At 62.8% G+C, this 57671-nt stretch carries 48 protein-coding genes and 2 riboswitches (1 of these 50 only partly in view); of the genes, 32 read left to right on the top strand and 16 right to left on the bottom strand.

Features of this window, described 5'->3' with window-relative positions; genetic code table 11:
- Positions 1-353: 353 nt before the first annotated feature.
- Positions 354-2309, bottom strand: a complete 1956-nt coding sequence (locus Q7F16_RS21580; RefSeq protein ID WP_409556799.1) for a DNA topoisomerase III — start codon at positions 2307-2309, stop codon at positions 354-356.
- 243 nt (positions 2310-2552) lie between these two features.
- Between Q7F16_RS21580 and Q7F16_RS21575 the strand changes: the two genes are divergently transcribed.
- The 4 genes from Q7F16_RS21575 to Q7F16_RS21560 all read left to right on the top strand — a co-directional run bounded on the left by Q7F16_RS21575 (position 2553) and on the right by Q7F16_RS21560 (position 7115).
- The gene (locus Q7F16_RS21575) at positions 2553-2960 is read left to right on the top strand and encodes a response regulator (RefSeq protein ID WP_003200142.1); all 408 of its coding nucleotides are present in this window, start codon (positions 2553-2555) and stop codon (positions 2958-2960) included.
- Positions 2961-3062: 102 nt separating this feature from the next.
- Positions 3063-3584, top strand: a complete 522-nt coding sequence (locus Q7F16_RS21570) for a sigma-70 family RNA polymerase sigma factor (protein WP_003200143.1) — start codon at positions 3063-3065, stop codon at positions 3582-3584.
- Positions 3581-4540, top strand: coding sequence for a FecR domain-containing protein (locus Q7F16_RS21565; RefSeq protein WP_046062076.1), 960 nt, complete (start codon positions 3581-3583; stop codon positions 4538-4540). Before Q7F16_RS21570 ends, Q7F16_RS21565 begins: the two co-directional genes overlap by 4 nt.
- Before the next feature lie 97 nt (positions 4541-4637).
- Positions 4638-7115: a TonB-dependent siderophore receptor gene (locus tag Q7F16_RS21560; RefSeq protein ID WP_409556800.1), complete on the top strand. Its 2478-nt coding sequence runs from the start codon at positions 4638-4640 to the stop codon at positions 7113-7115.
- A 42-nt stretch (positions 7116-7157) separates the two neighbouring features.
- Here the strand turns inward: Q7F16_RS21560 and Q7F16_RS21555 are convergent, their stop codons facing one another.
- Both Q7F16_RS21555 and Q7F16_RS21550 read right to left on the bottom strand, forming a co-directional pair.
- Positions 7158-8780 carry an MFS transporter gene (locus Q7F16_RS21555; protein WP_014338653.1) on the bottom strand — a complete coding sequence of 541 codons (1623 nt, stop codon included), beginning with the start codon at positions 8778-8780 and terminating at the stop codon, positions 7158-7160.
- 206 nt (positions 8781-8986) lie between these two features.
- Complete coding sequence (locus tag Q7F16_RS21550) at positions 8987-10630, bottom strand: GMC family oxidoreductase (protein WP_409556801.1); 1644 nt, start codon at positions 10628-10630, stop codon at positions 8987-8989.
- A 130-nt stretch (positions 10631-10760) separates the two neighbouring features.
- On the opposite strand from Q7F16_RS21550, the gene Q7F16_RS21545 reads away from it, so the two are divergent.
- The 3 genes from Q7F16_RS21545 to Q7F16_RS21535 all read left to right on the top strand — a co-directional run bounded on the left by Q7F16_RS21545 (position 10761) and on the right by Q7F16_RS21535 (position 13729).
- Positions 10761-11645, top strand: a complete 885-nt coding sequence (locus Q7F16_RS21545; RefSeq protein ID WP_014338655.1) for a LysR family transcriptional regulator — start codon at positions 10761-10763, stop codon at positions 11643-11645.
- A 298-nt stretch (positions 11646-11943) separates the two neighbouring features.
- Complete coding sequence (locus Q7F16_RS21540; protein ID WP_046062073.1) at positions 11944-12315, top strand: c-type cytochrome; 372 nt, start codon at positions 11944-11946, stop codon at positions 12313-12315.
- 115 nt (positions 12316-12430) lie between these two features.
- Positions 12431-13729 carry a D-arabinono-1,4-lactone oxidase gene (locus Q7F16_RS21535; RefSeq protein ID WP_161798343.1) on the top strand — a complete coding sequence of 433 codons (1299 nt, stop codon included), beginning with the start codon at positions 12431-12433 and terminating at the stop codon, positions 13727-13729.
- Positions 13730-13812: 83 nt separating this feature from the next.
- Here the strand turns inward: Q7F16_RS21535 and Q7F16_RS21530 are convergent, their stop codons facing one another.
- Positions 13813-14757: a SphA family protein gene (locus Q7F16_RS21530; RefSeq protein ID WP_409556802.1), complete on the bottom strand. Its 945-nt coding sequence runs from the start codon at positions 14755-14757 to the stop codon at positions 13813-13815.
- 206 nt (positions 14758-14963) lie between these two features.
- Here Q7F16_RS21530 and Q7F16_RS21525 point away from each other — a divergent pair, with 206 nt between their 5' ends.
- From Q7F16_RS21525 to Q7F16_RS21495, 7 genes are all read left to right on the top strand, one after another.
- Complete coding sequence (locus Q7F16_RS21525; protein ID WP_409556803.1) at positions 14964-16007, top strand: AraC family transcriptional regulator; 1044 nt, start codon at positions 14964-14966, stop codon at positions 16005-16007.
- 282 nt (positions 16008-16289) lie between these two features.
- Positions 16290-16907, top strand: a complete 618-nt coding sequence (gene lexA, locus Q7F16_RS21520; protein WP_014338660.1) for a transcriptional repressor LexA — start codon at positions 16290-16292, stop codon at positions 16905-16907.
- Positions 16907-17539 carry a translesion DNA synthesis-associated protein ImuA gene (gene imuA / locus Q7F16_RS21515; protein WP_046062069.1) on the top strand — a complete coding sequence of 211 codons (633 nt, stop codon included), beginning with the start codon at positions 16907-16909 and terminating at the stop codon, positions 17537-17539. The genes lexA and imuA overlap by 1 nt, the downstream gene beginning before the upstream one ends.
- Positions 17540-17546: 7 nt before the next feature.
- Positions 17547-18968, top strand: coding sequence for a Y-family DNA polymerase (locus tag Q7F16_RS21510; RefSeq protein WP_409556804.1), 1422 nt, complete (start codon positions 17547-17549; stop codon positions 18966-18968).
- Positions 18944-22042 carry an error-prone DNA polymerase gene (locus Q7F16_RS21505; RefSeq protein WP_409556805.1) on the top strand — a complete coding sequence of 1033 codons (3099 nt, stop codon included), beginning with the start codon at positions 18944-18946 and terminating at the stop codon, positions 22040-22042. The genes Q7F16_RS21510 and Q7F16_RS21505 overlap by 25 nt, the downstream gene beginning before the upstream one ends.
- A gap of 117 nt (positions 22043-22159) precedes the next feature.
- Entirely contained in the window at positions 22160-24271 is a 2112-nt protein-coding gene (locus Q7F16_RS21500; protein ID WP_409556806.1) for an ATP-binding protein, read from the top strand.
- An 81-nt stretch (positions 24272-24352) separates the two neighbouring features.
- Positions 24353-24565 carry a hypothetical protein gene (locus Q7F16_RS21495; RefSeq protein ID WP_409556807.1) on the top strand — a complete coding sequence of 71 codons (213 nt, stop codon included), beginning with the start codon at positions 24353-24355 and terminating at the stop codon, positions 24563-24565.
- Between the two features lie 192 nt (positions 24566-24757).
- Here Q7F16_RS21495 and Q7F16_RS21490 read toward each other — a convergent pair whose 3' ends face one another.
- Positions 24758-25279 carry a DUF4142 domain-containing protein gene (locus Q7F16_RS21490; RefSeq protein ID WP_018604791.1) on the bottom strand — a complete coding sequence of 174 codons (522 nt, stop codon included), beginning with the start codon at positions 25277-25279 and terminating at the stop codon, positions 24758-24760.
- A 217-nt stretch (positions 25280-25496) separates the two neighbouring features.
- Here Q7F16_RS21490 and Q7F16_RS21485 point away from each other — a divergent pair, with 217 nt between their 5' ends.
- A complete protein-coding gene (locus Q7F16_RS21485; RefSeq protein ID WP_003200175.1) occupies positions 25497-25733 on the top strand; it encodes a YdcH family protein in 237 nt (78 codons plus the stop codon).
- 73 nt (positions 25734-25806) lie between these two features.
- Here Q7F16_RS21485 and Q7F16_RS21480 read toward each other — a convergent pair whose 3' ends face one another.
- From Q7F16_RS21480 to Q7F16_RS21470, 3 genes are all read right to left on the bottom strand, one after another.
- Positions 25807-26670 (bottom strand): LysR family transcriptional regulator, encoded by an 864-nt coding sequence (locus Q7F16_RS21480; RefSeq protein ID WP_003200177.1) that lies wholly within the window; start codon positions 26668-26670, stop codon positions 25807-25809.
- 206 nt (positions 26671-26876) lie between these two features.
- Positions 26877-27191, bottom strand: coding sequence for an SCP2 sterol-binding domain-containing protein (locus Q7F16_RS21475; protein ID WP_046062064.1), 315 nt, complete (start codon positions 27189-27191; stop codon positions 26877-26879).
- A gap of 51 nt (positions 27192-27242) precedes the next feature.
- Positions 27243-27953 carry a histidine phosphatase family protein gene (locus Q7F16_RS21470; protein WP_409556808.1) on the bottom strand — a complete coding sequence of 237 codons (711 nt, stop codon included), beginning with the start codon at positions 27951-27953 and terminating at the stop codon, positions 27243-27245.
- A gap of 226 nt (positions 27954-28179) precedes the next feature.
- Here Q7F16_RS21470 and sohB point away from each other — a divergent pair, with 226 nt between their 5' ends.
- Positions 28180-29211, top strand: a complete 1032-nt coding sequence (gene sohB / locus Q7F16_RS21465; protein ID WP_046062062.1) for a protease SohB — start codon at positions 28180-28182, stop codon at positions 29209-29211.
- Between the two features lie 254 nt (positions 29212-29465).
- On the opposite strand, the gene Q7F16_RS21460 is transcribed toward sohB, so the two are convergent.
- Positions 29466-29960, bottom strand: coding sequence for a DUF934 domain-containing protein (locus Q7F16_RS21460; RefSeq protein ID WP_014338669.1), 495 nt, complete (start codon positions 29958-29960; stop codon positions 29466-29468).
- On the bottom strand, positions 29944-31602 hold the full coding sequence (locus Q7F16_RS21455) for a nitrite/sulfite reductase (RefSeq protein ID WP_014338670.1): 1659 nt from the start codon (positions 31600-31602) through the stop codon (positions 29944-29946). The genes Q7F16_RS21460 and Q7F16_RS21455 overlap by 17 nt, the downstream gene beginning before the upstream one ends.
- A 503-nt stretch (positions 31603-32105) precedes the next feature.
- On the opposite strand from Q7F16_RS21455, the gene Q7F16_RS21450 reads away from it, so the two are divergent.
- Entirely contained in the window at positions 32106-33248 is a 1143-nt protein-coding gene (locus tag Q7F16_RS21450) for an ABC transporter substrate-binding protein (protein WP_409556809.1), read from the top strand.
- Positions 33249-33333: 85 nt separating this feature from the next.
- On the opposite strand, the gene Q7F16_RS21445 is transcribed toward Q7F16_RS21450, so the two are convergent.
- Entirely contained in the window at positions 33334-33552 is a 219-nt protein-coding gene (locus Q7F16_RS21445; RefSeq protein ID WP_079302480.1) for a DUF2970 domain-containing protein, read from the bottom strand.
- Between the two features lie 54 nt (positions 33553-33606).
- Positions 33607-37317 carry a methionine synthase gene (metH, locus tag Q7F16_RS21440; RefSeq protein WP_409556810.1) on the bottom strand — a complete coding sequence of 1237 codons (3711 nt, stop codon included), beginning with the start codon at positions 37315-37317 and terminating at the stop codon, positions 33607-33609.
- Positions 37318-37473: 156 nt separating this feature from the next.
- Between metH and Q7F16_RS21435 the strand changes: the two genes are divergently transcribed.
- Positions 37474-39765 carry a fatty acid cis/trans isomerase gene (locus tag Q7F16_RS21435; protein ID WP_409556811.1) on the top strand — a complete coding sequence of 764 codons (2292 nt, stop codon included), beginning with the start codon at positions 37474-37476 and terminating at the stop codon, positions 39763-39765.
- A gap of 115 nt (positions 39766-39880) precedes the next feature.
- Entirely contained in the window at positions 39881-40465 is a 585-nt protein-coding gene (gene nfuA, locus Q7F16_RS21430) for a Fe-S biogenesis protein NfuA (protein ID WP_003225494.1), read from the top strand.
- 229 nt (positions 40466-40694) lie between these two features.
- Here the strand turns inward: nfuA and cobM are convergent, their stop codons facing one another.
- From cobM to Q7F16_RS21410, 4 genes are all read right to left on the bottom strand, one after another.
- On the bottom strand, positions 40695-41501 hold the full coding sequence (gene cobM / locus Q7F16_RS21425; protein WP_046062057.1) for a precorrin-4 C(11)-methyltransferase: 807 nt from the start codon (positions 41499-41501) through the stop codon (positions 40695-40697).
- 77 nt (positions 41502-41578) lie between these two features.
- On the bottom strand, positions 41579-41983 hold the full coding sequence (locus Q7F16_RS21420) for a cobalamin biosynthesis protein (protein ID WP_046062056.1): 405 nt from the start codon (positions 41981-41983) through the stop codon (positions 41579-41581).
- Entirely contained in the window at positions 41980-42675 is a 696-nt protein-coding gene (locus Q7F16_RS21415) for a CbtA family protein (RefSeq protein WP_046062055.1), read from the bottom strand. Before Q7F16_RS21415 ends, Q7F16_RS21420 begins: the two co-directional genes overlap by 4 nt.
- Positions 42676-42686: 11 nt before the next feature.
- Positions 42687-42875 (bottom strand): CbtB domain-containing protein, encoded by a 189-nt coding sequence (locus tag Q7F16_RS21410; RefSeq protein WP_014338677.1) that lies wholly within the window; start codon positions 42873-42875, stop codon positions 42687-42689.
- Between the two features lie 100 nt (positions 42876-42975).
- Positions 42976-43213, bottom strand: a riboswitch (cobalamin riboswitch).
- Positions 43214-43413: 200 nt separating this feature from the next.
- A riboswitch (cobalamin riboswitch) is annotated at positions 43414-43628 on the top strand.
- Positions 43629-43726: 98 nt separating this feature from the next.
- Between Q7F16_RS21410 and cobW the strand changes: the two genes are divergently transcribed.
- From cobW to Q7F16_RS21345, 13 genes are all read left to right on the top strand, one after another.
- Positions 43727-44791, top strand: a complete 1065-nt coding sequence (gene cobW, locus Q7F16_RS21405; RefSeq protein WP_003200209.1) for a cobalamin biosynthesis protein CobW — start codon at positions 43727-43729, stop codon at positions 44789-44791.
- A 3-nt stretch (positions 44792-44794) separates the two neighbouring features.
- Entirely contained in the window at positions 44795-48568 is a 3774-nt protein-coding gene (gene cobN / locus Q7F16_RS21400) for a cobaltochelatase subunit CobN (protein WP_409556812.1), read from the top strand.
- Between the two features lie 170 nt (positions 48569-48738).
- Positions 48739-49737, top strand: a complete 999-nt coding sequence (locus tag Q7F16_RS21395; protein ID WP_409556847.1) for an ATP-binding protein — start codon at positions 48739-48741, stop codon at positions 49735-49737.
- 101 nt (positions 49738-49838) lie between these two features.
- On the top strand, positions 49839-50396 hold the full coding sequence (locus Q7F16_RS21390) for a vWA domain-containing protein (protein WP_046062051.1): 558 nt from the start codon (positions 49839-49841) through the stop codon (positions 50394-50396).
- Between the two features lie 200 nt (positions 50397-50596).
- Complete coding sequence (locus Q7F16_RS21385) at positions 50597-52243, top strand: phospholipase D-like domain-containing protein (RefSeq protein ID WP_046062050.1); 1647 nt, start codon at positions 50597-50599, stop codon at positions 52241-52243.
- A 56-nt stretch (positions 52244-52299) separates the two neighbouring features.
- Positions 52300-52641 (top strand): hypothetical protein, encoded by a 342-nt coding sequence (locus Q7F16_RS21380; protein WP_046062049.1) that lies wholly within the window; start codon positions 52300-52302, stop codon positions 52639-52641.
- Positions 52642-53041: 400 nt separating this feature from the next.
- A complete protein-coding gene (locus Q7F16_RS21375) occupies positions 53042-53890 on the top strand; it encodes a transporter substrate-binding domain-containing protein (protein ID WP_003200222.1) in 849 nt (282 codons plus the stop codon).
- 54 nt (positions 53891-53944) lie between these two features.
- Complete coding sequence (locus tag Q7F16_RS21370) at positions 53945-54607, top strand: amino acid ABC transporter permease (protein ID WP_018608019.1); 663 nt, start codon at positions 53945-53947, stop codon at positions 54605-54607.
- A 9-nt stretch (positions 54608-54616) separates the two neighbouring features.
- The gene (locus Q7F16_RS21365) at positions 54617-55279 is read left to right on the top strand and encodes an amino acid ABC transporter permease (protein ID WP_046062046.1); all 663 of its coding nucleotides are present in this window, start codon (positions 54617-54619) and stop codon (positions 55277-55279) included.
- Positions 55276-56082 (top strand): amino acid ABC transporter ATP-binding protein, encoded by an 807-nt coding sequence (locus Q7F16_RS21360; RefSeq protein ID WP_409556813.1) that lies wholly within the window; start codon positions 55276-55278, stop codon positions 56080-56082. The genes Q7F16_RS21365 and Q7F16_RS21360 overlap by 4 nt, the downstream gene beginning before the upstream one ends.
- Before the next feature lie 39 nt (positions 56083-56121).
- Positions 56122-56511 (top strand): RidA family protein, encoded by a 390-nt coding sequence (locus Q7F16_RS21355; RefSeq protein ID WP_024616640.1) that lies wholly within the window; start codon positions 56122-56124, stop codon positions 56509-56511.
- Between the two features lie 165 nt (positions 56512-56676).
- On the top strand, positions 56677-57441 hold the full coding sequence (locus Q7F16_RS21350) for an IclR family transcriptional regulator (protein ID WP_014338688.1): 765 nt from the start codon (positions 56677-56679) through the stop codon (positions 57439-57441).
- 40 nt (positions 57442-57481) lie between these two features.
- Positions 57482-57671 carry the 5' end (the start) of an amino acid deaminase gene (locus Q7F16_RS21345; RefSeq protein WP_409556814.1) on the top strand. It continues 1028 nt past the right edge of the window, so 190 of the gene's 1218 nt are visible here — the first part of the coding sequence; it begins with the start codon at positions 57482-57484; the stop codon falls past the right edge of the window.

The following is a 57671-nucleotide window of genomic DNA, read 5'->3' as shown; positions in this document are numbered from 1 at the left end:
CGGTCAGGCCAGGTCAGCACCTTCAATCTGCCTTGTGGGCAGTCCCTTATCCAAAAAACAGCTCGGCGGTCAGACGAGCTTGCTCAAACAGTTGCCTGTACTCCCGATCGGGGAGACGTCTGCATCATGCAAGGGCAAATCGGAGGCGTCAACGGTTTTGTAGTGATTATTTTTGGTCACTACATATTGTCGGACAAAATGGTTTGGGTATGAGGATTTCCAGCCGGACCCCATTCAATGTGGGAGCGAGCTTGCTCGCGATGGCGGCGTATCAGCCAACATTTTTTTAGCTGAACCACCGCCATCGCGAGCAAGCTCGCTCCCACAGGGGCTTTATGGTGGGCCTGATTTGCTCAGGTCGCCTTGGCCTTGCTCGGCTTGCTCGGCTTGCGCGGTGCGCCGCCGGTCTTGCGCTTGGTCGGCTTGCGTTTGTTTTTCCACGGCGTTGCGCCGCGCCCGGCGGGGCTGGCCGGGCCGCTGATGGTCAGGCTCATGCCCTGGCAGCGGGCGACATGCTTGCTCATCCAGGCGGCTTGCCGGGTCACGAATTCCTCCAGGCTCATTTCGCCGCTTTGCACCATGTCCAACGCTTGCTCCCAGATGGCCGTGGTGCCCGGGTCGGCGATGGCCCGGGGCACGGCGTCGATCAGGCTGAAGGCCGCCGGGGTGGCGGACAGGGCCTTGCCGTTTTTCACCAGGTAACCGCGGTCGAGCAGCCCCTGGATAATCGAGGCCCGGGTCGCTTCGGTGCCAATGCCGGTGGTGTCCTTGAGCTTTTGCTTGAGCAGCGGGTCTTCCACCAGCTTGGCGACGTTCTTCATCGCCTTGATCAGGTCGCCTTCGGTGAACGGCTTGGGCGGTTGGGTCCACAGGTCCTTGGGTTTCACCTCGTCCACGGCGCAATCGCGACCTTCGCTCAGTGCCGGCAGCGTCTGCGGTGTCGGTGCTTCACGGCCCCTGGCCGGTGCCAGCGCTTCGGGCAGGGCCCGTTTCCAGCCAGGTTCGACGATCTGCTTGCCCACGGCACGCAGCGCCTGGCCGGCACAGTCGAAGTCGGCCTGGGTCCGGTCGTATTCGTGGTTGGGCAGGAACTGCGCCAGGTAGCGCGCACGAATCAGCGTATAGACCGCGCGCTGCTTGCCAGCGAGTTTGTCGAGGTTCCTGGCGGCGGCGGTGGGAATGATGCCGTGGTGAGCGCTGACCTTGGCGTCGTTCCAGGCCCGGGACTTGCGCTGCGGTTGCAGGTACTCGCGCAGCGGTGCAAGGCTTGGGTCGGCCTGGGCGAGGGCGGCCAGGATGGCCGGTGCTTCGCTGTGCTGGCTCAAGGGCAGGAAGCCGCAATCGCTGCGAGGGTAGGTGATGAGCTTGTAGGTCTCGTAGAGCGACTGGGCAATGTCCAGGGTTTCCTGGGCGCCGAGGCCGAGTTTCTTCGAGCAGACTTCCTGCAGCGTGCCCAGGTCGAAGGGCAATGGTGCCGCTTCGCGCAGACGTTCGGTACGTACCTTCAGTGTCCGGGCGGTGGTGGCGTTGGCCATGGCTTGGGCGGCGTCCCGGGCCAGGGCCTGGTTCAGGCAGCGTTCCTGGTCGTCGCAGGCGTCCGGATCAGCGCGCCACTGGGCGGTGAACGCCGTGCCTTCGTGGCTGAGCTGCACGTCGATGGCCCAGTAGGCGACCGGCACGAAGTCGGCGATGCTGCGGTCGCGGTCCACCACCAGGCGCAGCGTCGGCGTCTGCACGCGGCCCACCGGCAACACGCCCTGGTAGCCGGACTGGCGCCCCAGCAAGGTGAACAGGCGACTCATGTTCATGCCGATCAGCCAGTCGGCCCGGGAACGGCCCAGCGCCGAGTGGTACAGGTTGAAGGTTTCGGCCCCCGGCTTGAGGGCGGCCAGGGCCTTGCGGATCGAGGCTTCGTCCAGGGCCGAGAGCCATAGCCGCCGGATCGGCCCGCGATAACGGCAATGTTCCACCAGTTCCCGGGCGATCATTTCGCCTTCGCGGTCGGCGTCGGTGGCGATCACCAATTCCTTCGCTTCCCCCAGCAGGCGCTTGACCGCCTTGTACTGGCTGGCGGTTTTCGGCTTGACGGTCATTTTCCATTGGGCCGGCACGATGGGCAGGTCGGCCAAGACCCAGCGCTTGTAGCGCGCGTCGTAGGCGTCGGGTGGGGCGGTTTCCAGCAGGTGGCCGATGCACCAGGTGACCGTGATGCCAGGGCCCAGCCAGCAACCGTCGCCACGGCGCGTGGCACCGAGCACGGCGGCGATGTCCTTGGCCTGGGACGGTTTTTCACACAGGTACAGCTGCATAGCGCCCTTTTCCTGAGCAGGTTTCATGGGGTTGTAGCATGGTCATGGATGCGCGCCAGGGCAAGTTTTATCTGTATGGATATACAGATAAAAAGCGTTGCGCTGCATTGCCAGGGCGGCTCTGGCATGACATTCGGCGGCCTGTTGGCACACAGAATGAATTTCTCGCAGGGGGATTGCTCATAACTTCAAGGCGGTTGTTGCCGCAAAGAAGGTTTTATGAGGTCAAGGAGAGTCACTTTCATGAATTCGATGCCAAATGGCAACGGCCAGGCGACTACACGTTTGATTCTCGTTGTGGAAGATGATCCGACCATCCTGGAATTCCTCTGTGAAATACTCGAGGAAGAAGGGTTCGTCGTGGAGCCTCGGGAAAGCGCCGACGCGGCGTTGACGTTCCTCGAAGAGAGCGCCCATTACGTCGACCTGTTGCTCACCGATATCACCATGCCCGGCAAGATCGATGGCGCGGACCTGGCCAATCTCACGGGAGACCGCTGGCCGCAGATACCGCTGCTGATCATGTCCGGCTTCGAGACGCCGGAAAGCGCTGGAATCAAGCACCACGCTTCGTTCATCGCCAAGCCCTGGGCACTGGGACAGATGCTGGACCTGGTGGAAAGCACGGTGAAAAGTCACTCCATGAACTGAGCCATTCCAGCGAGTGGGGGTGGCCGGACACGTTTGGGTTGCAAGCGGCGATAGGCTCCATGACAATGCGAGTCATTATCAGTCGCGAATTATTCCATTGCCATGTCCGCCAACGATCTGTCCCTACGCAGTGCTGTCGACGTTCTGTACAGTGATCATCACGGTTGGCTCCAGGGCTGGCTGCGCAAGCGTTTGGGCAACACCTTCGATGCCGCGGACCTTGCCCAGGATACGTTTGTGCGGGTCATCAAGGCGCGCACTGCGCTGGATATCCGTGAGCCACGACCGTACCTGTCGATGATCGCCAAAGGACTGTTGATCGATCTGTTTCGCCGTCGCTCGCTGGAGCAATCCTACCTCGAAGTATTGGCGGCCATGCCGCAAGAGCAGCACCCCTCGCTGGAAGAACAGGCGATCATGCTCCAGGCCCTGATGGAGATCGACCGCTTGCTCCTGGGGCTGGGACCGCGGGTCAGGCAGGCGTTCATCCTGTCGCAGTTCGATGGCCTGACGTACCCACAAATTGCCGAACGCCTGGGGGTCAGCGTACGCACGGTCAACAATCACATGGCCAAGGCCATGGAGCATTGCTGCCTGATGCAGATTCAACTGCAGCTTTCATGAACCTGCCTCCTGAAGAGTTGAACGCCATTCGCGTGGCGGCGCAGTGGTACGCCCGGCTGCATTCCGGCATCAGCACCGACGCGGACCGGGCCGACTGGCGCGCCTGGCTGGCTGCCGATCCGTTGCACAGCCAGGCCTGGCAACGCATGGCGGCAGTGGCCGAGCAGATGGCAAGCGTCCCCGGCGCCCTGGCCGCACCGACCTTGAGCGACACCCACCGTCGATCCCGCCGCCAGGTGTTGCGCAGCGCCTTGCTGCTGACGTCCGCTGGCGGCCTGGGCTGGTTGGGCTGGCGCAGCGAGGCAAGCCAGAACCTGTTTTGCGATTACCGCACCGCCGTGGGCGAGCGTCGCGAATTCCAACTGGCTGATGGCAGCACGGTCCTGCTCAACACCGATACCTCGGTGAATGTTCGTTTCGATGGACAGCAGCGGCTTCTGGAGCTGTTGCGGGGTGAGGTGCTCGTGACGACGGCGGTCGATCCCTTGCGGCGTCCGTTCAAAGTGGTGACGGGGCCGGTCGAGGTGCTTGCGCTGGGCACGCGGTTTATCGTCCGTGGTCAGGCGCGAGGCGGCGAAGTGGCGGTGCTGGAGAAAGCGGTCGAGGTGAGCCTGCTGGCGACTGGAGCAAGAATGCGGGTCGAAGCCGGCCAGCGCCTGGGTTTCAATGAGCGGTCGCTGGGCACATTACGTGGCAACGATGTGTCGGTCGGTGCCTGGCAGAAGGGAAGCATTATCGCGATTGACCGTCCCCTGGCGGCGCTGCTGGATGAACTGTCGCGCTACCGCCCCGGTGTGCTGCGTTGGGACCCGGCGATTGGCGATTTGAAGGTTTCTGGTGTGTTCCCCGTCGATAACACCGATCTCGCCCTGGCCGCGCTGGAAAGTGGCTTCTTGTTGCGAGTGACCCGCTACAGCCGATTCTGGGTCCAGGTCGCGGGTGGCGACCGGCGGTGACGCTGTGTAATAAAAAAATCCGGTCCTGCACTTTTCATCCTCATCGTTCGGCTCTTCCTCAGTGAGTTTTTATCGACCGTTTTGGGGGAGGGGAAATATGCCTTGGGTAAGCGCGCCAGGCCGTCTGGTGTTTGCAGTGAAAATTGGCTTGCTGGCGGTTACCACCGTCGGCGCCACGGCCGTGAATGCCAACCCGGTTCCAGGCGCCTCCGCGCAGCAGCGCTCGGTGCAGGCCTACGATATCGGCGCCGGCAGCCTGGTAGATGTGCTGACCCGTTTCTCCAGCGCCGCCGGTGTCGCCCTTTCGTTTGATGCCCGGCAACTTGAGGATTTGCAATCGCCCGGCCTGAGAGGTTCTTTCGGCGTGGGTGACGGCTTCGCTCGCATTCTTGGCGGGAGCGGACTGCAAGCTGAGCCCCAGGCCAACGGCACGTACGTGCTGCGCCGGCTGCCCGCCAACGGTTCGGTCATGGAGCTGGGAGCCACCAGCATCGAGGCTCAGATGCTCGGGGCGACCACCGAGAACAGTGGCTCCTACACGACGGGCGCGGTGACCATCGGCAAGGGCGAGCATTCCCTGCGCGAAACGCCGCAGTCGGTGACGGTGATCACCCGCAAGATGCTCGATGACCAGAACCTCAACACCATCGATCAAGTGATGGAGAAGACCCCCGGCATTACCGTCTACGACTCGACCATGGGCGGCAAGTATTTCTATTCCCGTGGGTTCCGGATGTCCGGTCAGTATCAATACGACGGCGTTCCACTGGACATGGGCAACAGCTATGTCCAGGCCGACAGTTTCAGCAGCGACATGGCCTATTACGACCGTGTCGAAGTCCTGCGCGGCGCCGCCGGGATGATGAAGGGCGCGGGCGGTACTTCTGGTGGCGTCAACTTTGTCCGCAAACGTGGCCAGGCCACGGCCCAGACCGAACTCAGCCTCTCGGGCGGCACCTGGGACAACTACCGTGGGCAGGTCGATACCGGTGGCCCGCTGAATGATTCCGGCACTGTGCGGGGCAGGGCGGTGATCGCCGAGCAGAGCCGGCATTTTTTCTACGACGATGCCCGGCGCAAGGACCAGATTTATTACGGTGCCCTGGATTTCGATCTGTCGCCCGACACGACGCTCGGCGTGGGCGTTGCCTATGAAGACGTCGATGCAAGCCCTTGCTGGGGCGGGCTTCCTCGCTACCGGGACGGCAGCGATCTGAAACTCAGCCGTTCCACTTGCCTGGATCCGTCGTGGAATACCTGGCGCAGCCAGCGCACCACGGTGTTCAGCGATCTCAAGCATCAGCTCAATGACGACTGGGCGGTGAAGGTCGCCGGTGTCTATACGAAAAACACCCAGGACATCAAATACGCCTTTGCATCGGGTTCGGTGACGCCTGGCACCTCGACCACCAACCTGCTGGGCAGCATGTACGACTACGACCAGGTCGATTACGGCCTCGACGCCTACCTGGACGGCAAGTTCGACGCCCTGGGGCAGCAACATGAATTGATCGTTGGTTTCAACGCCAGTCGTTCGGACAAGGACGACTTTTTCTCGGTCGCCTTCTTGCCGCAGAAGCAGAACGTATTCGATCCGGATCGACATATTCCCGAACCGGACGACAGTTACTTCATCGAAAACTCGACGCGCGGTGGCCCGGTCAAGACCGTTACCCAGCAGCAAGGCATGTATTCGACCCTGCGCCTGAAACTGGCGGATCCATTGACCTTTGTCGTCGGCAGTCGGGTGAGCTGGTACCGCTCCAAGACCGACTCGGTGTTCCTCACGGGTGGTTCGGAGCATGCCAAGAGCACGGAGACCGGCCAGGTCACGCCGTTTGCCGCCGTGCTGCTGGATCTCAATGAGCACCTGACGGCTTATGCCAGTTATTCGGATATCTTCACGCCCCAGGGCAACTATCGCTCCGAAAGCGGCTCGGCGCTCAAGCCCCTGGTGGGCGAGAGTTATGAGCTGGGGATCAAGGGGGAATGGTTCGAGGGCCGCCTGAACAGCGCCTTCAATCTGTTCCGCACGGTGCAGAAAGACCAGGCTCAGACTGACTACTTCTCCAGTTGTGCATCCTCGGACGGTTTTTGCTATGAGAACGCCGGCAAGGTTCGCGCCCAGGGCTTCGAAGCCGAGATCAGCGGTGAAGTCATCGAGCGCCTGCAACTGCTTGCCGGCTACACCTACACCCAGACCAAGACCCTCGACGACATAGACACGAGCCTCAACGGCGGTTCGTTCAACAGCTACGTGCCGCGCCATGTGCTGCGCCTGTGGGGTGATTATGCCCTCGGTGGGGCGTTGGAACGGTTCAGTGTCGGCGCCGGGGTCAATGCCCAAAGCGACAACTTCCGCGTATCGCCGGCGACGGGCGAGAAGATCACTCAGGCCGGTTATGCCGTGTGGAATGGCCGCGTCGGCTACCGCATCGATGACACCTGGTCGGTGGCCCTCAATGGCAACAACCTGTTCGACAAGCGCTACTACACCACCATCGGTACCGAGAGTTTCGGTAACTATTACGGTGAGCCGCGCAACTTCACCATGACCATGAAGGCACGCTTCTGAGCCGCTGGCGAGGGCGCCATTGCCCTCGCCACGGTTTCGTCCTCAGTTTTTATCCAGGTCCACGTTCCGGGTTTCCCGCAGGCAGATCATGCCCACCACCAGGCTCACCCCGGTGATCACCACCGGGTACCACAGCCCATAGAAAATATCCCCGGTGTAGACCACCAGGGCGAACGACACGGTGGGCAGGAAGCCGCCGAACCAACCGTTGCCGATGTGATAGGGCAGGGACATGGAGGTGTAGCGAATGCGGGTTGGGAACAGTTCGACCATCAACGCCGCCAGCGGTCCGTAGCACATCGCCGAGATGATGATCAGCGCCACGATCAAGGCCACGATCATCGGCCGGTTGATCTGCTGGGCGTCGGCCTGTTGCGGGTAGCCCGCCAGGGTCACCGCACCGCGCAGGGCCGCTTCGTCGTAACCTTCGAGTGTCACGTCACCGACGCTGACCTGTACGGAACTGCCTGCCGGGGCCGCAACGCTGCTGTAGGGCAGGCCTTGCTTGACCAGGAAGGTCTTGACCTTGTCGCAAGGGCTGTCGAAACGCGCCTTGCCCACCGGGTCGAACTGGAAGGTGCAGGTGGCCGGATCGGCGATCACGGTGATCGGTGCCTGGCGGCTCGCCTGGTCGATGGCCGGGTTGGCGTAATGGGCCAGGGTCTTGAAGATCGGGAAGTACAGCGCGGTGGCCAGCAGCAGGCCGATCATCAGCACCGGTTTGCGCCCGACCTTGTCCGACAGCCAGCCGAAAAAGATGAAGAACGGTGCGCCGATCACCACGCTGACGATCAGCAGGCTGTTGGCCAGGGCCGGGTCCATCTTCAGGAACTGGGTGAGGAAAAACAGCACGTAGAACTGCGCGGCATAGAAGGTCACCGCTTGCCCGGCGTTGATGCTGAACAGGGCGATCAGCACCACCTTGAGGTTTTCCCATTTGCCGAAGGATTCGCGGATCGGCGCCTTGCAGCACTTGCCTTCTTCTTTCATTTTCAGGAAGGCCGGCGACTCATGCAGGCTCAGGCGAATCCAGGTGGAGATGCCCAGCAGCAGGATCGACAGCAGGAACGGAATGCGCCAGCCCCAGACTTCGAACTGATCGCCGGTGAAGTAGCGACAGCCCAGCACCACCAGCAGCGAGAGCAACAGCCCGAGGGTGGCCGTGGACTGAATCCAGCTGGTATGAAAACCGCGCTTGCCCATTGGCGCATGCTCGGCAACGTACGTTGCTGCGCCACCGTACTCACCGCCCAGGGCCAGGCCCTGGAGCATGCGCAACACCACCAGGATGATCGGCGCGGCGATGCCGATGCTGGCGTAGTTGGGCAGCAGGCCGACGCAGAACGTCGCCAGGCCCATCAATACGATGGTGGCCAGGAACGTGTATTTGCGCCCGATCATATCCCCCAACCGACCGAACACCAGAGCCCCGAACGGCCGCACGATGAAACCGGCGGCGAATGCCATCAGGGCGAAAATGAACGCGGTGGTGTCGTTGACCCCGGCAAAGAACTGCTTGCTGATCACCGCCGCCAGGGCGCCATAGAGAAAAAAGTCGTACCACTCGAACACCGTCCCCAGGGACGAGGCGAAGATGACTTTCTGGGTTTCCTGGCTGGTGCCGACGCTGCGCGTGGCTTCCAGGGGCTGAACATGCTCGGACATAGCGGTATCCCTCACAGTGATTGTTTTTGTTGTTCCACTGCGACGCCGGGGTGGCGTCTCCTGACTTGACACACTTTCCTTGAATCGACTCATCCCCTTGTAGGAGCGAGCTTGCTCGCGATAGCGGCGGCACATTCAACCTATGCGTGGCAGACAGACCGCTATCGCGAGCAAGCTCGCTCCCACAGGGGGACTTTTGTTGTTTTTCAGACCGTGGCCGGCTCCTTTTGGGACGTGGTGATTCTGGTATCTGCCTCAAGCATCATCTGCGCCGCCTTCTCGGCAATCATCAGGGTCGGCGAGCAGGTGTTGCCCGAGGTGATGCGCGGCATGATCGAGGCGTCGGCGATGCGCAGGCCCTTGATGCCGTGGACACGCAGTTGCGCATCCACCACCGCGTCGCGATCCTGGCCCATGCGGCACGTGCCGACCGGGTGGAAAATCGTCGTGCCAATCCGGGCGGCGGCCTGGTGCAACTCATCTTCGGTTTGCAGGCTGGGGCCCGGCAGGTATTCCACCGGTTTGAACGCGCTCAGGGCCGGGGCCGCGACGATGCGTCGGGTCAGGCGGATGGCGTCGGCGGCGACCCGCAAGTCTTCGGGGTGGCTCAGGTAATTGGGTTGGATCAGTGGCGCTTCGTGCGGGTCGGCCGAACGAATGTCCACCCGGCCACGGCTTTGCGGGCGCAGGTCGCAGACCGATGCGGTGAACGCCGGGAAACTGTGCAGCGGTTCGCCGAAGCGTTCCAGGGACAACGGTTGTACGTGGTATTCGAGGTTGGCCGAGGCCTGCTCCGGACCCGAGCGGGCGAATGCGCCGAGTTGGCTGGGGGCCATGGACAGCGGGCCGCTGCGGTCGTACAGGTAGCGCAGGCCCATGCCCATCTTGCCCCACAGGGTGCCGGCGATCTGGTTCAGGGTGCGGGCGTTTTCCAACTGGTAGATCAGCCGCAGTTGCAGGTGGTCCTGCAAGTTGCCGCCGACACCGGGCAATTCATGGGTCACGCCGATGCCCAGGCGTTGCAGCAGGCTGCGCGGGCCGATCCCGGAGCGTTGCAGGATGCCCGGCGAGCCAACGGCTCCGGCGCACAGGACAATTTCCTTGCGGGCCTTGAAGGTCATGCCCTTGCCTTGCCAGCGCGCGCTGACGGCGTGGGCGTGGTCGTCACGCAGCAACACGCGGTCGACCTCGACGTCGGTCAATACCGTGAGGTTGGCGCGGTGGCGAATCGGCTTGAGAAACGCCTTGGCCGCATTCCAGCGTACCCCGGCTTTCTGGTTGACCTGGAAGTAGCCGCAGCCTTCGTTGTCGCCGCTGTTGAAGTCGTCGACGTTGGGGATGCCGCTTTGTTCGGCGGCGCTGCGGAAGGCATCGAGAATCGGCCATGACAGGCGCTGGCGTTCGACCCGCCATTCGCCGTCGGCGCCGTGGAATTCGGACGCGCCGGCAAAGTGGTTTTCACTCTGGCGGAACAGCGGCAGCACGTCTTCCCAGGCCCAGCCAGCATTGCCCTCGGCGGCCCAGCCGTCGTAGTCCGTCGCCTGGCCGCGCATGTAGATCATGCCGTTGATGGAGGAGCAGCCGCCCAGGACCTTGCCGCGGGGGTAGCTCAAGGCGCGACCTTGCAGGCCTGGTTGTGCTTCGGTCTTGAAGCACCAGTCGGTGCGTGGGTTGCCGATGCAGAACAGGTAGCCGACCGGGATGTGAATCCACGGATAGTTGTCGCGCCCGCCGGCTTCGAGCAGCAGCACCCGGTGTTGCGGGTTGGCCGAAAGCCGATTGGCCAGCAGGCATCCGGCAGGGCCGGCGCCCACGATCACGTAATCGAATTCATCGACGACAGGTTGCATTCGCGACCTCATTCTTGTTTTTGTAGGGTCCATCCTAGTTGTTAGTTTTCGTCAAAAGAATGTTAGTTTTTGCGCAGCCGCTGTGCGTTTATAAACAGCTCCGCCTTCAGACGCGTTCAAGGATCGCCTCATGTTCGACTGGAATGACCTGCGCTATTTCCTGGAACTGCAACGCAGCGGGCGTTTGTTGACGGCTGCACGGCGCCTGAACACCACCCACGCCACGGTGGCCCGGCACATCGAGGCCATCGAGAAAAGCCTCGGCACCGCGCTGTTTGTCCAGCATGCCCAGGGTTATGAACTGACCCCGGCCGGCGAGACGCTGCTCAAGCACGCCGAAGCCATGGAGAACGTGGCGTTGCTGGCCCAGGAGGACATCACCCAGTCCAGTGCGCCCCTGGGCAAGATCCGCCTGGGGGTGACCGAAGGGCTGGGCATCATGTTCCTCGCCAGTCGCATGGACGGGCTGTTCCAGCGCTATCCGGGGTTGGAAGTGGAACTGGTGGCGGTGCCGCGCTTTGTCAGCATCCTCAACCGTGAGGCGGAAATCAGCATCCACCTCGAGCGCCCGGCGGCCGACCTGCTGGTCACCCGCAAACTCACCGACTACAGCCTGGCGCTGTACGCCAGCCAGGCCTATCTGGACCGCTCGCCAGCATTGCGCAGCCGCGAGGACCTGGCCCGCCATGCCTGGATCGGGTATGTCGACGACCTGCTGTTCAGCCAGGAACTGATGTTCCTCAACAGCTTTTGCCGCAACCCTCGGGTGGTGTTCCACAGCACCAGCGTCATCGCCCAGCAACAGGCCGCGCGCTCGGGCCTGGGGATCGCTGTGCTGCCGTGCTACATGGCCAGCGGCGACCCGACATTGGTGCGGTTGCTGCCGGACGAAACCATCCGCCGCAGCTACTGGATCAGTACCCGCCGCGAACTGCACAAATCCGTACGCTTGCGGGTGTTGTGGGATTACGTAGTGCAGTTGTGCGAGCGCGAGCAGGGGTTATTACTCCCCTGAGCACGCGATGCCCCTGTGGCGAGCCGCTCTGTGGGGGAGATCTGTGGGAGCAAGGCTGTGTGGGCTGTGTGGGAGCAAGGCTTGCCCGCGATGAAGAACACTCGATCTATCTGAAACCGAGTCGGCTGCTTCGCGGGCAAGCCTTGCTCCCACAAATGAATCCCCTCGCCACAAAGGTCATTGATGCTCTCGCAACTGGCCGCCCAAGCCCCCTTTTATGGCCCCCAATGACCTCAAGCCGACGCAGTGGCGTGCCTTAGTGTTGACCCACAATAAAAGCGTCGCCAAGAGGGCCTCTATGCCGGCTACCACGCCTTCAACCGTGTTTCACTCAGCCTTCATCGTGCTGCTCGGCACCCTGCTCACAGGGTGCGGCGAAGAGGCCAAGCCGCCCGCGCCCACGGTGTTCGCGGCCATGCCCAGCGATGCGGCGCTGGCCCAGGTCTACGACAGCAGTTGCAAGCTCTGCCACGCCAACCCCGGTGCCGGGGCGCCGCTGACCGGTGATACGAACGCCTGGGCCCCACGGGTGGCCCAGGGCGCCGAGACCCTGCTGGACCATGCGATCAACGGCTACAACGGCATGCCGCCGATGGGCCTGTGCATGCACTGTTCCGAAGAGCAGTTCCTGGCCTTGATCGCCTTCATGTCCGGTCAACACTTCCAATAATAACTACGGGTACTACGGCATGACGATGGACTACTCACGGCGCCGGTTGTTGCAACAGGCTGGCGTGGTCGCCGCCTTTACGGCCCTGGGCAGCCAGGGCGCCCTGGCCGAGTTGATGCGCGCGCCGCGGCTCATCCCGTGGCGCAATTGGTCCGGTGCGCAGAGTTGCCTGCCGGCGGCGCGCCTGGCTCCCAAGGACCTCGATGAACTGGTGAACGTGGTGAGGCGCGCCGAAGGGCGAATTCGTCCGGTGGGTTCCGGGCATTCCTTCAGTGCCCTGGTGCCCACTGACGGCACCTTGTTGTCGCTGAGTTTTTTCAGTGGCCTGTTGGCTCATGATGCAGCCAGCCTGCAAGCCGAGTTCGGCGGCGGCACGCCCATGTCCCGCATGGGCCCGGCGCTCAAGGCCATCGGCCAGGCACTGCCGAACATGGCCGACGTGGATTACCAGACCCTGGCCGGTGCCATCGCCACCTCGACCCACGGCACTGGCAAGGCCTTCGGCTCGTACGCGTCCCAAGTGGTCGGCCTGCAACTGGTGACGGCCAGCGGTGAGGTCCTCGATTGCGATGCCCAGCGTCATTCCGAAGTGTTCCAGGCCGGCCGGGTGTCCCTTGGCGCGTTGGGGCTGGTGACCCGCGTGCGCTTGCAGAATCGCGCCGCTTATCGTTTGCGCGAACACCAGTGGGTGGCGAAAACCGAAGAGTTGCTCGAGGACGTGGAAGCCAACATCCGGGACAACCAGCACTGGGAAATGCAGGTCGTCACTCATTCCGACTATGCGTTGTCGATCGCCCTGAACGAAACCACCGATCCCGCCACGCCGCCGATCAGCCCCGAGGAGGAGGGCGGCAACGAATTCGTCTCCCTGATCGAAAACCTCGACAAGTACGGCAGCGACTTTCCAGCCACCCGGCGCGCGCTGCTCAACAGCCTGCGGCTGGTGGCCGATTTCGATGACCGGGTCGGCGATTCCCATGACATCTACGCCAACGCCCGCACCGTGCGCTTCAACGAGATGGAGTACTCGATACCGGCCGAACACGGCCCGGCATGCCTGCGGGAGATCCTGGCGCTGATCCGCGACAAGGACCTGCGCACCTGGTTTCCCATCGAATACCGCTACGTGAAGGCCGACGACATTGCCTTGAGCATGTTCGAAGGCCGGGACAGTTGCTCGATCTCCGTGCACCAGCATTACCAGATGGACCATCACAATTTCTTTACCGCCATCGAGCCGATCTTCTGGAAATACCAGGGCCGTCCGCATTGGGGGAAATTGCATTCCCTGAACGCCAAGGCGCTTCAGGCGCTGTACCCGCGCTGGACGGAATTCACCGAGGTGCGCCAGGCGCTGGACCCCGGCGGCAAGTTCCTCAATGGGCATCTTTCATCGATTCTGGGTTTGAGCTGAAGAAAGAACCTGTGGGAGCGAGCCTGCTCGCGAAGCAGGCGACTCGGTCTTATGACAAAAACAAGCGGTATGGCTGCCTCCGTTCAAAACGCAAACGGAATACTGATCTTGGCCCAGAGCATTTCGCCTTCGGTGCGGTTCTCCACGGCAAATTCCTTGGCCCAGCGGATCTCGGCGCTGGCGTACTTGAGGAAGGTCAGGTGCAGCGCCGGGCCGATGGCGAAGACCTGGCCGCGTACACCATCGTCCACGTCCTGCCCGGCGAATTGCACGGTGCGGCCGTACTGTTTGTCGTCGGTGGTCTGCTTGAGGTAGTAGCCGTTGAGCCCCAGCCTCAGGTTGTCGGTGAGGCGGTAGCTGGCGGAATAATCGAAGTGGAAAATCTGCCCCGAACGGTAGTCGGTGTCCTTGTTCTTGCGGTTGAAGCTGTAGGTGGTTTTCAACGACAGCTCGGTGTCTTCCGTGGGCAGCCAGGTGAAGGAAAACAGCGGCTTGTAGGTGTAGAAATTGTTGCTGGTGTTGGCCAGTCGATCGGTGCTGTATTCGCCGGTCGGCACGGTGATTTCCACCGCCGCGGCCAGGGTCAGGTTCTTGCCCATGTCCCAGAGCACGATGGGGGAAATCGTGGTGTCGCCCATGCCCTCGCGGGTGTCATGCAAACCGAACACCGAGACTTCCTGCTTGATCCAGGGTTGGGCGATGTAGATTCCTGCACGTCCACCGGCCACCCGCAACGGGCTCAGGTAATCGATACGCGGGACCACTGCCGTGGATTCGATTTCGACGTCCGGCAGTTCTCCGCCCAACGAACTGATATTGAATTTCCGGGCCTTGTAATGGTTGTAGTAGAGGTTGAACGCGACCATGTGGTCGGGAAGGCTGTCGACCTCCAGCGGCAACACAAAAAAGCCGTCGGTGCCGGGGCCGATATTGTCGACCCCCGATTCGGTCGCCAAGGCGGGCAGGGCATAGCTGCAGGCCAGGCCGAGGGTCAATTGCAAGGCGAGTGTCGTGCGGATCGGGTTCATGTGGGGGCTCATTATTATTGTTGGCGATGCACCGAAAGTCCGAGCCATACAAATAAGCCGTTCGCCGCCAACAGGGCAGGGTATTGGCGGCCATACAGGGGACTTGGGCGGCCAGATTTTTGTCCTCCTCGATCCGTCGGGGCATGCTAACTTTGTGAAATAACCGGTTACAAAAACGCCACCTAACGTGCTCCGGAACCCGCCCCATGCAGATGAAAGTCATCGACCCCACCTATGAATTGGCGCTGGTATCGCCATTCCTGCTGCAGACCCTGGCCGAGGTGGTGCTGGACAAAGGCTTCGATGCCGCCAGCCTGTGTCGCGGCCTAGGGTTCGGCCTCGATGATCTGCAAGATCCCGCCCAGCGCATTTCCTACCGCCAGGCCGTAGTCATGATTCAACGGGCGCTCAAGCTGTTGCCCGACCAGGGGCTGGGATTGTGGGTGGGCGACCGCAACGTGCTTGGCACCCTCGGCCTGTTGGGCCACGTCTTATCGCTGTGCGAAACCCTGCGCGATGCCTTCGCCCTGGGCGTCCGTTACCAGCACACCAGCGGCGGCATCGCCGTGGCCAGCGTCGAAGAAGCCACAGACCGAATCATGGTCGAGGCGACCTGTCGGCTGCCTTTCGCCGAGATCCAGGTGTTTGCCGTGGAAGAGTTCTTCGCCAGCCTGATGGTCTATGGCCGGGCGCTGGCGGGGCCCGACTTCAAGCCCCAGGCCGTGGAGTTCATGCACGCCGCGCCGTCCTATGCCCAGGAATATCAGCGGATTTTTGGACCGGATGTGCACTTCGGTTGCCGACACAATCGCATGCTTATCGACGTGCGCTGGCTGGATATGCGTTTGCCCAATCACCACCCGTTGGCCCTGCGCCAGGCATTGGTCTTGCTGGAGCAGGAGGCCATCGAGGTGCACCAGAAAATCGATCTGATCCAGACCGTGGAACGGGCGATTGCCCGGGACCTGACCCGTGGCAGCCACATCGAGAAAATCGCCAGCGACCTCAACATGAGCAGCCGCACCCTGCGTCGGCGCCTGACCGAACACAGCCTGACCTTCGAAGCCTTGCTCGAACAAGTACGCCGCGGCCGGACCCTGAACCTGTTGGCCAACCCCGAACTGTCCATCGAGCGCATCACCGAAGAAGTCGGCTACAGCGATGTGCGCAGTTTCCGCCGGGCGTTTCGGCGCTGGACCGGCATGAGCCCGAGTGCGTTTCGCAATGAGAGCGCCGACGCCCGGCTCTAAGGATATGTCCAAACAGTATTTCTCAAGCCGTGTGGGAAGCGACCTGACAGCCGGCCTGGTTCTGCAGACGTACCTCGATCCAACTGTGGGAGCAAAGCTTGCTCGCGATGGCGGTGGATCAGCTTGCATGGATGTCGAGTGTGCTGATGCTTTCGCGAGCAGGCTCGCTCCCACAAGGTAATGCTGTTCACTTGAGGAAAAGTGCTGATACCTGTGGCCAGAGATTGCTCCCGCTGTGAACTGACTGGCGGCGCTTGTCAGAAAAACTCCGGAAGAGTACAAATGTACTCCATGACGACTCTCACACCCCGCCGTACCGCCATCCTGACTTTCATCCGCGAACGCATCGCCGATCAGGGCCAGCCTCCCAGCCTCGCTGAAATCAGCGAGGCGTTCGGTTTTGCCTCCCGCAGTGTGGCGCGCAAGCATGTGCTGGCGCTGACCGAAGCCGGCTTTATCGAGGTCAATCCGCACCAGGCCCGGGGTATCCGCTTGCTGAACCAGCCACCACGGCCCGAGCTGCTGGACGTGCCGGTGCTGGGGCGAGTGGCTGCCGGGCGGCCGATTGGCGCCGACGCCGAGGTCCACAGCCGCCTGATGCTGGACCCGGCGATATTCTCCAAGGCGCCGGATTACCTGCTGCGAGTCCAGGGTGACTCGATGATCGAGGACGGCATTCTCGACGGTGATCTGGTGGGCGTGCAGCGCACACCCCAGGCCTCCAACGGCCAGATCGTCGTGGCGCGCCTGGACGGTGAAGTCACCATCAAGCGCTTCGAGCGCATCGGCGAGCGGGTGCGCTTGCTGCCGCGCAACCCGGCCTACCAGCCGATCATCGTCGAGGCCGACCAGGACCTGGCGATAGAAGGGGTGTTCTGTGGCTTGGTGAGGCAAGGCTGATGGGCGCTGTCGTTGCGCTGGACACGCTGTTCAACGGCGGCCAGGTCTGGAAGGGTCGGCCTGCGCCGCCGGCCGCCAGCCCGCAACCCACCGGCCATGGGGCACTGGATGCAGCGTTGCCCAGTGGAGGTTGGCCGGAAGCGGCGTTGACGGAACTGCTCATCGCCGCGCCGGGCGTGGGTGAGTTGCAACTGGTGTGGCCGACCCTGGCGCGGCTGTCGGCGGCGGGAGAGCGGATCGTGCTGGTGGCGCCGCCGTTCGTGCCCTATCCCCAGGCCTGGCAGAACGCTGGCGTCGACCTGCGCCAGTTGTCGGTGATCCGCGCCGATGAGCGCGATGCCCTGTGGGCCACCGAACAATGCCTGCGTTCGGGCAGTTGTGGTGCGGTCCTGTGCTGGCCCCGCCAGGCGGATGACCGGGCCTTGCGCCGCTTGCAAGTGGCGGCGGAAACCGGTCAGACCCTGGCGTTCGCCTGGCGCTCGATCCAGGAGGCCATCAACCCGTCGCCGGCGGCGCTGCGCATCGCCATCGATACCCGGCCTGCGCAATTGCGCGTGCTCAAGTGCCGCGGCGGGTTGGCTCGTTCGGCGCCGATTGCCTTTGCCACGCTCGCCCCACAAACCGGGCATTGAGGTTGCGATGCGCTGGGTCTGTATTCTCTTCCCGCAATTGGCGCTGGACGCCGCGCTGCGTCAGCGCCCTGATCCTGACCAGCCCCTGGCCTTGCTGACCGGCCCGGCCCAACGTCGGGTGCTGCAAGCGGTGAATGCGCCAGCACGGGCTTTGGGCTTGCGTCCCGGTCAGACCATGACCGCCGCCCAGGCCTTGAGCAAAGGTTTTGCCACCGCCGAATATGACGCGGCGCAGATCGAATATTGGCAACAGTTCCTGGCAGCCTGGGCCTACCGTTTCAGCTCCCAGGTCAGCGTGCATTACCCGCGTACGCTGCTGTTCGAGATCGAGTCGAGCCTGGGACTGTTTGGCCCCTGGCCGGTGTTCGAGGCGCGCTTGCGGACCGAACTGACCGAACTGGGCTTTCGTCATCGCATCGTCGCCGCCCCCAATCCGGTGGCGGCGCGGGTGTTGGCCAATGCCTACGACGCCCTGGTGGTGCCCGACGCCGAGACCTTGCAACAATGCCTGGGAGACATGCCCGTGGAGCGGATCGGCCTGGAACCCGAGGTCGCCACGGCACTGTCGCGCATGGGCCTGCGCCGCCTGAGCCAGGTCCAGGCCTTGCCCCGGCAGACCCTGGCACGGCGCTTCGAGGCCCAGGTGCTCAAGCACCTCGACGCTCTGACGGGCAGCCGTACCCTGGCGCTGTCGTTCTACCTGCCACCAGACCGTTTCGATGTGCGCATCGAACTCAACTATGACGTGCAATCCCATCAGGCGCTGTTGTTCCCGTTGCGGCGCTTGACCGGTGACTTGTCGGCCTTCCTGTGCGGTCGCGACAGCGGCGTGCAGCGCTTCGACCTGCACCTGGAGCATGCCGCTTTGCCGGACACACTGATCAAGGTCGGCTTGCTCAGCGCCGAACGGGATCCAGCGATGCTCTTCGAACTGGCCCGCGGTCGCTTGGAACAGGTGCAGGTCGCGGCCCCGGTGCGGGGTTTTCGCTTGTGTGCCGAGGACCTGCCGAGTTTCGTGCCCCAGCGCCTGGAGCTGTTCGACGAGCGCCCGCAACAGTCCTTGCCTTGGGAGCAACTGCGCGAACGGCTGCGGGCGCGGCTGGGGGATGACGCGGTGCAGGGCCTGGGGTTTCGCGATGACCATCGACCTGAATGCGCCTGGCAAATGACGCCCCAACCCCGGCCCCAGGCCTGTCCGGTGCGCGCTGGCGTGCAGCGTCCCGGCTGGCTGCTGAATGAGGCCCAGGTGCTGCAGGACAGCCAGGCGCGAGTCCTCATGGGCCCGGAGCGCATCGAGACCGGCTGGTGGGACGGTGCCGACGTACGCCGCGACTACTACCTGATCGAAACCCACAGCGGGCAACGCGGCTGGGCCTATCGACCGGTGGGCGAGGGTGGGCCGCTGTGGCTGCAAGGCTGGTTCGCATGAGCGTTGAATATGCCGAGCTGCATTGCCTGTCGAACTTCAGTTTCCAACGTGGCGCCTCCAGTGCCCTGGAGTTGTGTCGTCGGGCCAGGCAAGAGGGCTACCAGGCCCTGGCGATCACCGACGAATGCACCTTGGCCGGAATCGTCCGGGCCTGGCAGGCGGCCAAGGAACTGGAGCTGCAACTGATCGTCGGCAGCGAAATCCAGGTCGAGAACGGCCCGAAACTGGTGTTGCTGGTGGAAGACCTGGAAGGCTATCAAGCCTTGTGCCGGCTGATCACCCGCGCCCGGCGTCGCAGCGAGAAGGGCCACTATCGCATCGTGCGAGAGGACTTCGACCAGCCCTTGCCGGGGCTGCTGGCGTTGTGGATAGCCGAGGGCAAAGACGCCGAGGAACATGGCCGTTGGCTCCAGTCGATCTTTGCCGGGCGCCTGTGGCTGACGGTCCAGTTGCATTGCGCACAGGACGACCGCCGCCGGTTGGCAGACTCGTTGGCGCTGGCCGAGCGCCTGGATCTTCCAGTTGTGGCCAGTGGCGATGTGCACATGCACGCGCGCGGTCGTCGTGCCTTGCAGGACACCATGACCGCCATCCGTCACCACGTCACGGTGGCCGAGGCTGGCCAGCGCCTGCACCCCAACGGCGAGCGCCACTTGCGCAGCCGCAAGGATCTGGCCGATCTCTACCCGCAGGCCTTGCTCGATGAAACCCTGAACATCGCCCGGCGCTGCACCTTCGATCTTGGCCAACTGCGTTACCAATACCCCCGCGAGCTGGTGCCCGAGGGGCATGCCCCGGCGTCCTGGCTGCGGGAACTGACCGAGCGTGGCATGCGCGAGCGGTGGAAGGACGGCGTGACAGACAAAGTGCGGGCACAGATCGACAAGGAGCTGAGCCTGATCGCCGAGTTGGGCTATGACAGTTATTTCCTCACCGTACAGGACATCGTCAGCTTCGCCCGCAGCCGCCATATCCTTTGCCAGGGGCGCGGTTCGGCGGCCAACTCGGCGGTGTGCTACGCCTTGGGCATCACCGAAATCGACCCCAGCCTTACCAGCCTGTTGTTCGAACGCTTCCTGTCCCGGGAGCGCAACGAGCCGCCGGACATCGACGTCGACTTTGAACATGAGCGTCGCGAGGAAGTGTTGCAGTACGTGTTCCAGCGCTATGGCCGTCATCGTGCGGCATTGACGGCGGTGGTCAGCAGTTACCACGGCGCCGGGGCGGTGCGCGATGTGGCCAAGGCCCTGGGCCTGCCGCCGGACCAGATCAACGCCCTGGCCGATTGCTGTGGCCGCTGGAGCGACGAGGCGCCGCCAGTGGAGCGCTTGCGTGAAGGCGGCTTCGACCCGGACAGCCCGGTGTTGCGCCGGGTCCTGAGCCTGACCCGGCAATTGATCGGTTTTCCCCGGCATTTGTCCCAGCACCCGGGTGGCTTCGTGATTTCCGAGCAACCCCTGGACACCCTGGTGCCGGTGGAAAACGCCGCCATGGCCGAACGCACCATCATCCAGTGGGACAAGGACGACCTGGACGCGGTCGGGTTGCTCAAGGTGGACATCCTGGCCCTGGGCATGCTCAGTGCGATTCGTCGCTGTTTCGATTTGATCGAGCATTACCGGGGCCAGCGCTACACCCTGGCGTCGCTGCCCCAGGATGATCGGGCGACCTATGAAATGATCAGCCGCGCCGACACCATCGGTGTGTTCCAGATCGAGTCCCGGGCGCAGATGTCGATGTTGCCTCGGCTGAGACCCAAGACGTTCTACGATTTGGTCATCGAAGTGGCGATCGTGCGGCCCGGGCCGATCCAGGGTGGGATGGTGCATCCGTACCTGCGCCGCAGAAACAAAGAAGAGGCAGTGACTTATCCCTCTGAAGCGCTGGAAGAAGTGCTCAACCGCACCCTGGGTGTTCCCTTGTTCCAGGAACAGGTCATGCAGATCGCCATCGTCGCGGCCGATTACACCCCGGGTGAAGCAGACCAATTGCGTCGCTCCATGGCTGCCTGGAAACGTCACGGTGGGTTGGAGCCCCATCGGGAACGCCTGGCGCAGGGGATGAAGAAAAACGGCTACACCGCTGAGTTTGCCGCGCAAATCTTCGAACAGATCAAAGGCTTCGGCAATTACGGTTTCCCGGAATCCCACGCCGCCAGTTTCGCCTTGCTGACCTACGCCAGCAGTTGGCTCAAATGCCACGAACCGGCGGCGTTCGCCTGTGCCCTGATCAACAGTTGGCCCATGGGGTTCTACAGCCCGGACCAGATCCTCCAGGATGCCCGCCGGCATCAACTGTCCATCCGTCCGGTGGACGTGCGCGCCAGCGATTGGGATTGCAGCCTCGAGCCCATGGACGGTCGGCAACCGGCGATCCGCATGGGGCTGCGCATGGTCAAGGGCTTTCGCGAAGAGGATGCCCGCCGTATCGAAGCGGCCCGCCGGCATCGGCCCTTCAGCGACGTGGCCGACTTGGGCGAGCGCGCGCAGCTCGATGCTCGGGCCCAGGCGCAACTGGCCGATGCCGGTGCCTTGCAGGGCTTGGCCGGTGATCGCCATCGTGCCCGCTGGGAAGTGGCCGGGGTGCAGAAGCAACTGGGTTTGTTCGCCGGTTTGCCATGCCAGGAAGAACCGCCCGTGGCCTTGCCAAAACCTACGCTGGGGGAAAACCTGTTTGCCGATTACACCACGCTCGGCACGACACTGGGCCCTCATCCGCTGGCCCTGCTGCGTCCCGAACTGCGCGCCCGGCGCTGCCGCAGCTCACGGGAGTTGCAAGAGGTGGAGCATGGCCGCAACGTCAGCGTCGCCGGGCTGGTCACCGGCCGCCAACGCCCGGGCACGGCCAGCGGCGTGACCTTTGTCACCCTGGAAGATGAATTCGGCAATCTCAACGTGGTGGTCTGGCGCGACCTGGCCGAGCGCCAGCGCAAGACCCTGGTGGGCTCGCAATTGCTCAAGGTCGACGGGCGCTGGGAAAGCGTCGGCGAGGTCCGCCACTTGATCGCCGGGCGCCTGAGCGACCTGACCGAGTTGCTGGCGGGTATCCAGGTGCAGAGCCGTGATTTCCGCTGAATCCGCAAACAGCTCCCTCACCATGAAACCAAACGCCAACCCGGCGCTCGAAGCTCTGATCGCAAGGGATTTGTGTATGCCGACTCCCTGCAGGCATTTTGAGGTTCAGAATCGACCATGCAGTTTCTATCCCAAAATCACGGGTGCCCTGGATGGGGCGGTGAAATGGCCGGGCGTATCCGGGCGTTCGATTGGAGCCGGACCGAGTTGGGCGCCATCGAGCACTGGTCCGCCAGCCTGCGCAGCGCCGTCCAGTTGTTGCTGGCTTCGCCCCTGCCGATGGTGATGTTGTGGGGCCGCCAGGGCTTCATGATCTACAACGATGCCTATGCCGAGTTCGCCGGTGGCCGCCATCCTTACCTGCTGGGGTGCGCGGTGGAGTTGGGTTGGCCGGAGGTCGCCGAATTCAATCGGCATGTGCTGGACGTCTGCCTGGCCGGCGGCACCTTGTCCTACCGCAGCAAAGAGCTGGTCCTGCTGCGCGACGGCAAGCCTGAAGATGTGTGGATGGACCTCTATTACAGCCCGGTGCCCGACGACGACCAGGCCCCGGCGGGCGTGCTGGCGATTGTGGTGGAAACCACCGAGCTCGTGTTGACCGAGCGCGCCCGGCAAGAGGCCGAACGCAGTTACCGAGCCGTCAATGAACGCATCCAGTTGGCCCTCTCGGCCGGACCATTGCTGGGATCGTTCGTCTGGGACATCCAAGCCGACACGCTGTCGGGCGATGAGCGTTTCGCCCGTACCTTCAACTACCCGCCAGACTGTTCGCTGGACGCACTGCCCATCGAAATCGCCCGCCAGCGCATCCACGCGGATGACCTCGAAGAGGTCAACCAGCGGGTCGAACTGACCGTGCGCACGGGCATCCCCTACAGCGCTGAATATCGGGTGCGCCGCATAGGCGGTGATTACCTGTGGGTGCTGGCCAGCGGTCGCTGCGAATTCGATGCCACGGGCAAGCCCCTGCGTTTTCCAGGTGTGCTGATTGACATCAATGAACGCAAGACAGCCGAGGCTTCGCTGCTCAAATTCACCCGCGACCTGGAACAGCGGGTCGCCGACGAGGTGCAGGCGCGGCTGGCGGCAGAAGAGCAGTTGCGTCAGTCGCAAAAGCTCGAGGCCATTGGCGGTCTCACTGGTGGCGTGGCCCATGACTTCAACAACCTGCTGCAAGTGATTGCCGGCAACCTGCACTTGCTGGCCCGCCACGAGCGGGACAACGTCAACGTGCAACGGCGGGTCAGTGCTTCCATCGAAGCCGTGGAGCGGGGGGCCAAGTTGTCATCGCAGTTGCTGGCTTTTGCCCGGCGCCAGCCATTGTCACCGGCGGTCTACAACCCACGACGCATCTACGAGGGCATGGGTGAGCTGCTGCAACGGGCCTTGGGTGAAACCATCCAGATTGAAGTGAGCCTGCCCCAGGAGCCCTGGTGCATCCACGTCGATCGCAATCAATTGGAAAACGCCCTGTTGAACCTGGCGATCAATGCGCGCGATGCCATGGGCGGCGAGGGCACCATCGGCCTGATCGGCGAGAACATCGTGCTCGATGAAGCGTTCTGTGCCGGCAAGGAAATCTCGACTGGCGACTATGTCCGGTTGTCGGTGATCGACCGCGGTGCCGGCATGCCGCCCGAGATCCTGAAGCAGGTGTTCGAACCGTTTTTCACCACCAAGACCGATGGCCAGGGCACCGGGCTTGGATTGAGCATGGTGTTCGGGTTCGTCAAGCAGAGTGGCGGCCATATCGAGATCTCCAGCGACCTGGGCGAGGGCACGCGAGTACGGATGTATTTCCCTCGAAGCCTTGCGCCCGAAGCGGGCGAAACCGAGCAACACGACGTGCTTCAGTCCGGCCGGCAAGAGACGATCCTGGTGGTGGAGGACAACGACGAGGTGCGCAGCGCGTCGGTGGAACTGCTGGAACAGTCCGGCTATCGGACCCTCACGGCCGCCAACGGCGATGAGGCGATGAAGCTGCTGCTGGAAGGCATCTCGGTCGACCTGATCTTCACCGACGTCGTCATGCCCGGCCTGATCAAGAGTTCCGACCTCGCCGCCTGGGCCAAGGTGCAGAACCCGCCGGTCCCGGTGCTGTTCACCTCGGGGCACACCCGGGACATCATCTCCCGCAACCATCAGCTGAGCCCCGATACCCATTTATTGAGCAAGCCCTACGGCCCGGACGCGCTGACCCGGATGGTGAGGAGTGTGCTGGGCGGCTGATCGCCGCGCTGTAAACAAATGGAACCGAAGCCGTCGCGCCACCTTCGAATGTTCAAGACCGGTCATCCATCCGGCCCTGCCATGAACGAGGTGCCTATGAACGACGATCCAGCAAACACCCAACCAGTCCGCCCTGCCGGGACGGACCAGGCCCAGAGCGCCGCCACGGAGGTCGATCAGAAGAATCGTCATAGGGACAATGACAACACCTTCAGCCCCGGCTTCAAGCCTGAACCGGATCGGCCGAAATCTGGCGAGGATACTGACGCTGATATTGACACCGATGGTGGCTAGCCCATGACGGATGTGCGACACCGATTCATTGTGGGAGCGAGCTTGCTCGCGATGACGGTGGCAAATTCGATATCCCTGTGACTGGACCACCGCTATCGCGAGCAAGCTCGCTCCCACAGGGAGGGCTTCGAAAAAACGGCGCTTCCCTTCCAAGGGAGGCGCCGTTTTTCCTTAAGTGAGCAGTGCCTCGCTCTACTTGCTTGGATGCGCAGCCTGAAGTTTCTTGGCGGCTTCCAGGTGATGTTGCAGCTCCGGCAGCATCTTCTGGGCGAACGCCTTGAGTTCGGTATTGCCAGCCTTCTTGTCGTCGGTAACGGTTTCGGCTTCTTTCTTGAACAGGGCGATGGTTTCTTCGTGGGCCTTGACCTGATTGTTGGCGTAGGCCGCATCAAAGGATTCATCGCGCACGTCGAGAATCTTCGCCTTGGCTTTTTTCATCAGCGTGGTGTCGTCGGGTACTTCGATGTCATGTTTTTGCGCCAGGGCTTTCAGCTCTTCGTTGGCCTTGGTGTGGTCGGTGATCATCTTGTTGGCGAATTCCTTGATGTCCGCCGATTGGCTTTTTTCCAAGGCCAGTTTGCTGGTCTCGATTTCTGCAATGCCACCGGCCGCCGCGTTGTCGACAAAGTCGTTGGAAGTCGCGGCCCATGCCATGCCCATGCTGGTACTCAGGGCAACTGCCAGGCCGAGTTGACGCAAGGTGAATCTGTCCATAGGTAAGTCTCCACACACGTTGAACGAGCGATTCTTGTCGTCTCTGAGCAATGGAGGGTGGGGTACAGGCAAAGGTTTGATCGCCAAGCGATCCGGTACGACGAACGGTCACCGCTGGTCGGATTGGCGGTCGACAGAACCCTGTCGAGGAGGCCATCCTGATAATCGACGGGCGCCGCAAGGGCGTCTGCCACCGACCCATCGAAGGAGGTGTTCCATGCCGGTGTCCCACGATTTGTGCCAGGATCTTAAATGCACAAAAGATCACATCCAGCAAAAACGCAGCGAGAATCCAAGGCTCGACTCGTTAATTCAAAAATACTCCCAACTTGATGCCGAGGTGGTCGAAGCCGAGAAACCGTCCTCCGGCGCGCTGTCCGACGATGCTTTGGAGACGCTCAAGAAGAAGCGATTGCTGGTCAAGGACGAGATCGTGGCTCAGATGCAGCGCTAGCCTCGGGACCGAACCTGTGAAGGCCCTTTGTGTTGCGAAGGGCCTTTTGGGCGGGGCCCTCACCCTCACAAACTCAGGTCAATGGATCCCAGCGCTGCGACCAGTCGCTGCCAGTCTTGACGATCTCTCGCAACACCTCGAATGCCTGCTGCAACGCCGCTGAATCCCGATCGCGGGAGTAGACCAGGTAGGTGGGGTAGTTGAATTCCGGTGCCTTGGGTACCCGTTCCAGGATGCCGCTGTCCAGGTAGCTCTGCACGACCCGTGTGCGGAAGTAGCCGCTGCCGCCGTTTTCCAGGATGTACTGCAGGGCCAGGGGGCCGAGGTTGAAGGTCACGGCGGCCTTGGCCTTGTCTGGTAGCGCGGTGTCGTGTTGGCGCCGGAAGTCAGCACTCCAGTCAATGTACACGTAGGGCTCGGGACGGGCGGCCAAGCGTACCAGGATGAGTTTTTCTTCCAGCAGCTGTTCCACCTGCAGGCGCGGCCAGTATTCGGGCTGATACACCACCGCCGCATCCAGCAGACCCAGCTCCAGCTGTTGCAGCAGTTTCTCGCCGTCGCGGATGTCCATGCGCAGGGCATGGCCGGGAATCTTCTGGCGCAGTTCGCCGGCCCAGGCGAGCATCAACGGATTGCACAGGCTGACCTCGCCTCCCAGGTGCAAGACGTTGCGATAGCCCTCGGGCAGTGGCAGGTCCCGACGGGCCGCTTCCCAGGTCTGCACGAGCTGGTTGGCGTAGACCACAAATGCTTCGCCGTCGCTGGTCAAGCGCGCGCCGGCACGGTTGCGTACGAACAGCGCGCAGCCGAGCTGGCTTTCGAGCTTCTGGACCCGGGCGGTGATCGCCGTCTGGGTCACGTGCAGCTTTTCGGCCGCAGCAGCGAGGCTGCCGTGGCGGACGATTTCCAGGAAGGTGCGGGCGAGGTCGATGTCCATATTCAGGCCGATGCGGGGGAAGCGGGCATTGTAAGAGCTGCCGCGCCTTGCCGATACCTGCGAACCGCAGATCCCTTGTGGGAGCGAGCCTGCTCGCGATAGCGGCGGGGCAGCCAGCGAAGATACTTGAGGCAAAAACACGAATCCCGCCACGGGGGCGGGATTGGTTTGCAATCAAAAGGCCCGCGAAGAACGCGAGCGCAGTCTCAGCTTGGGAACAGCTCGGACAGTTTCATGGCCAGCATCATGTCGCCTTCGGCGCGCAGCTTGCCGCCCATGAACGCTTGCATGCCGTCGGTGCTGCCGTCGACGATGCCTTGCAGGGTTTCGCCGTCCATCACCAGGGTCACCTGGGCGTCCGGGTTCTCACCTTCCTGCAGTTCGCAGGTGCTGTCCTTGACGACCAGCGAGAAATTCTTGGTATCGTCGATGCGGAAACCGAATACCAGGTCCAGGCCGGCAGCGGCGGCTGGGTTGAACTTGGCTTTCATGGCTTGTACGGCGTCGGCTACGGAGGTCATGGTTTCGATCCTTATTTGGGTGGTACAGCAAGGGTCTACAGTAATCCGGACTCAGCGGAAGGTGATGAGGTCCGGGGTCTTCAGCAGTTGCAGGTGGGCATGGCTGTTGAAGGAAGCCAGGGCCACCTCGCGGCCCCTGAATTTCAGGTGGTTGAGCGAGGTGTTGACGATTTGCCAGTTCAGTTCGAAGGCCTGTCGGGCCGGTATCTGGGTGATCAGGTGGAGCAGGGCGGTGATGGTGCCGCCGGAGGTGAACACGGCGATTTTATGGGTGTTGTCGGCTTGCTCCAGGATGCGGTGCAGGCCCGCCTGGACCCGCTCGACGAAACCCAGCCAGCTTTCCAGGCCCGGCGGATCATACTGGCCGCTGAGCCAGCGTTCGACGATCAGTGCGAAGATGCGCTGGAACTCGGCGCGGTTCTGCGCGGCGTTGCGCAGGATATGCAGCGCCTCGGGCTCCTGGGCAAGCATGTCCGGCAGCAGGGCGCGAATGACCGCGTCGGCATCGAACTCGTTGAACGCGGCGTCGATTTCCAGCCCGGGAACCGGCAACCCGGCGGCGGACATCTGGCCCAGCGCGCCGATGGCGGTATCCTGTTGGCGACGCAGGTCACCCGAGAGGCAGCGATCGAATACGACACCGAGCTCCGCCAGGTGGCCGCCGAGCACTTGCGCCTGGCGCACGCCATTGGGTGAAAGGACATCGTAGTCGTCCGCACCAAAGGAGGCCTGGCCATGTCGAATCAGATAGATACTGCCCACGTCCGCGTCATCCCGGTACGTTGAAGGTTTGGCGAGGTTATGGGGATGGCGGTGAGCTGTCAATGAAAAAACATACGCTTGTTTGAAATGCCCGTTGCAGCCTTGTCCTGCCTCGCTCGCCTCAAGGTAACCACAGGTTTCATGACTGGCCGCGACGCAGGCGCATGGGTATGCTGGAGCCGTTACGCGCCTGCGTTCAGTGGCGCATCGCATTTAAGGAGTTGCTGTGGAGTTTTTCATCGAGTACGCCGGTTTCCTGGCCAAGACCGTGACGTTGGTGATCGCCATCCTGGTGGTGCTGGCCAGTTTTGCGGCGCTGCGCAGCAAGGGGCGGCGCAAGTCGACCGGCCAGTTGCAGGTGAGCAAACTCAACGATTTCTACAAGGGACTGCGTGAGCGCCTGGAACAGACGCTGCTGGACAAGGATCAGCTCAAGGCGCTGCGCAAGGCCGAAGGCAAGGCTGAAAAGGCCGGGAAGAAGCACAAGGACAAGCCGGCGGCCAAGCCCCGGGTGTTCGTGCTGGATTTCGACGGTGACATCAAGGCTTCGGCCACCGAGAGCCTGCGTCATGAAATCACCGCGCTGCTGACCCTGGCGACACCCAAGGATGAAGTGGTGCTGCGCCTGGAAAGTGGCGGCGGCATGGTCCACAGCTACGGCCTGGCCTCGTCGCAACTGGCGCGGATCCGTCAGGCCGGAGTGCCGCTGACGGTCTGCATCGACAAGGTCGCGGCCAGCGGCGGCTACATGATGGCGTGCATCGGCGAGAAGATCATCAGCGCTCCTTTTGCGATCCTGGGCTCCATCGGCGTCGTCGCGCAATTGCCCAACGTCAACCGTCTGCTGAAGAAACATGACATCGATTTCGAAGTGTTGACGGCCGGGGAATACAAACGCACGTTGACGGTGTTCGGCGAAAATACCGAGAAGGGCCGGGAGAAATTCCAGGAAGACCTGGACATCACCCATGAGCTGTTCAAGAACTTCGTGTCCAACTACCGCCCGCAACTGGCCATCGATGAAGTAGCGACCGGTGAAGTCTGGCTGGGTGTCGCGGCGCAGGGCAAGGGCTTGGTGGACGAACTGAAAACCAGCGATGAATACCTGGCCGAGCGGGCCAAGGATGCCGAGCTGTACCACCTGCACTATGCCGAACGCAAAAGCCTGCAGGAACGTATCGGCATGGCGGCCAGCGGTTCGGTGGATCGCGTGCTGCTCAGTTGGTGGAGCCGCCTGACCCAGCAGCGGTTCTGGTAGTTCGGGGGGGGCAGGTGTTCTCGATATTGGGGATGGGCTGAAAAGTCCAGGTTCATCGCCATCCCCTTGTGGGAGCGAGCTTGCTCGCGATGACGGCGGTAGATCCGATATCGAGGCAAGCTGATCCACCGCTATCGCGAGCAAGCTCGCTCCCACAGGGGTTTCGGTGGGGCTGCGAGATTTTTTGCAAATAATGCCCAACAAAAAAGCCCTGAACCGGTATCCCCGGATCAGGGCTTTTTCATGGGGCTTTTTCAGCGACGACGGAACAGCGGCAGCGGTTCGTCAGTGGCAGCCTGGTAGGTCACCGAGAAGTCCTTGAGGCTTTCGAGGGCTTCGTAGGGGTCTTTGTCGGCACGCAAGGCGAAGGCGTCGAAGCCGCAGCGGTGCATGTAGAACAACTGGTCGCGCAATACGTCGCCAATCGCCCGCAATTCACCCTTGAAACCATAGCGGTCACGCAGCAGGCGAGCGTTGGAGTAGCTGCGCCCGTCGGTGAAGGCCGGGAAGTTCAGGGCGATGACCTGCAACTGGTTGGCGTCCTCGCCGATTTCCTCGGCTTCCTCGTCGGCGTCCAGCCACACACCCAGGCCGCCGTCGCGGGCCTTGAGGGCGTGGGCATGATCGCGCCACAGGGCCAGGGGCACGATCAGGTCGTCACAGTTGGAGATGCCGTCGAAGGTCGCGTCCTTGGGCAGCAGGTGCCAGGTTTCGTCGATGACCTCGTTGTTCTTAATGATTCGCTGCATAGACGCGTTCCTTGAAGAGGTCGATGCCAATACGTTGGTAAGTGTCGATGAAGCGCTCGTCTTCGGTACGTTGTTCGATGTACACGTCGATCAGCTTCTCGATCACGTCAGGCATGTCGTCCTGGGCAAACGACGGGCCGAGGATCTTGCCCAGGCTGGCGTCGCGGCTACCGCTGCCGCCCAGGGAAACCTGGTAGAACTCTTCGCCTTTCTTGTCCACGCCCAGGATGCCGATATGGCCGACGTGGTGGTGACCACAGGCGTTCATGCAGCCGGAAATGTTCAGGTCCAGCTCGCCGATGTCGAACAGGTAGTCCAGGTCGTCGAAACGACGCTGGATCGATTCGGCGATAGGGATCGACTTGGCGTTGGCCAGCGAGCAGAAGTCGCCGCCCGGGCAGCAGATCATGTCGGTCAGCAGGCCGATGTTCGGGGTGGCGAAACCTTGCTCGCGCAACTCTCCCCACAGGGTGAACAACTGGCTCTGTTCAACGTCTGCCAGGATGATGTTCTGCTCGTGGGAGGTGCGCAGCTGACCGAAACTGTAGCGCTCGGCCAGGTCGGCCACGGCGTCCAGTTGCTTGTCGGTGATGTCGCCCGGCGCGACGCCGGTCGGCTTCAGGGACAGGGTCACCGCGATATAACCTGGCTTCTTGTGGGCCAGAGTATTGCGGGTGCGCCAGCGGGCAAAGCCCGGGTGTTCTTTGTCGAGGGCTGCCAGTTCGGCGTCCTGATTGCCTAGCGCCTTGTACTGCGGGTCGACGAAGTGCCTGGCGACACGATGCACTTCGGCTTCGGTCAGGGTGGTTTGGCCGCCACGCAGGTGAGCCATCTCGGCTTCGACCTTCTCGGCGAACACTTCAGGCGTCAGGGCCTTGACCAGGATCTTGATCCGCGCCTTGTATTTATTGTCGCGACGGCCGTAGCGGTTGTATACCCGCAGGATGGCGTCGAGGTAGCTCAGCAGGTCCTGCCACGGCAGGAACTCGTTGATGAACGCGCCGACCACCGGCGTACGCCCGAGGCCACCGCCCACCAGCACACGGAAGCCCAGCTCGCCAGCCGCGTTGTAGACGGTCTCCAGACCGATGTCGTGGACTTCGATGGCCGCACGGTCCGAGGTCGAGCCGTTGATGGCGATCTTGAACTTGCGTGGCAGGTAGGCGAATTCCGGGTGGAAAGTCGTCCACTGGCGGACAATCTCGCACCATGGGCGCGGGTCGATCAGTTCGTCGGCCGCGACACCGGCGAACTGGTCGGTGGTGACGTTGCGCAGGCAGTTGCCGCTGGTCTGGATCGCGTGCATCTGCACGGTGGCCAGCTCGGCGAGGATCTCGGGCACATCTTCCAGGGCCGGCCAGTTGTACTGGACGTTCTGCCGGGTACTGATGTGGGCGTAGCCCTTGTCGTAGTCGCGGGCAATTTGCGCCAGTTTGCGCACCTGGCGCGAGGTCAGCTGGCCATAAGGCACAGCCACACGCAGCATCGGGGCGAAGCGCTGGATATACAGGCCATTCTGCAAGCGCAGAGGGCGGAATTCTTCTTCGCTCAGCTCGCCTGCCAGATAGCGTCGGGTCTGATCACGGAACTGCTTGACGCGGTCCTCGATGATCCGCTGATCGTACTCGTCATATACGTACATATAAGTCTCGGTCTCAGGCTTGGGCCGATCAGAAACAGCTGCATGTTGGCTCGCTGGAATCGGGTTCTGCCTCGGCAATTCTGCGCGCACGGCCGCGCACTCCTAGAGGAGCCGGTGCAAGATACCTGTTTTGAGTTATGCGCAAAAGTGATGTTTGAGTATATGTAAAGAACCAAATCGACTAATGAGATTGATTATTGCCTAACCCACATTTGTCGTGCGGGCAATCATCGTCTTAACTGTGGTCGAGTCCCTATGCAATCACCTACAAAACCGACAAGAGGCGATGCAATGAGCAATCCGACCAAAGCAAGGAAAAGCGACAGTTCTGTTGATGCCTGGGCCATTTTGTTCCTGATTATCCTGGTGGTGGGCACCGCAGTGTTCTGGGTCAGCCATCAATAAACTCTAGCGGTTGCTGGCCACACGAAGGTCTCGTGTTCATGTGCCCGATCGCCACCCGGGTCGTTATACTGGGTGGCGTATTATTTGGGGCGGGCGGGATGTCGAAGTTTATCTGCAGGCTATTGGGGCTGTTATGCCTGTCATTCTGGGTGCAGGCCCAGGCCGCCAATGGTGTGTCCTCTTCGGCAACCGAGGTTTTGGCTGCCAGTTCGGCTGCGCCTTCAGTCGTGTTCCTTAATCCGGGACACTCCACCGAGCCCTTCTGGGTCAGCTATAGCGAATTCATGCAAGCGGCGGCAAGCGGGCTGGGTTTGCGGCTGCGCGTGGAATATGCCGGGCGCGACCCCCAACGGATGATACGCCAGGCCCGCGAGGCCATCGCCGCGAAAGACCGTCCGGACTACCTGGTGTTGGTCAACGAGCAGTATGTCGCCCCGCGGATCCTGCAGTTGGCGCAGGGCAGTGGGGTCAAGCTGTTCCTGGTGAACAACACGTTGACCAGCGATCAGACTCGCCTGCTGGCAGAGGACGGTGCCCTGCCGCCCGAGTTACTTGGCAGCCTGGTGCCCAACGATGAGCGCAGCGGTTACCTGATGCTCAAGGAACTCTTGCGCCAATACGGGCCGCTGGCGCCTGGGCAGACGCTCGACTTGCTGGCCTTTTCCGGGAAGAAACTCACCCCTTCGGCGCAACTGCGTGAGAAAGGCCTGCTCCGGGCGTTGGCCGAGCACCCGCAAGTGCATCTGCGCCAATTGGTGTATGGCGAGTGGAATCGCGAACGGGCTTATGAGCAGGCGAGCCAGTTGGTCAAGCGCTATCCGCAGACGGCGCTGGTCTGGTCGGCCAACGATGAAATGGCCCTGGGCGCCATGCAGGCGTTCGAGGAGGCGGGTCGCCAGCCGGGCAAGGATGTGTTGTTCAGCGCCATGAACAGCTCCAGGGCGGCGCTCCAGGCACGTATCGACGGGCGCTTGAGCGTACTGTTCACCGGGCATTTCAGCTTGGGGGGCTGGGCCATGGTGCTGCTCCATGATCACGCCCGGGGCGTCGACCTCGCGCGCCATGGCGGCTACAACCAGCAGGTCGACCTGATGCAGTCGCTCGATAAAGCCCGGGCCCGCGCGTGGTTGAACATGAATCCTGCCAAGGACTATCGCCTGGACTTCAAACGCTTCAGCCTGGTGTCCCACCCGGATGGCCAGCGCTATGCCTTTTCGCTCGATGCGCTGGGGGGGCGCTAGAGCGGCTCAGATCGAGGCTGGCGAGACGGGCAATATGACTGTTTCGGTTCGAAAGAGATCTGGTTCCATAGTGTGCCGATACGTTTTATACGCCCGCAAAGTACAACACCAGATTGACGATCCCATACAACGTCAACCCGAAAACCACCGTAAACAGGATGCCGAGGATGATGAAGTGGCTCGGCTTGCCATGGGTGAAGTCGCGGGCGCGGTTTTTTCCGCTTTGCACGCCAAGGGCCGCCGCTCCCACGCTGTGCAGCATTTGCCAGAGGGTGGGTGCCTTATTTTCGGTTGGTTCGTCCATGATGCTCTCCATACACAAGGTCGTATGTGGAGAGCATAGCCAATTGCTGCGGACTTAGTTGTCGTAACCCAGGTTCGGCGACAGCCAGCGTTCGGTCACGCTCAAGTCCTGGCCCTTGCGTGCGGTGTAGCTCTGGACCTGGTCCTTGTCGATCTTGCCCACGGCGAAGTATTGCGCCTGGGGATGGGCGAAATACCAGCCGCTGACCGCGGCTGCCGGGAACATGGCGTAGTGTTCGGTGAGGAACACACCGCTGCGCCCGGCCTTCAGTTCGCTGGCCTCGGGGTCGAGCAGACGGAACAGGGTGGCTTTCTCGGTGTGGTCCGGGCAGGCCGGGTAGCCGGGGGCAGGGCGGATGCCGGTGTATTGCTCCTTGATCAGGGCGTCGTTGTCCAGACTTTCGTCCTGGGCGTAGCCCCAATAGTCTTTGCGCACCTGCTGGTGCAGCCATTCGGCACAGGCTTCGGCCAGTCGGTCGGCCAGGGCCTTGACCATGATCGAGTTGTAGTCGTCGCCGGCCTCCTGGTAGGCCTTGGCGACTTCTTCGGCGCCGATGCCGGCGGTGGTAATGAAGCCGCCGACGTAGTCGGTCACGCCGCTGTCCTTCGGCGCGACGAAGTCGGCCAGGGAGAAGTTCGGCTTGCCGTCGGTCTTGATGATCTGTTGGCGCAGGTGATGCAGACGGGCCAGTGGCTTGCCATCGTCGCCGTAGACTTCCAGGTCATCGTCGTGCACCTGGTTGGCCGGCCAGAAGCCGAACACGGCGCGGGCGCTGATGAGTTTCTCGTCGATCAACTTGCGCAGCATCGCCCGGGCGTCGGCGTACAGCGCGGTGGCGGCTTCGCCGACCACTTCGTCGGTGAGGATGCGCGGGTATTTGCCGGCCAGGTCCCAGGAAATGAAGAACGGTGTCCAGTCGATGTATTCGGCCAGGACGTTCAGGTCGATGTTGTCCAGTACTTTGGCGCCGGTGAAGGTCGGCTTGACCGGCTGGTAGCTGCTCCAGTCGAATTGTGGCTTCTTGGCCACGGCGGCGGGGTAGCTCAGGCGCTCGGTGCGGGCGCTGCGGTTGGAGGTACGCTCGCGTACGTCGATGTAGTCCAGGCGGGTTTTTTCGACGAAAGCCGGCTTGAGCTCCTTGGACAGCAACTGGGTCGCCACGCCTACGGCGCGGGAGGCATCGGTGACGTAGATCACCGCGTCGTTGCTGTACTTGGGCTCGATCTTCACTGCCGTGTGGGCCTTGGAGGTGGTGGCGCCACCAATCATCAGCGGCAGATGGAAATCCTGGCGCTGCATCTCCCGCGCCACATGCACCATCTCATCCAGTGACGGGGTGATCAGCCCAGACAGGCCGATGATGTCGCACTTCTGCTCCTTGGCCACCTGCAGGATCTTCTCCGCCGGCACCATCACGCCCAGGTCGACGATGTCATAGCCGTTGCAACCGAGCACCACGCCGACGATGTTCTTGCCGATGTCATGCACGTCGCCCTTGACCGTGGCCATCAGGATCTTGCCCTTGGCCTCCGGCTTGTCGCCTTTTTCCGCCTCGATGAACGGGATCAGGTGAGCCACGGCCTGCTTCATCACACGGGCGGACTTGACCACTTGGGGCAGGAACATTTTGCCGGCGCCAAACAGGTCGCCGACGATGTTCATGCCGGCCATCAGCGGGCCTTCGATGACCTCGATCGGCCGGGCGAAAGACAGTCGCGACTCCTCGGTGTCTTCAACGATGTGGGTGGTGATGCCCTTGACCAGCGCATGCTCCAGGCGCTTGTTCACTTCCCAGCCGCGCCATTCCTCGGTTTCCGCTTCCTTGACGCTGCCGTCGCCCTTGTACTTGTCGGCGATGGCGAGCAGGGCGTCGGTGCCTTCGGGGGTGCGGTTGAGGATCACGTCTTCCACGGCGTCGCGCAGTTCCACCGGGATCTGGTCGTAGATCTCCAGTTGGCCGGCGTTGACGATGCCCATGGTCAGGCCCGCGCGGATCGCATAGAACAGGAACACCGAGTGGATCGCCTCGCGCACCGGGTTGTTGCCGCGGAACGAGAAGGACACGTTGGAGACCCCGCCGGAGGTCAGCGCGTAGGGCAGTTCGTCGCGGATATAGGCGCAGGCGTTGATGAAATCCACGGCATAGTTGTTGTGCTCTTCGATACCGGTGGCGACGGCGAAGATGTTCGGGTCGAAGATGATGTCTTCCGGCGGGAATCCCACTTCATTGACCAGGATGTCGTAGGAGCGCTTGCAGATTTCCTTCTTGCGCGCCTCGGTGTCGGCCTGGCCGGCTTCGTCGAAGGCCATCACTACCACGGCGGCGCCGTAGCGCTTGCACAGTTTGGCGTGATGGATGAACTGCTCGACGCCTTCCTTCATGCTGATGGAGTTGACGATGCCCTTGCCCTGGATGCACTTGAGGCCGGCTTCGATCACTTCCCACTTGGAGGAGTCAATCATGATCGGCACGCGGGAGATGTCCGGTTCGCCGGCAATCAGATTGAGGAAGGTCACCATGGCCTTCTTCGAATCGAGCATGCCCTCGTCCATGTTGATGTCGATCACCTGGGCGCCGGCCTCGACCTGTTGCAGGGCCACTTCCAGGGCTTCGGTGTAGTTGTCCTCGCGGATCAGCCGGGCGAACTTGGCGGAACCGGTGATGTTGGTCCGCTCGCCGACGTTGACGAACAGCGAGCTGCGATCGATGGTGAACGGTTCCAGGCCCGACAGGCGGCAGGCCCGCGGGATCTCCGGGATTGGCCGCGGCGCATAGCCGGCCACGGCCTTGGCGATGGCTTCGATGTGCGCCGGGGTGGTGCCGCAGCAGCCGCCGACAATGTTCAGGAAGCCGCTCTGGGCGAACTCTTCGATGACCTTGGCCGTTTCGGCTGGCAGTTCGTCGTATTCACCGAATTCGTTGGGCAGGCCGGCGTTGGGGTGGGCCGATACGTGGGTGCTGGCCTTGTTCGACAGCTCCTCCAGGTACGGGCGCAGTTCGCTGGCACCGAGGGCGCAGTTCAGGCCGACGGAGATCGGCTTGGCGTGGGCCACCGAGTTCCAGAAGGCTTCGGTGGTCTGGCCCGAGAGGGTGCGACCGGAGGCGTCGGTGATGGTGCCGGAGATCATGATTGGCAGTTCGACGCCCAGTTCTTCGTAGACGCCTTGCACGGCAAAGATCGCCGCCTTGGCGTTCAGCGTGTCGAAAATGGTTTCGATCAGGATCAGGTCGGCGCCGCCTTCGATCAGGCCCTTGGTGGCCTCGGTGTAGTTCTCCACCAGTTCGTCGAAGGTCACATTGCGGTAGCCGGGGTTGTTCACATCCGGCGACAGCGAGCAGGTGCGGCTGGTCGGGCCGAGCACGCCGGCGACGAAGCGCGGCTTGTCCGGGGTTTCCAGGGTCTTGGCGTCGGCCACTTTACGGGCCAGGCGCGCGCCTTCCAGGTTCAGCTCGTAGGCCAGGCTCTGCATGCCATAGTCGGCCTGGGACACCTGGGTGGCGTTGAAGGTGTTGGTTTCCAGGATGTCGGCACCGGCATCCAGGTAGGCTTTTTCAATGGCGCCGATTACGTCGGGACGGCTGAGCACCAGCAAATCGTTGTTGCCCTTGACGTCGCTCGGCCAGTCGGCGAAGCGCTTGCCGCGGTAGTCCTGTTCTTCCAGCTTGTAGCTCTGGATCATCGTGCCCATGCCGCCGTCGAGGATCAGGATGCGTTCCTTGAGGGCTTGCTGGAGAAGATAAAGGCGAGCGCTGCGATCAGACATAGGACTACCTGGAAAAAAAGACCATTACGAAGGCCGCGATGATAGCAAACCTGTGCAGGATTTGATCATGACGGGCTTTTGCATGAATATCGCTCATGTTTGCAAGGCGATGCTGGCCCGGTAGAATCGGCGGATTATCTCTTTGGGACCCGAGACATGCCGTACCGCGTCTTATTCGGCAGTCTGTTGCTGCTGTTGTGTTTTACCGCAGCCGCCGGGAGTCCCGCTCCCGCGATCTCCTACACCCGCGACATCCAGCCAATTTTCACGGAAAAATGCGTGGCCTGCCATGCCTGCTACGACTCTGCCTGCCAGTTGAACCTGGGCAGCGGCGAAGGTGCGGCACGGGGAGCGAGCAAGCTGTCGGTGTACGACGGCGAGCGGCGCCAGGCGGCCGATCCGACTCGCTTGTTCTATGACGCCTCCGGCCAGCGTGCCTGGCAGCGCAAGGGCTTTTATTCCGTGCTCGACGCCCAAGGCAGCCAGGCTGCCCTGATGGCGCGCATGCTGGAGTTGGGCCACCGCACGCCACTGCAGCCCAACGCCAAGCTGCCGGAAGAGATCGTGCTAGGCCTCAATCGTGAAAACAGCTGCGCGATGCCGGATCAATTCGACGAATACGCAGGCAGCCATCCCAAGGAAGGCATGCCCCTGGCCGTCACCGGCCTGACCGACCAGCAATACCAGACCCTGCAGCGCTGGCTGGCCGCAGGCGCTCCCATCGATCAGCAGGCCTTGGCTCCGAGCGCCGCCGAAGCCTTGCAGGTGGTGCAATGGGAAAACCTGCTCAATGCTCCTGGCGCCCGGGAAAGCCTGGTGGGCCGCTGGTTGTTCGAGCATTGGTTCCTGGCGCACATCTATTTCAAGGACGGCGAGCCGGGGCATTTCTTCCAGTGGGTCCGTTCGCGCACGCCCACCGGCCAGCCGATCGACCTGATCAATACCCGCCGTCCGAATGATGACCCTGGTACCCGTGTGTATTACCGGCTCTGGCCGGTGCAAGGGGTGATCGTGCACAAGACCCACATCACCTACGGCTTGAGCGCGGCGAAGATGGCGCGCATCAAGAGCCTGTTCTACAGCGGTAAATGGCAGGTTTCCGCGTTGCCGGGCTACGGTCCGGAGCGCCGGGCCAACCCGTTTTCCACCTTCGAAGCGATCCCGGCCCAGGCTCGCTACCAGTTCATGCTCGATAACGCCGAGTATTTTGTGCGTACGTTCATTCGTGGGCCGGTGTGCCGGGGCCAGATTGCTACCGACGTGATCCGCGACAATTTCTGGGCGCTGTTCCAGGACCCCGAACATGACTTGTACGTCACTGACCCGAACTACCGCGGCCAGGCCACGCCGCTGCTGGCGATGCCGGGGCAGAACGATGATGTGGGCAGCGTCCTCAGCCTGTGGCTCGACTACCGGGACAAACGCAACGAGTACGAAGCCTTGCGCCGCGATAATTATGCTGAGCTGCCGGCGCCGAGCTGGTCGACGCTGTGGGCCGGGAATGACAATGCACTGCTGAGCATTTTCCGGCACTTCGACAGTGCCTCGGTCAACAAGGGCCTGATCGGCGAGGTGCCGCAGACGATGTGGCTGTTCGACTTCCCGTTGCTGGAGCGCACCTATTACCAGTTGGCGGTGAATTTCGATGTGTTCGGCAACGTGTCCCACCAGGCCCAGACCCGGCTGTATTTCGACCTGATCCGCAACGGTGCGGAGCAGAATTTCCTGCGCCTGATGCCGGCCGACTCCCGGGAAGGCTACCTTGACGACTGGTACCAGGCCGGCGGCAAATTCAAGATGTGGCTCGATTACGAGGCCATCGACGATGACACGCCGACCGCCCTCAAGCTTGACGAACACGATCCCAAGGGCGATTTCACCCAGCAATTGCTGGCCCGTTATGGCGAGCTGAATGCCCGTCCCGATCCGATCAACCGCTGTGACGGTGCCTACTGCTCGCGTCCGAACATCGACCTGGCGCTGCAAAACGCCGAACAGGCCCTCAGCCGCCTGGTGTCGCGCCCGGCGGCGGGGCTCAAGGTGATCGACCAACTGCCGGAAGCGACCTTGCTGCGTGTCGAAACCGCCAGTGGTCAGCGTGAGGTCTACAGCCTGCTGCGCAACCGTGCCCACAGCAACGTGGCGTTTCTGCTGGGCGAGGAGGCGCGCTACCAGCCGGGGCTGGACACGCTGACGGTCTACCCGGGCGTGCTCAGCAGCTACCCGAACTTCATGTTCAACATTCCGGCCGGGCAAGTGCCGGCGTTCGTCGAGGCCATGCAAGGCGCCCAGGATGCGCCAGCGTTCGAGCGGATTGTCGAGCACTGGGGCATCCGTCGCAGTCACCCGCAGTTCTGGTACTACTTCCATGACCTGAGCCAATACATCCAGGAGACGGAGCCCGTGGAAAGCGGTGTGTTGGACATGAATCGCTACCAGAACCTCTGATCGACAGCTCCGGCGGCAAACCCCGTGCCGCCGGGCGCTTTCCTGACAAAAATACTAGGACTTTGTCCGGCGCGATGATTGGCGTAAACTGCCGGCAAGCCTGCGAGGAGTTTCCATGACCGCCATTACCATTACCGATGCCGCCCACGATTACCTGGCCGACCTGCTGTCCAAGCAGAACACCCCAGGTATCGGGATTCGCGTCTTCATCACCCAGCCCGGCACCCAGTACGCAGAGACGTGCATTGCCTACTGCAAGCCGGGGGAAGAAAAACCCGAAGACACCGCGTTGGGGCTCAAGAGCTTCACCGCGTACATCGACTCGTTCAGCGAAGCCTTCCTGGACGATGCGGTGGTCGACTACGCCACCGACCGCATGGGCGGCCAGCTGACCATCAAGGCGCCAAACGCCAAGGTGCCGATGGTCAATGCCGACAGCCCGGTCAACGAGCGCATCAATTACTACCTGCAAACCGAAATCAACCCGGGGCTGGCCAGCCACGGCGGCCAGGTTTCGCTGATCGACGTGGTGGAAGACGGCATCGCCGTGCTCCAGTTCGGCGGCGGCTGCCAGGGCTGCGGCCAGGCTGACGTGACCTTGAAGGAAGGCATCGAGCGGACCTTGCTCGAGCGCATTCCGGAGCTCAAGGGCGTACGCGACGTGACCGACCACACGCAGAAAGAAAACGCCTACTACTGATAGGCGTGCGCTGCGAGCAAAAACTGTGGCGAGGGAGCTTGCTCCCGCTCGATTGCGAAGCAATCGCCAGGTAATCGATGCATTTCTCGTGATGGTGCATGGGTTGCCTGGGGACCGCTTCGCGGTCCAGCGGGAGCAAGCTCCCTCGCCACAAAAGCTTCAGCGATCAGCTCGTAACCTGTGGGCACCCGCCGCTCCCACATCTGATTTGCGGTGACCGTCACTTTTCCTATCGCTGCAAATCCCCTGTGGGAGCGAGCTTGCTCGCGAAGGCGTCGGCACATTCAACGTTGGGCCTGTAGAGATGCGCATGCCCGGCGCGGTACAGCGAAGACTCGCTGAACACATCGTTGCCCAACACACGCCCCACCAGAATCAGCGCCGTGCGGCGAAAGCCCTTGGCTTGTACCTTTGCCGCGATATCGTCCAGCGTCCCCATCACCCAATCCTGATCCGGCCACGTCGCCCGGTGGATCACCGCAATCGGGCAATCGGCGCCGTAATGGGGTCGCAGTTCGTCGACGATTTTTTCCAGATGATTGACCCCCAGGTGTATCGCCATGGTCGCCCCGTGCTGCGCCAGGCTGCCCAGTTCTTCCCCGGCAGGCATTGGGCTTTTGTCGGCGTAGCGGGTGAGGATCAGGCTTTGGGAAATGTCCGGCAAGGTCAGTTCGGCACCCAGCAGGGCGGCGCAGGCTGAGGTCGCGGTCACCCCCGGGATGATTTCGAAAGGGATGTCCAGTTCCCGCAGGCAACGAATCTGCTCGCCAATGGCACCGTACAGGCTCGGGTCGCCGGAATGCACCCGGGCCACGTCCTGGCCCTTGAGATGGGCGCTCTTGATCAATTCGATGATCTGTTCCAGATGCAGCTCGGCGCTGTTGATCACCTGTTCGGCACAATGGCCTTCAAGGACGGCGGTTGGCACCAGCGAGCCGGCGTAAATGATCACCGCGCAGTGGCGGATCAGTCGCTGGCCTTTGACGGTGATGAGATCCGGGTCGCCGGGGCCGGCGCCGATGAAGTACACGGTCATGACCGGCTCCTGTGGAAGGTGGGTGAGCGTCGCCCAGATGAAGATCGCTCATGATCCTGGGCGCCGATTATCGGGATTTACGCCACGACCGCCAATGCCAACGTGCACTTGGGGCCTTTCTGACGAGGAATCAGCAGCGTCGCGGGCATCGTGCCCAACTGGTCCGCCAAGGCCAGGGCGGCGCTCTCGGCGATGCCGTAGCAACCGGTTCGCTCGAAGGCGATCTCGGAGCGGTGACTGAGCCGTTGCGCGTAATCGGCTAACTGTTCGGCACTGAAGCAGGTCAGCGGCAGGGCCAGTTGCCCGGCCAGCTCCAGCAGCCCGGGCTCGTCACGCTTGAGGTCGATACTGGCCAGGGCCCGTACCCGATGAAGTTCGATGCCGTGGGCCAGCAGCGTCTGGTCGAGCAAGGCCCGCAGCGTGCTGGCCGGGCAACCACGCTGGCAGCCCAGGCCGATCACCAGGATCGGCTCGGCGCTCATGCCTCGTGGTGGGCTTGGCCGTCACGGCGAAACAGCCAGGCGCTGATCAGGCCCAGGGCCAGCCAGAACGCGACGTTGGTCAGCTGCGAGGCGATCTTGAACTGACTCTCCAGCGCTTCGGGCGCCAGCATCGAGTGGACTTCGGGCTGCGGTGCGCCGATGACATGGGGCACCAGCAACGTCGCCACGCCCAGTACCTTGAGCAGCCAATGCCGGCCGAAGGCGATCAAGGCAATACCCACCGCCGTGGAAGCCGCGGTGCCGATCCACCACATCTGTCGTTGGGCCAGGTCGGCCGCTGCGGTGCCAGGCAGTTCCGGCGGCAGGCCGAGGGTCGGCGCCAGGACGAACGTGGCATAGCCGGCCAGGCCCCAGAGCAGGCCTTGGGACGTGCGAGTCGGTGCGCGCAAGGTGTACAGGCCCGCCAGCATCAGGGCAAAACCCACGGCGACCACCAGGTTGCCGCCCGTGGTAGACAGCACGCGCTGCCAACCGTCTTCCGGCTCCCAGGCCTCGGCATCATGGGTATGAGCCGCCCCGTCGGCGTGTTCATGGACCTCGGTCGCTGGGGCCTTTTCGAAGGTTTCCGCCTGGAGAATCAGCGGCGATACCCAGAAACTTTGCAGCAGGGTCAGCAGCAGGGCGGCCAGCAAGCCGCTGAAACCAGCGGTCTGCGCGATACGCTTGATCATGTCGTCAGTTCTCAATGGCACGGGAAAGCGGCGCTGTGGCGGGTATCGTGGGCGGCGTTGTGCACCGCTTCGATGTGGGAGAAACCGGCGAAATAGACCAGCCCTGCGCCCAGGATCGAAGCAAGGATCGCGGCGCTCAGGCGTTGGCTCAGGGTGGTGGTGCTGCTGGCGGTGCGGGCGGTGCTGCTGATGGTCGACATGGCGCTTCCCTCTGTTCTTGTTCAGTGGGCATTCGAGCGCGATGAGACCCCGGGCGAAAGCCCGCCAAGGTTCGAACAGCGCCCGCCCACCGCGGGTTTGTTGATGCATGAGTCATGGGCCGGTCTCCGGGCTCGCGAGGGGCCGGGCTTGCGCCTGGCCTGCAAGCGTCACCTTCCCATGCGCCCTTTTTGTAGCAGGGCATACACAGTGGTTCAGACGCTTCGCTCGCTTACCGTTGCGGGGGCAGCACCGGACTGACGTGGCTTTGGAGTAAAGCACACGATTCACCGGTTTCCCGTTTCACCCTGTGAAGGGCACCCGTAACTAGGCGCACAGGAGAGCATGGGCGGGGGCGGGGCGTCAATGCACAAGGGGCGCGGCGAGCGGGCTGTTGTGGCGAGGGAGCTTGCTCCCGCTGGGCAGCGCAGCGGCCCCCGGCTCTTTACGGTCGCTGCGCAACCGAGCGGGAGCAAGCTCCCTCGCCACAACGGCGTCCTGCATATTACTTGCGGAGATTGACCCGCCCCCACACCCTGCGTAGCCTTGCGCCTTCGAGGTTCTTCGGCACGTGCCGGAGCTAAGAAGGGAACGCGGTCCAAGCCGCGGCTGCCCCCGCAACTGTGAACGGTGCTGTTTCTGCAAGGCCACTGTGCATGCCCTTTCTAAACGGGCGCACGGGAAGGCGCAGCAATTGCCAGTCGAAAGATTGGCCCGCCGTCAGCCAGGAGACCTGCCTCGAGACAGATTCTCACTACAACCGGGCGGGGTGATCCGGTGGCGAAATCTTCCGCGCGCGCCTGTGCCAGCGGTTGTCGTCCCGTTTGCCCGCCACCTTGCCAAAGGGCATCCGATGAAAACACTGGCCAAACTCCCCGTCACCATCGTCACCGGCTTCCTCGGCTCGGGTAAAACCACTCTGCTGCGGCACATGCTCGACAACGCCCAGGGCCGTCGTATCGCCGTGATCGTCAACGAATTCGGCGAGCTGGGCATCGACGGCGAGATCCTCAAGCAGTGCTCCATCGGCTGCACCGAAGAAGAAGCCAACGGCCGCGTCTATGAACTGGCCAACGGCTGCCTGTGCTGCACGGTGCAGGAAGAGTTCTTCCCGGTGATGCGCGAGCTGGTGGCCCGGCGTGGCGACCTCGACCACATCCTCATCGAAACCTCCGGCCTGGCCTTGCCCAAGCCGCTGGTCCAGGCCTTCCAATGGCCGGAAATCCGCAGCGCCTGCACCGTCGATGCGGTCATCACCGTGGTCGACAGCCCGGCCGTGGCCGCCGGTACCTTTGCCGCGTTCCCCGACCAGGTCGATGCCCAGCGCAAACTCGACCCGAACCTGGACCACGAATCGCCACTGCACGAGCTGTTCGCCGACCAACTGGCGAGCGCCGACCTGGTGATCCTCAACAAGGCTGACCTGATCAGCCCTGAAGACCTGGCCAAAGTTCGCCTGGAAGTCGCCGAAGAGCTGCCACCGGCGGTCAAGGTCATCGAAGCCAGCAGCGGTCGCCTGCCGCTGGACGTACTGATCGGCCTGGGCGCCGGTTCCGAAGAACACATCGACGGCCGCCACAGCCATCACGACCATCACCACGATGGCGACGACGATGACCACGATCATGACGCCTTCGATTCCATTTCCATCGAACTGCCCCAGGCTGACGAAAGCCTGTTGCTCGACGCATTGACGCAACTGGTGGTCCAGCACGGCGTACTGCGAGTCAAGGGTTTCGCGGCGATTCCGAACAAGCCGATGCGCCTGTTGATCCAGGGCGTCGGTACGCGGTTCGACAAGCATTTCGACCGCCAGTGGGGCGCCGAGGAAGCGCGGGTCACCCGTCTGGTGCTGATCGGCCAGGCGCTTGACGCCGCGCTGCTCGAAGCGCAGTTGCGCGCCGCCCTCGGGGCCTAAGTCATGCACCTGCTCAGGACCCAGCCCGGCGGTTTCGTGTCGGATGACAACATCGCCGACCTGGGGCAAACCCCCGCCGAACTGGTGATCCTGTGCAGCGGCGACTCCAGCCTGGCGCTGTTGGCCGAAGCGGCGAAGCAGTTGCCGGGCGACTACCCGCAGTTTCGCCTCGCCAACCCGATGCAGGTGCAGAACCACGCCTCGGTGGATCTGTATGTCGAAGACGTGCTGCAACACGCCAAGGTCATCCTGTTGTCGCTGCACGGCGGCATCGGCTATTGGCGCTACGGCATCGAGCGCCTGATGGAACTGGCCGGGCGCGGGGTGAAGCTGATCCTGGTGCCGGGGGATGATCGTCCGGACCCGGAGCTCAGTGACCTGAGCAACGTGCCCTGCGAAGACCGCGACCGGCTCTGGCAATTCTTGCGCCAGGGCGGGCTGGGCAATGCCCTGGACCTGTTTTACAACCTCGGCAGCCAATGGTTTGGCCGCGATTATCCGTGGGCCGAGCCGCAGGCCTTGCCACGCACGGCCATCTATCACCCGGCGAAAACCAGCGCCAACCTCGACGATTGGCAAGCCGACTGGAGCGCCGGGCAACCGGTGGCGGCGGTGCTGTTTTATCGCTCCCACCTGCAAGCGGCGAACACCGCGTTCATCGACGTGTTCTGCCAGCGCCTGCAAGCGGCGGGGCTCAATCCGCTGCCGATTGCCGTGGCCAGCCTCAAGGAGCCTGGTTGCCTCGCACTAGTAGAGGACTGGCTGGACGAGGTGCAGGCGGGCGTGATCCTCAACACCACCGGCTTCGCGCAATCCAGCCCCGAAGCTCCGCACCTGCGACCGTTTCGCCGCAACATCCCGGTGATCCAGGCGATCTGCGCCCAGGACAACGAACCCGGCTGGCGTGCCAGCGAGCAGGGCTTGGGACCGCGGGACCTGGCGATGCACATTGCCTTGCCGGAACTGGACGGACGGATCATCAGCCGCCCCATCAGTTTCAAGGACCTGGCCTGGCGCAGCGAGCGCAGCCAGAGCGACGTGGTCTGCTACCGGGCCGCGCCCGAGCGCATGGATTTTGTCGCCGAACTGGCCCGACGCTGGACCACCCTGGCGCGCCTGCCCAATGCAGAAAAGCGGGTGGCGCTGATCCTCGCCAACTACCCGACCCGGGACGGTCGCATCGGTAATGGCGTCGGCCTGGACACCCCGGCAGCGGCGTTGAATATCCTCCGGGCCCTACAGGTCGAAGGTTATCCATTGCCGGCTGAACTGCCGGCGAGCGGCACCGCGTTGATCCAGCAATTGCTCGGCGGGGTCAGTAACGACCTGGACAGCCTCGACTTGCGTCCCTGTCACCAGAGCCTGGCCCTTGCCGAGTACCAGGCCTTGTTCGACGCACTGCCCGAAGCCAATCGCCAAGCGGTGCTGGCGCGCTGGGGCTCGCCCGAGCAGGACCCGATGTTCCGCGAGGGACGCTTGATGGTCGCCGGTCTGCGCCTGGGCCTGACCTTCGTCGGCATCCAGCCGGCGCGGGGTTACCAGGTCGATCCGAGCGCGGTGTACCACGACCCGGACCTGGTGCCGCCCCACGGTTACCTGGCGTTTTATTTCTGGTTGCGCCACACCTACGGCGTCCATGGAGTGATCCACGTCGGCAAGCACGGCAACCTCGAATGGCTGCCGGGCAAGGGCGTCGGGCTGTCGGAAAACTGCTGGCCGGACGTGCTGTTGGGGCCGCTGCCGAATATCTATCCGTTCATTGTCAACGACCCGGGTGAGGGCGCCCAGGCCAAGCGTCGCACCCAGGCGGTGATCATCGACCACTTGATGCCGCCGCTGACCCGGGCCGAAACCTATGGGCCGCTGCGTAACCTCGAGCTGCTGGCGGACGAGTACTACGAGGCGCAATTGCTCGATCCGCGCCGTGCCCGGGAGCTGCAACGGGACATCCTCAACCTGGTGCGCGAGACGCACATCGACCGCGAACTGCAACTCGATGCCGGTCTCGACAGCGACGCCGACGCGGCGATCTGGCTGCCACGCCTGGACACTTACCTGTGCGACTTGAAGGAGTCGCAGATCCGCGACGGCCTGCACATCTTTGGCGAGTCGCCCAGCGGACGGCTGCGCATCGACACCTTGCTGGCGTTGCTGCGCATTCCCCGGGGCGACGGCAAGGGCGCGCAGTCGAGTCTGCTGCGGGCGCTGGCCAAGGCGTTCGGTCTGGGTTTCGACCCGCTGGATTGTGCCTTGGCCGAGCCCTGGACCGGTGAGTGTCCCGAGGCGTTGCGTCAGGTCAGCGTCGAGCCTTGGCGCACCGCCGGCGATACCCGCGAGCGCCTGGAGCTGTTCGCTGTGCAGTTGATCGAGCAGGCGCTGGACGGTGCGGCGGGGCAACTCGACGCGCCAGGCTGGGAGGTGGTGGGCAGCATCATTGAAAACCTGCGATCCGTCGTGGCCCCGCGCCTGGACGCTTGCGGCCCGGCGGAAATGCGCGGCCTGCTCGATGCCTTGAGCGGGCGCTTCGTGCCCGCCGGCCCCAGCGGTGCGCCGAGCCGCGGGCGCCTTGATGTGTTGCCCACCGGGCGCAACTTCTTTTCGGTGGACGTGCGCAACCTGCCCACCACCACGGCATGGCGCATCGGTTTCCAATCGGCGAACCTGATCCTTGAGCGGCACTTGCAGGACCACGGCGATCACCTGCGCCAGCTCGGCCTGTCGGTGTGGGGCACGGCCACCATGCGCACCGGCGGTGACGACATCGCCCAGGCCATGGCGTTGATGGGCGTGCGTCCGGTGTGGGCCACCGGCAGCCAGCGGGTCGATGACTTCGAGATCCTGCCGCTGAGCCTGCTGGACCGGCCTCGGGTCGATGTCACGCTGCGCGTGTCCGGCTTCTTCCGTGACGCCTTTGCCAACCTCATTCGCTTGTTCGATGCCGCCGTGCAGGCCGTCGCCGCACTCGATGAGCCGGACGACATGAACCCCTTGGCGGCCAAGGTGCGTGGCGAACGCGAAGCCCTGCTGGCATCGGGTCTTGAGCCCGAAGCCGCGGCGCGCCAGGCCGGCTGGCGGATCTTCGGCGCCAAGCCCGGTGCCTATGGCGCGGGCGTGCAGGGCGCGATTGACGGGCGCTTGTGGCAGAGCCGCGAGGATCTGGCCGAGGTGTACCTGAACTGGGGCGGTTACGCCTACGGCGCCAGCGATGAAGGCACTGCCGCCCGGGAGCAGTTCTCCCGGCGCTTGAGCCAGGTGCAGGCGGTGTTGCAGAACCAGGACAACCGCGAGCACGACCTGCTCGATTCCAACGATTACTACCAGTTTCAGGGCGGTATGCTGGCGGCGGTCGAGACCCTCAGTGGTGATGCGGCGGCCAGTTACCATGGCGATCACAGCCAGCCAGACTTGCCCAGGATCCGCACCCTGAAAGAAGAGCTCAACCGCGTCATCCGTTCCCGCGCAGCGAATCCGAAGTGGATCGACGGCGTGAAGCGTCACGGCTATAAAGGCGCGTTCGAACTGGCGGCGACGGTGGACAACCTGTTTGCCTTCGACGCCACCACCCGGTTGATCGACGATCACCAGTACGCCTTGCTGGCCGATGCCTACCTGCTCGACCCGGACACCCGGGATTTCGTCCGCGAGCACAACCCCGACGCCCTGCGGGACATGACCGAGCGCATGCTCGAAGCGCAGCAGCGGGGGATGTGGCAGGATCCAGGCGAGTATCGCGAGGCGTTGGAAAATTTGTTGTTGGACATAGAAGAAGATGGCTGACATGCCTTTGTGGCGAGGGAGCTTGCTCCCGCTGGGTTGCGAAGCAACCCCAAAAGCCCTGGCTCAATCCATCTGTCACACCGAGGTGCCAGATTCGGGTCTGCTGCGCAGCCCAGCGGGAGCAAGCTCCCTCGCCACAGGGACTCTCTCACATGCATGAGACATTCAACATGACCCACACCCCCCATTTCCCGCTCTGCGCCGTGGTCGGCGCCGATGATCTGAAACTGGCCCTGTGCCTGGCTGCGATCGATCCGAAAATCGGCGGTGTGCTGATCGAAGGGCCGCGGGGCATGGCCAAGTCCACGTTGGCCCGGGGCCTGGCGGACCTGCTGGCCAGCGGTCAGTTCGTCACCTTGCCCCTCGGTGCTACCGAAGAGCGGCTGGTGGGTACCCTGGACCTGGACGCAGCGCTGGGGGAAGGGCGCGCGCAGTTTTCTCCCGGCGTGTTGGCCAAGGCCGATGGTGGCGTGCTGTACGTCGATGAAGTGAACCTGCTGCCCGATCACCTGGTGGACTTGCTGCTCGATGTGGCCGCCAGCGGTATCAACCTGATCGAGCGCGACGGCATTTCCCATCGGCATCCGGCGCGCTTTGTGCTGATCGGCACCATGAACCCGGAGGAGGGTGAGTTGCGCCCGCAGTTGCTCGACCGTTTCGGCCTGAACGTCGCCCTCGACGGTCACACCGCACCGGCTGAGCGCGGCCAGATCATCCGGCGACGGCTGGATTTCGACAGTGATCCGCTGACGTTCTGCGCGGCGTGGGAGACGGCCCAGCAGCAGTTGCGCGACCGTTGCCAACAGGCGCGCGACCGCTTGGCCGGGATTGCCCTGGACGATGCGGCGCTGGCGCAGATCACCGAGCGCTGTTTTGCCGCCGGGGTCGATGGCTTGCGCGCCGACCTGGTCTGGCTGCGTGCGGCCCGGGCCCATGCCGCCTGGCGCGGGGCCGGCGCGATAGCCGATGAAGACATCGATGCGGTCGCCGAGTTTGCCTTGCGGCACCGGCGGCGTGGGCATTCGGCACCGGCACCGTCCCAGGCGCCGACCGGCGCGGAAAAAACCACTGAACCCAACGAAGGCCAGGGCCAGTGGGGCGATCTGCCGGCCCGGGCATTGCCGACCGGTGCCCGGCGTGACGTGCCGAGCTGGCCAAAAAAGCCCTAGGCATTCGCCCCCGTTCGCCGGCGGGGGCGAATGCCAGACCCCGTGCAGGACGACTCGACCAGGGCCGCCAGGGCCGCAGCAAAGCGGCGGCCAGCGGTGCGGTGAACTGGCCGGGGACGTTACTCAATGGCCGGCCACGTCTGTACGAAGACCTGCGCTTTCACAGTCGCCAGCGTTCGCCCCATGAGTTGTGGCTGGTCATCGTCGATGCGTCGGCCTCGACCCGGCGTCATCGCGCCTTGAGTGACGGCAAGGGCCTGCTGGCGCAGTTGTTCGACGACGCCTACCGCCAACGCGCCCGCCTGGCGCTGTTGACGGCCAGCGGCACGCAGCCGAACTGGCAGGTGCAAGGCCTCAAGGCCTCGGCGGGCCTGCGCGACTGGCTCGATGGGCTGGGTGCCGGGGGCGGAACGCCGTTGCTGGCGGCGCTGAACGAGGCCGGGCGCTGGCTGGTGGCCCGACGCAAGCGCTACCCGGCGGAGCAGCAACGGGTGTTGGTGATGACCGATGGGCGGGTCAAGGAGGGGCTTTCACTGCCGTTCCTAGATTGTCCGTGCCTGTTGATCGACATCGAAAGAGGCCCGATCCGCCTGGGCCGGGCCCGGCAGTTGGCGGGGCGGTTGCAGGCGGAGTATCGGCATATTGATGAAACCACTTGAAATGTTCTTTGGCTGTGAAGGCCTCATCGCGAGCAAGCTCGCTCCCACATTTGGTTTCGCTGTGCACACATAACTGATGAACACCACAGCCCCCCTGTGGGAGCGAGCTTGCTCGCGAAGGCATCACCTCGGTCCCTGATCTGACCATCTAACCTGTATCACTGCACTATGCTCAGGCAGCCCCCTCACAGGAGTGAACCATGCGCGTACTCGTCACCAACGCCCAGGACGATTTTCGGGTCAAGGCCTATGCCGGCACCAACGGCGTGCTGCTCGCCATGGACTTGGCGGAATCCCGACGCAAAGGGCTGCTGGGCTTTGCCATCGAGAAGCAGCAGGGTGACAAGCCCTGGCTGTTCCTGTTCAACAGCCTGACCTTCCCCGACAAGGCCCACACCTTTCCTCAGTTCCACGCCACCCCCAGCGACAAGGCACCGTTGCAGAAATTTCGCTGGGCCGACTACGCCGTCAACCCCGGCGTAACCATGCACTACCGCGTGCATCTGGCCTACGGCAGCCCCGATGCACCGCAGTTGGGCGAATCCCTGGCCGTCACCGTCACCAGCGATGACGGGCAGCCGGCCAACCAGCGGGTGATCTTCAACCGTGCCGTGGCCGCCAGCCAGGCGTTCCAGCGCAAGTTTCCTGAAGTGGACGCGCTGATCGGCGCCAACAAGCACCTGTCCATCGACGACTGGCCCGACGCCCCGCGTCGCTGGTTGGAAAATGGCCTGCTGGGGCGCCTGACCGGTTTTATCGATCGGGCACTGGATGCCCACTGGGCCCTGGACGTCGCCATTTATGAATACGAACTGCCGGTGATCGTCGATGCGGTGACTGCCGCTCACGCTCGCGGCGCCCAAGTACGAGTGCTGTACCACGCCGAGCCGGGCGACGACACCACGGCGCGTAACGAAGCCAGCCTCGAAAAAATGCCAGCAGCCAACAAGCGCGGACGAATCACCCATAACATTTTCCACAACAAGTTCATTGTGCTGAGCAAGGTGGATGGCAACGGTTCCTTGCAACCAGAGGCGGTGCTGTGCGGCAGCACCAACTTCACCGCCAACGGTGTCTACCGCCAGGCCAACGTGGTCCATGTGCTGGACGACCCTCGGGTGAGCGGCAGCTACTTCCAGGTGTTCGAGCAGATCTGGGCCGAACCCCAGGACGTCGGTGCCACTCGCCAGTGGCTGACCGACAACAATGCCATGGATCCGCAGGAGGCATTGTTCGCCGGATTCTCGCCGCGCACCGGGGAGGGCGACCTGGATCGCTTTGTCGAGATCATCAAGGGTGCGCGAAAGGACCTGTTGTTCGTCACCGCCTTTGTGTTGCCCGAGCGCATCCTCGACGCCTTGCTCGGCGCCCCCAATGACGACGTGTTGCGCTACGGCCTGCAAAACACCAAGAGCCGCATCACCGGCTTTCACGCCGACCGCACCGCCGAATTCGCCGCCACCGCGTTGCTCAACACCGGTCTTGAAGGCTGGCTGCGGGAAAACATGAAAGGCCAGAAGGGCAACCTGCTGGTGCACACCAAAGCCATCGTCACCGACTTCACCAGCGACACGCCGACCATCCTCAGCGGCAGCCACAACCTGAGCGCCGCGGCCAGCAGCGGCAACGACGAGAATTACCTGATCATCCAGGGCGACACCGACCTGGCCGACCGTTACGGGTTGGAACTGTTGCGCTTTTATGAGCATTACCGCTTTCGCTACTTCGCGAAAAAGCTCGCCCTCAAGCAGGTCAAGCCACTGGCGGTGGATGACAGCTGGAGTGATGACTATTACCGCGAGGGGGATTTGCGGATGTTATCCAGGGTGAGGTTTTGCGGGCGTTAGGTGCAGTAGATTATCCGGTGCTAGCATAGGGCCATCTAATCAGCCTGGAAGCTGCCATGAAGCGCTGTCACGGAACGTCCGCCTTACTTCGCGCCTGTGTCGCGATCCTGTTGTTGGCCCTGGGCACTTCGGCCCTTGCCGCCAATCAACCGTGTTCCGGGCGCAAGGGCGGGATTGCCGGGTGTGACGGCGATACCTTCCTGTGCAATGACGGTTCCATCAGTGCTTCGAAGAAGTCCTGTTCCGCTGTGCTGGGGCTTAGGAACGAAGCTCAACCGCAGTCGTTGCTCAAGTCCGCCGACGGTTGCCAGTGCGGCAGTGGCAATTATTGCGTTGGTCCCCGGGGCGGGGTCTATTGCCTCACGCCTGGTGGCAACAAGAGCTACAAGCGCAAATAGACCAGGCACCCCGCCGAACCATTGTGGAAGCGAGCTTGCTCGCGATAGCGTCAGGTCAGTTGGCATATACATTCGCTGACCCACCGCTATCGCGAGCAGGCTCGCTCCCACAGGGTATCCATTTATACATTCCAGAGTGGCTCCGTTTCGGTGCGCCGGGGGTGCCGAGTACCCGGTTTTGGGGCCTTGTTACCCGTGCGTCGTGGCCAACGGTAGCAACAGCGTTCGCACATGGACGCCACCGTCCGGGGCGCCTGTTTTCCCCATCTCCCTGATTTCCCTCAATTTCCATTTTTCTCTCCCAGGGCCGTCGAGCCTGTGGCACACTTTCTGCTGTCTATTCCGTTGTTACATACCATGTTCCGGTATAGCGGAATAAACTCATTCTGGAGTGCTTGCCATGCAACGCCGACCTTCCTTGTTCAAAGCGTGTGTTTTTCTCTTCGCGGCCACGACGGCTGCCATGGGGGTCGCTCAGGCGGCCGACAGCAAGCTGGACAGCGTGCTGCAGCGGGGGAAATTGATCGTGGGCACGGGCAGTACCAATGCGCCGTGGCACTTCCAGGGAGCGGATGGCAAGTTGCAGGGCTTTGATATCGATATCGCGCGGATGGTCGCCAAGGGCCTGTTCAACGACCCGGAGAAAGTCGAGTTCGTGGTGCAGTCGTCCGATGCGCGCATACCCAACCTGTTGACCGACAAGGTCGACATGAGCTGCCAGTTCATCACCGTCACCGCCAGCCGCGCCCAGCAAGTGGCGTTCACCCTGCCGTACTACCGTGAAGGCGTGGGTCTGCTGCTGCCGGCCAACAGCAAGTACAAGGAAATCGAAGACCTCAAGGCCGCCGGCGACGGTGTCACCGTGGCAGTGCTGCAGAACGTCTACGCCGAGGAACTGGTGCACCAGGCGCTGCCCAAGGCCAAGGTCGACCAGTACGACAGCGTCGACCTGATGTACCAGGCGGTGAACTCTGGTCGTGCCGATGCCGCCGCCACCGACCAGTCCTCGGTCAAGTACCTGATGGTGCAGAACCCTGGCCGCTACCGCAGCCCGGCCTATGCCTGGAGCCCACAAACCTACGCTTGTGCGGTCAAGCGCGGCGACCAGGACTGGCTGAACTTCGTCAACACCACCTTGCATGAAGCCATGACCGGCGTGGAGTTCCCCACCTATGCGGCCTCCTTCAAGCAGTGGTTCGGTGTCGAGCTGCCGTCGCCAGCGATCGGTTTCCCCGTTGAATTCAAATGACCCTGTGAGCCCGGGGCGCCACTTGCGGGCGCTCCGTCGAAGGTACTGTCGACCATGAATTATCAGTTGAACTTTGCCGCCGTCTGGCGCGATTTCGACACCCTGCTGGCGGGGCTGGGCCTGGGGCTTTCCCTGGCGCTGGTGTCGATCGCCATCGGTTGCGTGATCGGCCTGGCGATGGCGTTCGCGTTGCTGAGCAAACATCGGGTCCTGCGGGTGCTGGCGTCGGTGTATGTCACGGTGATCCGCAATACGCCGATCCTGGTGTTGATCCTGCTGATCTACTTCGCCTTGCCGAGCCTGGGCATCCGCCTGGACAAGCTGCCGTCGTTCGTCATCACCCTCTCGCTGTACGCCGGGGCCTACCTGACCGAAGTGTTTCGCGGCGGGTTGTTGAGCATTCACAAGGGACAGCGTGAAGCCGGGCTGGCCATCGGCCTGGGCGAGTGGCAGGTGAAGGCCTACGTCACCGTGCCGGTGATGCTGCGCAACGTGTTGCCGGCCTTGTCGAACAACTTCATTTCGCTGTTCAAGGACACCTCCCTGGCGGCGGCGATTGCCGTGCCGGAGCTGACCTATTACGCCCGCAAGATCAACGTGGAGAGCTACCGGGTGATCGAAACCTGGCTGGTGACCACGGCCCTGTATGTCGCGGCCTGTTACCTCATTGCCATGGTGCTGCGTTATTTCGAGCAGCGCCTGGCGATCCGCCGTTAGGAGTGTCCCATGTACGAATCACCCAGTTGGTTGCATGAGTTATGGGTTGCCCGCGAGACCCTGTGGGCGGGCTTCCTGACCAGTGTGCAGTGTTCGCTGCTGGCGATTGTGTTGGGCACCTTGATCGGCCTGGTCGCCGGACTGGTGCTGACCTATGGCCGGACCTGGATGCGCGCGCCGTTTCGCTTTTACGTCGACCTGATTCGCGGCACGCCGGTGTTCGTGCTGGTGCTGGCCTGCTTCTACATGGCCCCGGCCCTGGGCTGGCAGATCGGCGCATTCCAGGCCGGCGTGCTGGGCTTGACGCTGTTTTGTGGCTCCCATGTGGCCGAGATCGTGCGCGGGGCCTTGCAGGCATTGCCCCGTGGGCAGATGGAAGCGAGCCAGGCCATTGGCCTGACGTTCTTCCAGGCGCTGGGTTATGTGCTGTTGCCCCAGGCGTTGCGGCAGATCCTGCCGACCTGGGTCAATTCCTCCACGGAAATCGTCAAGGCCTCGACCCTGCTGTCGGTGATCGGCGTTGCCGAACTGCTGCTCAGCACCCAGCAGATCATCGCCCGGACCTTCATGACCCTGGAGTTTTACCTGTTCGCCGGTTTTCTCTTTTTCATCATCAATTACGCCATCGAATTGCTCGGGCGACACATTGAAAAGCGGGTGGCCTTGCCATGACTGACGTCTCGAATCTTTCCAACACAAATCTCTCCAACGCCCAGCCGCTGCTGGACATTCGCGGCCTGCGCAAACAATACGGCCCGCTGGAAGTGCTCAAGGGCGTGGACCTGAGCATGCAGCGCGGCAACGTGGTCACGCTGATCGGCTCCAGCGGTTCGGGCAAGACCACGCTGCTGCGCTGCATCAACATGCTGGAGGAATTCCAGGGCGGGCAGATCGTGCTCGACGGCGAGTCCATCGGTTACGACGACATCGACGGCAAGCGTGTGCGCCACGCCGAGAAAGTCATCGCCCGGCACCGGGCCATGACCGGCATGGCCTTCCAGCAATTCAATCTGTTCCCGCATTTGACCGCGGTGCAGAACGTGACCCTGGGCCTGCTCAAAGTGAAAAAACTGCCCAAGGACGAGGCGGTGGCCCTGGCCGAGAAATGGCTGGAGCGGGTGGGCTTGTTGGAGCGGCGCGATCACTTTCCCGGCCAGTTGTCTGGTGGTCAGCAGCAACGCGTGGCGATTGCCCGGGCGATTGCCATGAACCCCAGCCTGATGCTGTTCGACGAAGTCACGTCGGCCCTGGACCCGGAACTGGTTGGCGAAGTGCTGAACGTGATCAAGGGCCTGGCCGAAGACGGCATGACCATGCTGCTGGTGACCCACGAAATGCGCTTCGCCTTCGAGGTCTCCGACAAGATCGTGTTCATGAACCAGGGCCGCATCGAAGAACAGGGGCCGCCGAAGGAGTTGTTCGAACGGCCACAGTCGCCACGGCTGGCAGAATTTCTCAAGAACACGCGTTTTTAATCCATTCAGCTTTCAATCGATTCAAGAAGGAGATAACCCATGAGCATTACGCGCTACGGCACCGGCAGCACCGCAGGTGGAGGTCAGCCTCGGCCATTTGCCCGCGCCGTGGAAGCCGATGGCTGGCTGCACGTGTCCGGCCAGGTGCCGGCGGTGAACGGCGAGATCATTGTCGGCGGGATCGTCGAGCAGACCCACCAGACCATGAAGAACCTGGTCGCCATTCTCGAGGAGGCCGGATACGGCCTGGAAGATGTGGTGCGCTGCGGTGTGTGGCTGGAAGACCCGCGGGATTTCTGGAGTTTCAACAAGGTCTTCGGCGAGTACTTCAGCCCGGAACACGCCCCGGCCCGAGCCTGCGTGCAGGCGAGCATGATGGTCGATTGCAAGGTCGAGATCGATTGCGTCGCCTACAAGAAAAAGGGCTGAACAAGATATTCTGGCGAACTCGCTTTTGTGGCGAGGGAGCTTGCTCCCGCTCGGCTGCGCAGCAGTCGCAAGAAATTGGGCCTGCTGCGCAGGCCAGCGGGAGCAAGCTCCCTCGCCACAATAAAGATACATGCGACTATGAGTGAAACTTCAGGAACCAAAGACATGACCGAAGACACCATCAAACGCCGGGCCCGGGGACTGGATCGGGCGTTCGATATCCTCGATTTCCTCAAGGAAATCGGCCAGCCGCTGCGCCCGAACGATATTGCCAGCGGCATCGGCAGCCCCAAGTCCACGGTCTATGAACTGGTGGCGTCGCTGCTGGAGCGGCGCATCCTCGAGCCGGTGGGCAAGGACGGCCATGTCTACCTGGGTCGCCAGTTGTATTTTCTCGGGCAGGCGCACCTGCGGCATTTCGACCTGAGCCGCGAGGCAGACCAGGCCTTGCAGGAGATCGTGCGCCAGACTCGGGAAACGGCGCAGATGTGCCTGCTCAACGGGCGCAAATACACCGTCGCGCTGATGAAGGAAGGCGAGCGGCATTTCCGCATTTCATCGGACATCGGTGAAAACGCGCCGATCCCGTGGACGGCGTCCGGGCGTCTGTTGCTGGCGCATTTGAGTGACCAGCAGATCGTCGACCTGATCGACCCCGAGGACTTCATCCTGCCGGATGGCGAGCGCCTGCCCCTGGAGCAATTTCTCAAGGAAATCCGCCAGGCCGGCCTCGATGGGTTTTTCTCCTTCGACAGTGTCGCCGACACCTTCACCCACTGCTTCGCCGCACCGGTCAAAGACCCGAATGGCGTGGCCATCGCCACCCTGTGCATCGTCGCCCCTCGTGCCGACGCCAAGAACAATTACGCCGACTACCGCCGGGTGCTGATCGAAAGCGCCAACCACCTGGCCCGTCGTATCAATGAATAGACAGCCACGGCACTAGCGGCCGTGTGCGAGGAGTTCGAACATGCCTTCCGCCATCCTTAATGCCGGCGTCGAGAAGGGCGCCGCCACCGTCGGCGCCCACCTGCTACGGGACGTCAGCCTGCCGGCGCTGGTGCTGCATCGCGCGGCGCTGGAGCACAACATCCGCTGGATGCAGGATTTCGTCACCGGCAGCGGTGCCGAACTGGCGCCCCACGGCAAGACCAGCATGA

It is taken from the genome of Pseudomonas sp. Lb2C2, assembly GCF_052112205.1.
Taxonomy (GTDB): domain Bacteria; phylum Pseudomonadota; class Gammaproteobacteria; order Pseudomonadales; family Pseudomonadaceae; genus Aquipseudomonas; species Aquipseudomonas kilonensis.
The sequence above is the reverse complement of the archived record's forward strand: the minus strand, read 5'-3'. Positions and strand labels throughout refer to the sequence as shown.

Excerpts from the sequence above, each read along its gene's own strand:
- Q7F16_RS21350 (WP_014338688.1), top strand. The coding sequence starts at position 56,677 with ATGACCGAAGACACCATCAAACGCCGGGCCCGGGGACTGGATCGGGCG.
- cobN (WP_409556812.1), top strand. The coding sequence starts at position 44,795 with ATGCACCTGCTCAGGACCCAGCCCGGCGGTTTCGTGTCGGATGACAAC.
- Q7F16_RS21385 (WP_046062050.1), top strand. The coding sequence starts at position 50,597 with ATGCGCGTACTCGTCACCAACGCCCAGGACGATTTTCGGGTCAAGGCC.
- Q7F16_RS21525 (WP_409556803.1), top strand. The coding sequence starts at position 14,964 with ATGCAGATGAAAGTCATCGACCCCACCTATGAATTGGCGCTGGTATCG.
- Q7F16_RS21565 (WP_046062076.1), top strand. The coding sequence starts at position 3,581 with ATGAACCTGCCTCCTGAAGAGTTGAACGCCATTCGCGTGGCGGCGCAG.
- Q7F16_RS21365 (WP_046062046.1), top strand. The coding sequence starts at position 54,617 with ATGTACGAATCACCCAGTTGGTTGCATGAGTTATGGGTTGCCCGCGAG.
- Q7F16_RS21570 (WP_003200143.1), top strand. The coding sequence starts at position 3,063 with ATGTCCGCCAACGATCTGTCCCTACGCAGTGCTGTCGACGTTCTGTAC.
- nfuA (WP_003225494.1), top strand. The coding sequence starts at position 39,881 with ATGACCGCCATTACCATTACCGATGCCGCCCACGATTACCTGGCCGAC.
- Q7F16_RS21370 (WP_018608019.1), top strand. The coding sequence starts at position 53,945 with ATGAATTATCAGTTGAACTTTGCCGCCGTCTGGCGCGATTTCGACACC.
- Q7F16_RS21530 (WP_409556802.1), bottom strand. The coding sequence starts at position 14,757 with ATGAACCCGATCCGCACGACACTCGCCTTGCAATTGACCCTCGGCCTG.
- Q7F16_RS21490 (WP_018604791.1), bottom strand. The coding sequence starts at position 25,279 with ATGGACAGATTCACCTTGCGTCAACTCGGCCTGGCAGTTGCCCTGAGT.
- Q7F16_RS21545 (WP_014338655.1), top strand. The coding sequence starts at position 10,761 with ATGTTCGACTGGAATGACCTGCGCTATTTCCTGGAACTGCAACGCAGC.
- Q7F16_RS21420 (WP_046062056.1), bottom strand. The coding sequence starts at position 41,983 with ATGAGCGCCGAGCCGATCCTGGTGATCGGCCTGGGCTGCCAGCGTGGT.
- Q7F16_RS21580 (WP_409556799.1), bottom strand. The coding sequence starts at position 2,309 with ATGCAGCTGTACCTGTGTGAAAAACCGTCCCAGGCCAAGGACATCGCC.
- Q7F16_RS21475 (WP_046062064.1), bottom strand. The coding sequence starts at position 27,191 with ATGACCTCCGTAGCCGACGCCGTACAAGCCATGAAAGCCAAGTTCAAC.
- Q7F16_RS21495 (WP_409556807.1), top strand. The coding sequence starts at position 24,353 with ATGAACGAGGTGCCTATGAACGACGATCCAGCAAACACCCAACCAGTC.
- lexA (WP_014338660.1), top strand. The coding sequence starts at position 16,290 with ATGTACTCCATGACGACTCTCACACCCCGCCGTACCGCCATCCTGACT.
- Q7F16_RS21480 (WP_003200177.1), bottom strand. The coding sequence starts at position 26,670 with ATGGACATCGACCTCGCCCGCACCTTCCTGGAAATCGTCCGCCACGGC.
- cobW (WP_003200209.1), top strand. The coding sequence starts at position 43,727 with ATGAAAACACTGGCCAAACTCCCCGTCACCATCGTCACCGGCTTCCTC.
- Q7F16_RS21445 (WP_079302480.1), bottom strand. The coding sequence starts at position 33,552 with ATGGACGAACCAACCGAAAATAAGGCACCCACCCTCTGGCAAATGCTG.
- Q7F16_RS21410 (WP_014338677.1), bottom strand. The coding sequence starts at position 42,875 with ATGTCGACCATCAGCAGCACCGCCCGCACCGCCAGCAGCACCACCACC.
- Q7F16_RS21560 (WP_409556800.1), top strand. The coding sequence starts at position 4,638 with ATGCCTTGGGTAAGCGCGCCAGGCCGTCTGGTGTTTGCAGTGAAAATT.
- Q7F16_RS21450 (WP_409556809.1), top strand. The coding sequence starts at position 32,106 with ATGTCGAAGTTTATCTGCAGGCTATTGGGGCTGTTATGCCTGTCATTC.
- metH (WP_409556810.1), bottom strand. The coding sequence starts at position 37,317 with ATGTCTGATCGCAGCGCTCGCCTTTATCTTCTCCAGCAAGCCCTCAAG.
- Q7F16_RS21380 (WP_046062049.1), top strand. The coding sequence starts at position 52,300 with ATGAAGCGCTGTCACGGAACGTCCGCCTTACTTCGCGCCTGTGTCGCG.
- Q7F16_RS21455 (WP_014338670.1), bottom strand. The coding sequence starts at position 31,602 with ATGTACGTATATGACGAGTACGATCAGCGGATCATCGAGGACCGCGTC.
- Q7F16_RS21415 (WP_046062055.1), bottom strand. The coding sequence starts at position 42,675 with ATGATCAAGCGTATCGCGCAGACCGCTGGTTTCAGCGGCTTGCTGGCC.
- Q7F16_RS21395 (WP_409556847.1), top strand. The coding sequence starts at position 48,739 with ATGACCCACACCCCCCATTTCCCGCTCTGCGCCGTGGTCGGCGCCGAT.
- Q7F16_RS21555 (WP_014338653.1), bottom strand. The coding sequence starts at position 8,780 with ATGTCCGAGCATGTTCAGCCCCTGGAAGCCACGCGCAGCGTCGGCACC.
- Q7F16_RS21500 (WP_409556806.1), top strand. The coding sequence starts at position 22,160 with ATGCAGTTTCTATCCCAAAATCACGGGTGCCCTGGATGGGGCGGTGAA.
- Q7F16_RS21435 (WP_409556811.1), top strand. The coding sequence starts at position 37,474 with ATGCCGTACCGCGTCTTATTCGGCAGTCTGTTGCTGCTGTTGTGTTTT.
- Q7F16_RS21575 (WP_003200142.1), top strand. The coding sequence starts at position 2,553 with ATGAATTCGATGCCAAATGGCAACGGCCAGGCGACTACACGTTTGATT.
- cobM (WP_046062057.1), bottom strand. The coding sequence starts at position 41,501 with ATGACCGTGTACTTCATCGGCGCCGGCCCCGGCGACCCGGATCTCATC.
- Q7F16_RS21550 (WP_409556801.1), bottom strand. The coding sequence starts at position 10,630 with ATGCAACCTGTCGTCGATGAATTCGATTACGTGATCGTGGGCGCCGGC.
- Q7F16_RS21535 (WP_161798343.1), top strand. The coding sequence starts at position 12,431 with ATGCGCGCGCCGCGGCTCATCCCGTGGCGCAATTGGTCCGGTGCGCAG.
- Q7F16_RS21375 (WP_003200222.1), top strand. The coding sequence starts at position 53,042 with ATGCAACGCCGACCTTCCTTGTTCAAAGCGTGTGTTTTTCTCTTCGCG.
- Q7F16_RS21360 (WP_409556813.1), top strand. The coding sequence starts at position 55,276 with ATGACTGACGTCTCGAATCTTTCCAACACAAATCTCTCCAACGCCCAG.
- Q7F16_RS21540 (WP_046062073.1), top strand. The coding sequence starts at position 11,944 with ATGCCGGCTACCACGCCTTCAACCGTGTTTCACTCAGCCTTCATCGTG.
- Q7F16_RS21355 (WP_024616640.1), top strand. The coding sequence starts at position 56,122 with ATGAGCATTACGCGCTACGGCACCGGCAGCACCGCAGGTGGAGGTCAG.
- imuA (WP_046062069.1), top strand. The coding sequence starts at position 16,907 with ATGGGCGCTGTCGTTGCGCTGGACACGCTGTTCAACGGCGGCCAGGTC.
- Q7F16_RS21510 (WP_409556804.1), top strand. The coding sequence starts at position 17,547 with ATGCGCTGGGTCTGTATTCTCTTCCCGCAATTGGCGCTGGACGCCGCG.
- Q7F16_RS21485 (WP_003200175.1), top strand. The coding sequence starts at position 25,497 with ATGCCGGTGTCCCACGATTTGTGCCAGGATCTTAAATGCACAAAAGAT.
- Q7F16_RS21460 (WP_014338669.1), bottom strand. The coding sequence starts at position 29,960 with ATGCAGCGAATCATTAAGAACAACGAGGTCATCGACGAAACCTGGCAC.